Annotated in this window: 49 protein-coding genes (1 of these 49 running past the window's edge); 18 read left to right on the top strand and 31 right to left on the bottom strand. The window is 35.4% G+C overall.

The annotated features are described in order from the left end of the window. Together M0D21_RS11475 and rpsO are read right to left on the bottom strand one after the other, a co-directional pair. On the bottom strand, positions 1-132 hold the beginning of the coding sequence (locus M0D21_RS11475; protein WP_248329583.1) for a polyribonucleotide nucleotidyltransferase. Its footprint begins 2043 nt before the window's first position; 132 of the gene's 2175 nt are visible here — the first part of the coding sequence; it begins with the start codon at positions 130-132; its stop codon lies beyond the left edge, outside the window. A gap of 228 nt (positions 133-360) precedes the next feature. Continuing rightward, positions 361-630 (bottom strand): 30S ribosomal protein S15, encoded by a 270-nt coding sequence (rpsO, locus tag M0D21_RS11470; RefSeq protein WP_248329581.1) that lies wholly within the window; start codon positions 628-630, stop codon positions 361-363. 166 nt (positions 631-796) lie between these two features. Here rpsO and M0D21_RS11465 point away from each other — a divergent pair, with 166 nt between their 5' ends. Beyond that, a complete protein-coding gene (locus tag M0D21_RS11465; protein WP_248329579.1) occupies positions 797-1624 on the top strand; it encodes a hypothetical protein in 828 nt (275 codons plus the stop codon). 117 nt (positions 1625-1741) lie between these two features. On the opposite strand, the gene accD is transcribed toward M0D21_RS11465, so the two are convergent. The 3 genes from accD to tamL all read right to left on the bottom strand — a co-directional run bounded on the left by accD (position 1742) and on the right by tamL (position 6524). Continuing rightward, positions 1742-2602: an acetyl-CoA carboxylase, carboxyltransferase subunit beta gene (accD, locus tag M0D21_RS11460; RefSeq protein WP_248329577.1), complete on the bottom strand. Its 861-nt coding sequence runs from the start codon at positions 2600-2602 to the stop codon at positions 1742-1744. A gap of 62 nt (positions 2603-2664) precedes the next feature. Beyond that, positions 2665-3732: a class II fructose-bisphosphate aldolase gene (fbaA, locus tag M0D21_RS11455; protein ID WP_248329575.1), complete on the bottom strand. Its 1068-nt coding sequence runs from the start codon at positions 3730-3732 to the stop codon at positions 2665-2667. A gap of 212 nt (positions 3733-3944) precedes the next feature. Continuing rightward, on the bottom strand, positions 3945-6524 hold the full coding sequence (gene tamL / locus M0D21_RS11450) for a translocation and assembly module lipoprotein TamL (protein WP_449500935.1): 2580 nt from the start codon (positions 6522-6524) through the stop codon (positions 3945-3947). Positions 6525-6561: 37 nt separating this feature from the next. On the opposite strand from tamL, the gene M0D21_RS11445 reads away from it, so the two are divergent. Beyond that, a complete protein-coding gene (locus M0D21_RS11445) occupies positions 6562-7293 on the top strand; it encodes a TrmH family RNA methyltransferase (RefSeq protein WP_248329570.1) in 732 nt (243 codons plus the stop codon). An 8-nt stretch (positions 7294-7301) separates the two neighbouring features. Here the strand turns inward: M0D21_RS11445 and porT are convergent, their stop codons facing one another. Both porT and ubiE read right to left on the bottom strand, forming a co-directional pair. After that, on the bottom strand, positions 7302-8009 hold the full coding sequence (porT, locus tag M0D21_RS11440) for a type IX secretion/gliding motility protein PorT/SprT (protein ID WP_248329568.1): 708 nt from the start codon (positions 8007-8009) through the stop codon (positions 7302-7304). 89 nt (positions 8010-8098) lie between these two features. Continuing rightward, on the bottom strand, positions 8099-8827 hold the full coding sequence (gene ubiE / locus M0D21_RS11435) for a bifunctional demethylmenaquinone methyltransferase/2-methoxy-6-polyprenyl-1,4-benzoquinol methylase UbiE (protein WP_248329566.1): 729 nt from the start codon (positions 8825-8827) through the stop codon (positions 8099-8101). Between the two features lie 209 nt (positions 8828-9036). Between ubiE and trkA the strand changes: the two genes are divergently transcribed. Together trkA and M0D21_RS11425 are read left to right on the top strand one after the other, a co-directional pair. Next, positions 9037-10386 (top strand): Trk system potassium transporter TrkA, encoded by a 1350-nt coding sequence (gene trkA, locus M0D21_RS11430; RefSeq protein WP_248329564.1) that lies wholly within the window; start codon positions 9037-9039, stop codon positions 10384-10386. A 2-nt stretch (positions 10387-10388) separates the two neighbouring features. Next, on the top strand, positions 10389-11885 hold the full coding sequence (locus M0D21_RS11425; protein WP_248329562.1) for a TrkH family potassium uptake protein: 1497 nt from the start codon (positions 10389-10391) through the stop codon (positions 11883-11885). A gap of 11 nt (positions 11886-11896) precedes the next feature. On the opposite strand, the gene M0D21_RS11420 is transcribed toward M0D21_RS11425, so the two are convergent. The 3 genes from M0D21_RS11420 to M0D21_RS11410 form a co-directional block, all read right to left on the bottom strand. After that, a complete protein-coding gene (locus M0D21_RS11420; protein ID WP_248329559.1) occupies positions 11897-12166 on the bottom strand; it encodes a hypothetical protein in 270 nt (89 codons plus the stop codon). Between the two features lie 224 nt (positions 12167-12390). Then, entirely contained in the window at positions 12391-13578 is a 1188-nt protein-coding gene (locus tag M0D21_RS11415; protein WP_248330438.1) for a pyridoxal phosphate-dependent aminotransferase, read from the bottom strand. Between the two features lie 43 nt (positions 13579-13621). After that, positions 13622-14722, bottom strand: a complete 1101-nt coding sequence (locus M0D21_RS11410) for a fatty acid desaturase family protein (protein WP_248329557.1) — start codon at positions 14720-14722, stop codon at positions 13622-13624. Positions 14723-14890: 168 nt separating this feature from the next. Between M0D21_RS11410 and rsmG the strand changes: the two genes are divergently transcribed. After that, a complete protein-coding gene (gene rsmG / locus M0D21_RS11405; protein ID WP_248329555.1) occupies positions 14891-15520 on the top strand; it encodes a 16S rRNA (guanine(527)-N(7))-methyltransferase RsmG in 630 nt (209 codons plus the stop codon). 14 nt (positions 15521-15534) lie between these two features. On the opposite strand, the gene M0D21_RS11400 is transcribed toward rsmG, so the two are convergent. From M0D21_RS11400 to pruA, 4 genes are all read right to left on the bottom strand, one after another. Next, entirely contained in the window at positions 15535-16692 is a 1158-nt protein-coding gene (locus tag M0D21_RS11400; protein ID WP_248329553.1) for a serine hydrolase domain-containing protein, read from the bottom strand. Between the two features lie 68 nt (positions 16693-16760). Then, a complete protein-coding gene (locus M0D21_RS11395) occupies positions 16761-17561 on the bottom strand; it encodes a helix-turn-helix domain-containing protein (protein ID WP_248329551.1) in 801 nt (266 codons plus the stop codon). A gap of 95 nt (positions 17562-17656) precedes the next feature. Beyond that, a complete protein-coding gene (locus M0D21_RS11390; protein WP_248329549.1) occupies positions 17657-18112 on the bottom strand; it encodes a GNAT family N-acetyltransferase in 456 nt (151 codons plus the stop codon). Positions 18113-18180: 68 nt separating this feature from the next. Then, positions 18181-19809 (bottom strand): L-glutamate gamma-semialdehyde dehydrogenase, encoded by a 1629-nt coding sequence (gene pruA, locus M0D21_RS11385; protein ID WP_248329547.1) that lies wholly within the window; start codon positions 19807-19809, stop codon positions 18181-18183. A 173-nt stretch (positions 19810-19982) separates the two neighbouring features. Here pruA and M0D21_RS11380 point away from each other — a divergent pair, with 173 nt between their 5' ends. Together M0D21_RS11380 and M0D21_RS11375 are read left to right on the top strand one after the other, a co-directional pair. Beyond that, complete coding sequence (locus M0D21_RS11380; protein WP_248329545.1) at positions 19983-20699, top strand: NRDE family protein; 717 nt, start codon at positions 19983-19985, stop codon at positions 20697-20699. Further along, positions 20696-21688 (top strand): DUF6695 family protein, encoded by a 993-nt coding sequence (locus tag M0D21_RS11375; RefSeq protein ID WP_248329543.1) that lies wholly within the window; start codon positions 20696-20698, stop codon positions 21686-21688. The genes M0D21_RS11380 and M0D21_RS11375 overlap by 4 nt, the downstream gene beginning before the upstream one ends. Here the strand turns inward: M0D21_RS11375 and apaG are convergent. The 3 genes from apaG to M0D21_RS11360 form a co-directional block, all read right to left on the bottom strand. After that, entirely contained in the window at positions 21681-22067 is a 387-nt protein-coding gene (apaG, locus tag M0D21_RS11370) for a Co2+/Mg2+ efflux protein ApaG (RefSeq protein ID WP_248329541.1), read from the bottom strand. The genes M0D21_RS11375 and apaG overlap by 8 nt on opposite strands. A gap of 1 nt (position 22068) precedes the next feature. Continuing rightward, complete coding sequence (locus M0D21_RS11365) at positions 22069-23220, bottom strand: DUF3667 domain-containing protein (protein ID WP_248329539.1); 1152 nt, start codon at positions 23218-23220, stop codon at positions 22069-22071. 116 nt (positions 23221-23336) lie between these two features. After that, the gene (locus M0D21_RS11360; protein WP_248329537.1) at positions 23337-24605 is read right to left on the bottom strand and encodes a type IX secretion system plug protein; all 1269 of its coding nucleotides are present in this window, start codon (positions 24603-24605) and stop codon (positions 23337-23339) included. A gap of 177 nt (positions 24606-24782) precedes the next feature. Between M0D21_RS11360 and M0D21_RS11355 the strand changes: the two genes are divergently transcribed. The 10 genes from M0D21_RS11355 (at position 24783) to M0D21_RS11310 (ending at position 36844) form a co-directional block, all read left to right on the top strand. Continuing rightward, positions 24783-26138: a Na(+)-translocating NADH-quinone reductase subunit A gene (locus M0D21_RS11355; RefSeq protein ID WP_248329535.1), complete on the top strand. Its 1356-nt coding sequence runs from the start codon at positions 24783-24785 to the stop codon at positions 26136-26138. Between the two features lie 4 nt (positions 26139-26142). After that, on the top strand, positions 26143-27402 hold the full coding sequence (locus M0D21_RS11350; RefSeq protein ID WP_248329533.1) for an NADH:ubiquinone reductase (Na(+)-transporting) subunit B: 1260 nt from the start codon (positions 26143-26145) through the stop codon (positions 27400-27402). Between the two features lie 2 nt (positions 27403-27404). Further along, complete coding sequence (locus M0D21_RS11345; RefSeq protein ID WP_248329531.1) at positions 27405-28160, top strand: Na(+)-translocating NADH-quinone reductase subunit C; 756 nt, start codon at positions 27405-27407, stop codon at positions 28158-28160. A gap of 3 nt (positions 28161-28163) precedes the next feature. Continuing rightward, positions 28164-28856, top strand: coding sequence for an NADH:ubiquinone reductase (Na(+)-transporting) subunit D (locus M0D21_RS11340; protein WP_248329529.1), 693 nt, complete (start codon positions 28164-28166; stop codon positions 28854-28856). An 11-nt stretch (positions 28857-28867) separates the two neighbouring features. After that, positions 28868-29584 carry an NADH:ubiquinone reductase (Na(+)-transporting) subunit E gene (gene nqrE / locus M0D21_RS11335; RefSeq protein ID WP_248329527.1) on the top strand — a complete coding sequence of 239 codons (717 nt, stop codon included), beginning with the start codon at positions 28868-28870 and terminating at the stop codon, positions 29582-29584. 1 nt (position 29585) lies between these two features. Beyond that, positions 29586-30896, top strand: a complete 1311-nt coding sequence (gene nqrF, locus M0D21_RS11330; protein WP_248329525.1) for an NADH:ubiquinone reductase (Na(+)-transporting) subunit F — start codon at positions 29586-29588, stop codon at positions 30894-30896. Positions 30897-30987: 91 nt separating this feature from the next. Next, a complete protein-coding gene (locus M0D21_RS11325) occupies positions 30988-31866 on the top strand; it encodes a DUF4846 domain-containing protein (RefSeq protein ID WP_248329523.1) in 879 nt (292 codons plus the stop codon). A 104-nt stretch (positions 31867-31970) separates the two neighbouring features. Then, positions 31971-35432 (top strand): VIT domain-containing protein, encoded by a 3462-nt coding sequence (locus M0D21_RS11320; protein WP_248329521.1) that lies wholly within the window; start codon positions 31971-31973, stop codon positions 35430-35432. A 33-nt stretch (positions 35433-35465) separates the two neighbouring features. Beyond that, positions 35466-35843, top strand: a complete 378-nt coding sequence (locus M0D21_RS11315; protein ID WP_248329519.1) for a Na(+)-translocating NADH-quinone reductase subunit F — start codon at positions 35466-35468, stop codon at positions 35841-35843. A 5-nt stretch (positions 35844-35848) separates the two neighbouring features. After that, positions 35849-36844, top strand: a complete 996-nt coding sequence (locus M0D21_RS11310; RefSeq protein ID WP_248329517.1) for an FAD:protein FMN transferase — start codon at positions 35849-35851, stop codon at positions 36842-36844. Here M0D21_RS11310 and M0D21_RS11305 read toward each other — a convergent pair. The 5 genes from M0D21_RS11305 to gpmI form a co-directional block, all read right to left on the bottom strand. Further along, complete coding sequence (locus M0D21_RS11305; RefSeq protein ID WP_248329515.1) at positions 36841-40371, bottom strand: CHAT domain-containing protein; 3531 nt, start codon at positions 40369-40371, stop codon at positions 36841-36843. The two genes, M0D21_RS11310 and M0D21_RS11305, sit on opposite strands and share 4 nt — an antisense overlap. Before the next feature lie 118 nt (positions 40372-40489). Then, entirely contained in the window at positions 40490-41257 is a 768-nt protein-coding gene (locus M0D21_RS11300; RefSeq protein ID WP_248329513.1) for a class I SAM-dependent methyltransferase, read from the bottom strand. A gap of 29 nt (positions 41258-41286) precedes the next feature. After that, positions 41287-42105, bottom strand: a complete 819-nt coding sequence (map, locus tag M0D21_RS11295) for a type I methionyl aminopeptidase (protein ID WP_248329511.1) — start codon at positions 42103-42105, stop codon at positions 41287-41289. A 75-nt stretch (positions 42106-42180) separates the two neighbouring features. Further along, positions 42181-42753 carry a thioredoxin family protein gene (locus M0D21_RS11290; RefSeq protein ID WP_248329509.1) on the bottom strand — a complete coding sequence of 191 codons (573 nt, stop codon included), beginning with the start codon at positions 42751-42753 and terminating at the stop codon, positions 42181-42183. A gap of 95 nt (positions 42754-42848) precedes the next feature. Further along, positions 42849-44366, bottom strand: coding sequence for a 2,3-bisphosphoglycerate-independent phosphoglycerate mutase (gpmI, locus tag M0D21_RS11285; RefSeq protein ID WP_248329507.1), 1518 nt, complete (start codon positions 44364-44366; stop codon positions 42849-42851). A 430-nt stretch (positions 44367-44796) separates the two neighbouring features. Between gpmI and M0D21_RS11280 the strand changes: the two genes are divergently transcribed. After that, on the top strand, positions 44797-45180 hold the full coding sequence (locus M0D21_RS11280) for an ankyrin repeat domain-containing protein (protein ID WP_248329505.1): 384 nt from the start codon (positions 44797-44799) through the stop codon (positions 45178-45180). A 64-nt stretch (positions 45181-45244) separates the two neighbouring features. Here M0D21_RS11280 and M0D21_RS11275 read toward each other — a convergent pair whose 3' ends face one another. From M0D21_RS11275 to M0D21_RS11235, 9 genes are all read right to left on the bottom strand, one after another. Continuing rightward, complete coding sequence (locus M0D21_RS11275; RefSeq protein ID WP_248329503.1) at positions 45245-46015, bottom strand: M48 family metalloprotease; 771 nt, start codon at positions 46013-46015, stop codon at positions 45245-45247. Positions 46016-46171: 156 nt separating this feature from the next. After that, positions 46172-46639, bottom strand: coding sequence for a CAP domain-containing protein (locus M0D21_RS11270; protein WP_248329501.1), 468 nt, complete (start codon positions 46637-46639; stop codon positions 46172-46174). 54 nt (positions 46640-46693) lie between these two features. Further along, entirely contained in the window at positions 46694-47419 is a 726-nt protein-coding gene (locus tag M0D21_RS11265) for a M15 family metallopeptidase (RefSeq protein ID WP_248329499.1), read from the bottom strand. A gap of 24 nt (positions 47420-47443) precedes the next feature. Next, positions 47444-47992, bottom strand: coding sequence for a ClpP family protease (locus M0D21_RS11260; protein WP_248329497.1), 549 nt, complete (start codon positions 47990-47992; stop codon positions 47444-47446). A gap of 266 nt (positions 47993-48258) precedes the next feature. Continuing rightward, positions 48259-49407: a gliding motility-associated C-terminal domain-containing protein gene (locus M0D21_RS11255; RefSeq protein WP_248329495.1), complete on the bottom strand. Its 1149-nt coding sequence runs from the start codon at positions 49405-49407 to the stop codon at positions 48259-48261. 302 nt (positions 49408-49709) lie between these two features. Continuing rightward, on the bottom strand, positions 49710-54869 hold the full coding sequence (locus M0D21_RS11250; RefSeq protein ID WP_248329493.1) for a beta strand repeat-containing protein: 5160 nt from the start codon (positions 54867-54869) through the stop codon (positions 49710-49712). 13 nt (positions 54870-54882) lie between these two features. After that, positions 54883-55539: a hypothetical protein gene (locus M0D21_RS11245; RefSeq protein ID WP_248329491.1), complete on the bottom strand. Its 657-nt coding sequence runs from the start codon at positions 55537-55539 to the stop codon at positions 54883-54885. Between the two features lie 46 nt (positions 55540-55585). Then, positions 55586-55897, bottom strand: coding sequence for a hypothetical protein (locus M0D21_RS11240; RefSeq protein WP_248329489.1), 312 nt, complete (start codon positions 55895-55897; stop codon positions 55586-55588). Positions 55898-56341: 444 nt separating this feature from the next. Beyond that, a partial coding sequence (locus M0D21_RS11235; protein ID WP_248329487.1) for a hypothetical protein occupies positions 56342-57671 on the bottom strand: 1330 nt, incomplete at its 5' end.

The following is a 57671-nucleotide window of genomic DNA, read 5'->3' as shown; positions in this document are numbered from 1 at the left end:
ACACAAAAGCATTGCTTTACCCATTTGTACAACAACAGACCCGTGAGCTTGTTTTGCTAGTTTTCCGGTTTCGAGGGTGATTTGTCTTCCATCACCTAAATCGATAACCTCTTTATAAACTTGTGGAATCATAATTTAGTTTTGATTCATAACCTACTACTCTTTGTTACTAATTAACAAAGATGCTTTAGGCTTAATTAAACATTGGTTTCCGTCTTACTCGGACGGACAAGGTTGTGTTGTTGTAGTAATTGCGCGGCCAATGAAAAACTAAGGCATACAATCATACATTAGATGTATGAAAGTTTTTATTTTAAAAATATCAATAATTAAAAAAAGAGGCGCGCAGCCTCTCTTTTATTATTTTCTTAATCCTAATTCTTTTACAATTGCACGATATCTCATGATATCCTTTTTCTTAAGATAGTCAAGTAAATCTCTACGCTTACCTACCAACTTTACCAAAGAACGCTCAGTGTTAAAATCTTTACGATTGCTTTTTAAGTGTTCTGTTAAGTGTGTAATTCTGTAAGTGAATAGTGCAATTTGTCCTTCAGCAGAACCAGTATCGTTTTTTCCTTTACCGTGTTTTGCGAAGATTTCTTCTTTAGTCTCTTTTGTTAAATACATTCCAATATTATTTAAATGATTTTTATGTATCGATAACTCTCTGCTATCAGCGAGCAAATATAGTACTTTTTAAAGAACAAACACTTTTTATTAAAAAAAATAACCCGTCTATTAAACCATCTGTAAAAAATTGAGTCATAGAATGGTAACGTTAAAATTAAATATTATGAAAAACATCATCTTGAAATTTGGAATAACGGTATTTCTAGCAGCAATTTTTGTGGGTTGCGATAAGGATGAAGCCAGTGATGAAACTTTAATCGACGCAGTTGATCTTGAGGAAACAGAACTTACGGCAAAAGTTGATAATGCAACCGAGGTATTAAGTGATACTTTTTTACAGGTATATGAAACCGAAGAGAGCGATTTAAAAAGTCCTATTCATCCTTATTTGCCAGAATGTGTTACTATTACTATTGAGATTACAGATACATCTAAAGATGTATTGGTAGATTTTGGTGAAGAAGGTTGTGAGGTAAGAGGGCATCTGGTGAAAGGAAAACTTACGATGTCGTATGCTATAGATTTAGATGCGAAAACAAAAATTATTACATATAGTCTTGACGACTTTTTTATTGATGATATTCAATTTGAAGGAACTAAAACAGTAACCAGACAACGAATGAATGAAAACGGGAATCCTCAGTATATGATGGATTTGGATTTAAAGGTAACATTTGCAGATGGTACCGAAGCCTCAAGAAAGGGGGCTAAAACACGCGAGTGGGTTGAAGGTGTGCTTAACGGAAACTGGGGCGATAATGTTTTCTTAATTACCGGAGCCTGGGAGACTAATTTTGCGAATGGCAACACACATAGCACAACAATTACTACTGCCTTACGAAGAGAAGCGAGCTGTAGATTTTTGGTAAGTGGAGTAGTAGATTTGGTAAGAACAAATTATTCTGGAGTTTTAGATTATGGCGATGGTTCATGTGATAACCTTGCTTTATTTACAAACTCTGATGGAGAAGAAAGAGAAATTCGATTATAGAATTTTTTGATTAGTGAGTTGAAAAGTACTTCGTTTTATTACGAGGTACTTTTTTAAAAAAGGAAAAAGCCCGATACATATATGTGTCGGGCTTTTGAAATACTATCTAATCTTAATTTAGTTTGAAGAAAGTGGTCGGTTCATGATCAAATCTAAATATAAGTTGATTTTTTGTTTCAATTCTTGCCTTGGTGTTATAAAATCAAGGAAACCGTGTTCTAGTACAAATTCTGCAGTTTGAAAACCTTCGGGTAATTCTTTACCGGTGGTGTCTCTAACAACACGAGGTCCTGCAAATCCAATTAATGCGCCTGGTTCTGCAATATTAATATCTCCCAGCATTGCAAATGAAGCTGTTGTACCACCAGTTGTAGGGTCTGTACAAAGAGAGATGTAAGGAATGCCGGCGTCTGCCAATTGCGCAAGTTTTGATGAAGTTTTTGCCATTTGCATTAATGATAAGGCAGCCTCCATCATTCTGGCTCCACCAGATTTTGAGATAATCATGAATGGAATTTTATGCTCAAGAGCATGATTCGCAGCACGAGCTATTTTTTCTCCAACAACGCTTCCCATAGACCCTCCTATAAAAGAAAAGTCCATACAGGCAATTACCAGATCATTTCCATTTGATTTTCCTACCGCGGTTCTTACGGCGTCTTTAAGATTCGTTTTTTCCTGCGCTTCCTTAAGACGATCGGGATATTTCTTTTTGTCTTCAAATTTAAGAGGATCTTTTGAAGAAAGATTTTTATCAAGTTCTTTATACTTGTTGTTGTCAAATAAGATCTCAAAATATTCTTTGCTTCCTATCCTTACATGGTATCCGTCTTCTGGGCTTACATAGAAATTCTTTTCGAGCTGTTCAGCATCAACAATTTTTCCGGTAGGGGATTTGTACCAAAGCCCTTTAGGGACATCTTTTTTGTCCTCGGTTGCGGTTTGTATACCTTTTTGTGTTCTCTTAAACCAAGCCATAAATTATGTATATTAAAAAAGCTGAAACTCCTATGGGTGAGTTTCAGCTTGGTTTTCAGTCGTTATAATGTATTTACATTATTTAAATCTTCGAACGCCTTTTTAAGACGGGTCTTAAAGGTAATTTCACCTTCTCTTAACCATTTTCTAGGATCGTAATACTTTTTATTTGGTTCTTCTGATCCTTCTGGGTTTCCAATTTGAGTTTTAAGATATTCGATATTATTGGTCATGTAATCTCGAATACCTTCATTAAACGCAAATTGAAGATCTGTATCAATGTTCATTTTGATAACACCATATCCAATAGCTTCTCTTATTTCTTCAAGTGTAGAACCACTACCACCATGAAATACGAAATCGATGTGGTTATGACCAACTCCGTACTTTTCTGAAATAAACTCTTGAGAATTTTTCAGGATTTTTGGTGTAAGTTTTACATTACCTGGTTTGTAAACTCCATGCACATTTCCGAAGGCCGCAGCAACGGTAAATTTGTCACTTATTTTGCTTAACTCTTCATATGCATACGCTACTTCTTCAGGTTGAGTATATAATTTAGAATCATCTACATCAGAGTTATCTACACCATCTTCTTCTCCTCCTGTAATACCTAATTCTATTTCTAAAGTCATTCCCATTTTACTCATACGAGCCAAATATTCCTTACAGATATCAATGTTTTCTTCTAGAGGCTCCTCAGATAAATCTATCATATGAGAGCTATAAAGTGGCTTGCCAGTTTCTTTATAAAACTGTTCACCTGCGTCTAATAATCCGTCGATCCATGGGAGTAATTTTTTTGCACAGTGGTCAGTATGCAAAATTACAGGAACTCCGTAAGCTTCGGCAAGTAAGTGAACGTGTTTTGCTCCAGCTACCGCACCTGCGATTGCAGCTTTTTGGTTTTCGTTTGAAAGGCCTTTTCCGGCATTAAATTGAGCTCCTCCATTAGAGAATTGAATGATAACCGGTGCGTTAATTTCGGCTGCTGTTTCCAGAACACCGTTAATTGAGCTTGAACCGATAACGTTTACTGCAGGTAACGCGAAAGATTTTTCTTTGGCATACTTAAATATTGCTTGCACTTCGTCCCCTGTAGCAACTCCTGGTTTGATGTTGTGACTCATCTGTAATTTTTTAAAGTTTTTAGTTGTCAGATGAAATTCGCCATAAGTATTCCTCTTTAACCCTAAGATAATGAGTGTTATAACTTATTTCACCATTTAATTTTGGTTTATAAGCTTACAAAAATAGTAAAATTAAACGTAAACCTATACGAATACGCAATCTTAACAATAATAGATTTGGGTATTAAAACAGAGAAGTAAATTGTGTGTGATTAAAAAGGATAATTGATTCCAAAATTATATACAGCTTCAGAGAAATTATAACCTTTAAACCATCTTTGATCTCTATCACTTGCGGGGTTAAACGTCTTGAAGCCAATGTCGAATCTTATAACGAAAAAATCGAAATCGTATCGAAATCCAAATCCGGTTCCAACAGCAATTTCTTGAATGTCATCAATTTTGGAAAATACAGCTTCTTCATCCTCAACATTATCCAAAGCATTCCAGATATTACCGGCATCAATAAACAAGGCGCCATTTAAAGATCCAAGAATATTGTATCGGTATTCAATATTGGATGCAATTTTCAGGTTGGCTTCATTAAACTCATTTCTTCCGCCTGTACTCCCTGGTCCCAGATCATAAACCAGCCATGCTCTGTTGTCGTTGGGGCCTCCTCCAAAGAAACTTCGTGCAAACGGAATACTATTTGCATTTCCGTAAGGAAGGGCAAATCCCCCAAAAGCTCTAAACGCAATGATGTTTTTTCTTCCTAAATCCCAGTGTTTTGTATAATCTAATTCTAATTTGGCATATTGAGAGAATTCTACACCAAAAATTTCGTAACGATCATTCGAATTCTTTTTTAACCCTGCAATATTAGATATCGTACTTAAGATATTGCCTGCCAACTCAAATTTTACTCTAAATCTAGAAAAGTCTTCGTCATACAAGTTTTCTCTATTGTTTTTGGTGTAGGTATAACTCGATCCAAAAATTAGGTTGTCTTCGGTAAGCCTGATCTTTCGTTCATTAATGTTTCTAATTTCTTGTAATTGATTTTGATCCAGATCCTCATCGGGGGTTGTTCCTAAAGATTGGTCAATAAAATTATCGGCACCTTGGGGAATACTTAGAACAGCGTTATTGATATCAGGTGTTCCCGTGTCTGGCTGTACAAAGAAGGGAGAGTCGGCATCAAGTACCTGTCTGGCAATGTCATTTAACTCGCTAAAGGATGTGCTATAAATATTAAAATAATTATTGGTGTTTAAATTCCGTACATATTGCACATTAACAAGATCGAGCTGATTAGTGAGTAATTGATTGGGTTTCCAACGATAATTAAATATTCCTGTGGCATTTTGCTTATCTAAACCAATGTTTTGCTGCACATTGATCCCAAAAATAAGATTGGTTGTTGGGGTCATACGCTTTGGTATAATTTTATTGGTTTTGATAGGGAAAACAATTTTTGGGAAAGATAATTTTACATCGGCTCCAATTTCTGAAATATTAAAAAATCGTTCTCCTCCATCAACTGCATCACTCGAAGAACCAATACTTCCTCTTGCAGATATTTCCAGTATTTCTGCCCCTCTGAAAACATTTCTAATAAGAAGCGATCCTCCAAAACCAATACCAAATGCTTGTATACTGGAAGTGGAAACATCAAACTCTACATTAGAACTATATTTTTTTCGCGGAGTTAATAAAATATTGGTGATAAGACTCTCTCCCGTGGGATCGTTAGGGTCTATCTCATATTTAATGTTTGGGTATTTAAAAGTCCTTAGGTTGTTTATTTGAGTATATGTCGAAGTTCGATCTTGATCTCTGAAAACTTCACCTGGGTTAATTAAAATAGAGTTTGCAATCGCTTTGCGGGTATATTTGATTTCATCAAAGCCATATATGTTATATCCTCTATAAAAAGTACTGTCTTTAGGCTGTTTATTCCTGTTTTCGTAAGAATAATCGGTATAAACATTTACCTGGCTTATTTTGTGAACTTTGTAAGGGATTCTTGCTGTTGAATCACCAAAGGTGATAGGTCTGTTCTTTATAATTAAATTCAGGTTTACTTTGTGATCTGTGTTTACCGTATCGGCATCGAATTTTATAAATTCTTTTTCAAAGTGAAATAATCCAGAGTTTCTGAATAAAGAGGTGAGCCTTTCTCTTTCATTCTCAATATCTGAAGTTTTATACTGTTTTCCGCTAACTATGGTAGATTTCTCACGACTGATTTGGTATATAGAATCTGCAACCTCAGAATCAATTTTTGATTTTAAAGTATCTATAAAATAAGGTCGATTTGGTTTGATATAGTAATTTACAAATGCTCGTTTATCTTCTTTTTTGTTTATTTCATAATCGGTCTCAACATTAAACCAACCATTATTCCAATAATATGCCTGAAGCCTTTTTGCAGATCGTTTCGTCTTAGTTTCATTAACTATAGTTGGAGGTTCCCCCGTGTTTTTTATCCATTCATTCATTCCAGATAGGCCGACCCCGAGTCTATCTACCTGTTTTTTGGAAAGAAAATTTATCATTCTTTTTTCTCTCTTCGGTTTTCTATGTAACCAATCTTTATAGAGAGAATCCTTATTGACACTTGCTAGGTTATATATGTGCAGTTGCGCTGGGATTCCTAAAATCTTAGTATTTGCCTTTTGCAAAAGTTGATTCTCCAGTTTAGGATTCTTAATTTTGACGCTATCAACAAAAACCTGGTTTTTTTCCAATAAATATTCGCCGTCTTGAACTCTTTTAACCGCGTCACACGAAAGTAAAAAGATTGAGGATAGGGTAATAAATAATATTTTTGTCAGAAAGTGTTTCAATCCCGGTTCATTATTGATTCAAAAATACACTATTTGTATGGTTAGCAAAAACCAAAAGAAATTAATAAAGAGTTTACATCAAAAAAAATACCGAAAACAGCATCATTTATTTGTTGCTGAGGGTAAAAAGGTGATAAATGAGTTGTTGGATGCAGAATTTAGGCTGCATTCTCTCTACACCGTAGATGATAGTTTTTTTAAAATCGACCCTAAACTTCAGTATGTATTAAAGGAAGACGAATTAAAACAGATTAGTTTTCTATCGACACCACAAACGGCTTTGGCAGTTTTTTATATACCCGAAGAACAAGAGATCGACCCAAAGGGGATAACCTTGGTGTTAGATGATGTTAGAGATCCTGGGAATCTAGGGACAATTATTAGGCTATGTGATTGGTTTGGAATTCGTGAATTGGTATGTTCGTTGCAAACGGTAGATTGCTATAACCCAAAAGTGATTCAAGCTACAATGGGCTCTATTTCTAGAGTAAATGTTAGATATACCTCGGTTCTAGACTTCTTGAAATCAAAAAAATCTGATTTAATGACCTTCGGGACATTTATGGATGGAGATAACCTATATAAAACAGATTTGCCAAAAGATGGAATCGTAGTTATGGGTAACGAAGCTAATGGTATTTCACCGCAAGTTGAGGCGTTTGTAGATAAAAAAATAACAATCCCTCAGTTTGGTGATGGTCAAAAAACAGAAAGTTTAAATGTTGCCACTGCAACAGCTATTGTACTTAGCGAATTTAAACGATCTTGATACTGTTTTTACTGAAAAGTAAAATTGATAAATATTCCTCGAGTAGACATTTTATCTATAGTTGATGTCCAAGGACTATTTGGATCATTGTCTTTAACCAGCTCATCAGACATTGCAAAAACTCCTCGTATCGAAGGTGTGAATTTGAAATAATACAGGTACAAATCAACACCAAATCCTATTTCGTAATAATTGGTGTTGGTTTTCATTCTAAATTCACCTGAGCTGTTATCATCAGGATTGTCTTCATTACTAGATAAGTTAATAGATGTAGATACACCGCCAACTATAAATGGTTTAAAGTTATTTAGTCTTTTTGTAGATATTTTTAGTAATAAGGGAACGTGTACGTATGTAGATTTAACTTCTCTAAATGATTCGAATTGAGAGGTGAAAATAGGGTTAGAAAAATTAAGATTTCTACTTGTAAAGGTAACCATAGGTTCTAATCTTAAATCAAGGTAGTCATTGATTCTCATGTTTCCCAATAATCCTACGCTAAATCCTACTGTTTTGTCTACTACGATATCAGCATCTTCAAAATCTGAGGTGTAATCGAAATTAAAGTCGTAGCTATTAAATCCTAGAATATATCCCCAGCTAAATCTTGGTTTGTCAAAATTTTGAAGGTTTTGTACTTTTTCTTTCGAGAATAGCTGTGCACTCATGTCAAAAGTGCAAAGTAAAAGAACAGTTACTATAATAAGTTTTTTCATCTACAATAAAATTTACTAATCGTTGGGTTATTTTGTTAACCTTTTAATTAGTATGATTTGTTTTTATACCTGTTTTATAGGTTATCTTATTATTTGGTTGCTTTATAAATAGTGGCAACACCAAAAGTTTGGGGTTTATCTTCAACATCTATAAACCCAATTTTCTTCAAAATATTGTTGAATGCTTCCCCATATGGAAAAGCTGCAGCACTTTCACTCAAGTAAGAGTATGCAGATCGATCCTTAGAGAAAATTTTACCAATCAAAGGTAAAATTTTCGTCGCATAAAATTTGTAGCCTTGTTTATAAGGCGTTTTGGTTGGAATTGAAGTTTCTAATACTACAAAAATACCACCAGGTTTGAGTACTCTATATATTTCAGAAAGTCCTTTTTCTAGGTTTTCAAAATTTCTCACTCCAAATGCCACAGTAACCGCATCGAAATAGTTTTCTTCGTATGGAAGATTTTCACTATCTCCGGTAACCATATCTATAATCGTATCTAATTGTTTGGCATTGATCTTCTTTTTACCTACCTCTAACATACCTGTAGAGATATCGAGCCCAATAATTTCAGAAGCTCCTGTTTTTGATAGATTTATTGCCAAATCTCCAGTACCGGTAGCAACATCCAAGATTTTCTGAGGTTTGATGTTTCCGACAAGATTCACAACTTTCTTGCGCCATTTTATATCAATACCTAATGAAATAACACGGTTAAGACCATCATAATTCCCCGAAATAGTATCAAACATTTCGGTAACCTGTTCTTTCTTGCTTCTATTTTTGTCCTTGTATGGTGTTATTTTTTCTGACATTCAAAAAAATTTAGGCAAATATACATTTTTGATATTGATAGTGGGAATAGATTCGTGTTAAGTTGGTTATAATCAAATTTTATCAGTTAGTCAATTTACATTATCTTTGTACGCTTTTATATGCTAAGAGGTTATTTTTGGAGTAAAATAAGTGATGTAATTTCTTAGTTCGATTTTATTTTTAAAATGGAAAACAATAAACAAAACCGATGAAAATCATTATTGCCGGAGCAGGTGAAGTGGGATTTCATTTGGCTAAATTACTTTCATTCGAATCTCAAGACATAACACTGATCGATACAGATAAAGAATGCCTTAACTACGCAGATACACATCTAGATATTAGAGTTATTAAAGGAGATGCTACTTCAATTACTATTTTGAAAGAAGCAAGGGTAGATAACGTAGATATGGTAATAAGTGTAACTTCTAGTGAAACTACTAATATTACCGTTTGTGTACTTGCAAAACAACTTGGGGCTAAACGAACCATTGCAAGAATATCGAATACAGAGTTTATTGAAAATAAAGAAGAAGTTGGTTTTACCAAATTTGGAATAGATGAACTGATTTCTCCAGAAGCTCTTGCTGCAAGTGAAATAGAGTTGCTTCTTAATCAATCTGCTTTTCACGATAGTTACGAGTTTGAAGATGGAGCTCTTACCATGGTAGGTACTACACTTTCTAAGGAGGCTCTATTTGTGGGTAAAACTGTGAGAGAGGCAGCCGAAATTTTCCCAGAACTTCACTTTATGCCTATTGCAATACAAAGATCAGGGACTCAATATACCTTGATACCGAGAGGAGATACTTCTTTTAAAGAAGGAGATCAAGTGTATTTTGTTACTTCTCAGGGTGGAGTTGAAGAATTATATAAGCTTACTGGTAAGGTAAAAGAAGATATTAAAAATGTGATGATTCTAGGAGGAAGCAAGATAGGATACAAAACCTCTTGTGACCTTTGTGATCACAAATTTAGAGTAAAACTTATTGAGAAAGATAAAGATAAATCTTTCGATCTTGCTGATGATCTTCCTAGTGCTATGATAATTAACGGAGATGGAAGAAATGTAGAGCTTTTACAGGAAGAAGGTATAGGAGAAATGGATGCTTTTATTGCTGTAACCGGAAATTCGGAAACCAATATTATGTCTTGTTTGGTTGCAAAATCTAAAGGCGTTAGAAAAACTATTGCCCTAGTTGAAAATATGGATTATTTTCAATTATCTCATTCTATAGGTATTGATACCTTAATTAATAAAAAACTTTTAGCTGCAAATAACATATTCAGGTTTATAAGAAAAGGTGAAGTGGTCGCTATGACCAAACTCAATAATATGAATGCTGAATTGTTGGAGTTTATTGTTAAGCCTACCTCTGAGGTAAGTGACAACCTAATTAAAGATTTAGACTTTCCTAGATCTGCTATTATTGCCGGAGTAATAAGAAACGGAAAAGGTATGATTCCTTTAGGGAATTTTTATATCGAAGCTGGTGATAGAGTAGTGGTTTGTTGTCTTCCTAAGTCGATCAAGAAAATAGAAAAGCTCTTTTTGTAGACATGTCTAAATTGAATTATAAAATCATATTACACATTATGGGGCTATTATTGCTTTGTAATGGTTGTTTTATGTTGTTAGCAACAATAATGAGTTTTGCATATAAAGATGGGGTTACTCTTGAAATAATGATGGCTTCTGTTGCAACCATGTTTGTTGGTATAGTGATGATGTTTTTGACAAGAGAACATCAAAAAGAAATCAACAAAAGAGAAGGGTATATCGTTGTTACTTTTGGATGGATTTTTATGTCCTTAAGTGGTACGTTACCCTACTTGTTTTCTGGGGCAATTCCTTCCTTTACTAATGCTTTTTTCGAAACGATGTCTGGGTATACCACGACAGGCGCGACTATTTTGAACGAAATAGAAATAATACCCAAAGGAGTTTTATTTTGGCGTAGCCTTACCCATTGGATTGGAGGTATGGGTATTATTGTTTTGGCGATAGCAATTTTACCTTTGTTGGGTATAGGGGGTATGCAATTGTTTGCTGCAGAGGCTCCCGGTCCTAATGCTGATAAACTACACCCAAGAATTACCGATACAGCCAAGAGATTATGGTTGATATATGTCGGGTATACCGCGGCAGAGACTATATTGCTGCAACTGGCAGGAATGAACTTTTTTGATGCTATAAATCATGCCTTGAGTACTTTGTCTACGGGTGGTTTTTCTACTAAAAATGCTAGTGTTGCGTATTGGAATGATCAACCTATAATTCAATATATTATTATCCTGTTTATGTTTCTGGCGGGGATGAATTTTGTATTGAGTTATTTTGGATTTAAAGGAAAAGTCCAAAAAATTATCAAAGACGAAGAGTTTAAGTTATATGCCTTTTTTGTAGGTGCTTTTACCATTATCGCTACGGTAGTAATCTATTTAAAGGCAGATGTATCTATCTCTTCTGTCGATCATCCTATGGTTTGGGGAGAGGCAGAAAGTGCATTTCGCCATGCTTTGTTTCAAGTATTGGCGGTGGTAACAACCACAGGATTTGTGACTGCAGATTTCACAATGTGGACTCCGTTTCTAACCGTATTTTTCTTTGGTATTATGTTTTTAGGAGGATCTGCAGGTTCTACTTCTGGAGGAATGAAAGTAGTACGTCACCTCATAACCATAAGAAATGGAATATTAGAATTTAAAAGAACACTGCACCCAAGAGCTGTGCTTCCCGTACGATATAATACAAAAGCAGTTTCTAAAGAGATTGTATTTAACATACTGGCTTTCTTTATACTTTATATGCTGGCATTTATTATTGGCTCAGTTGTGTTGGGAGCCTTAGGATTAGATTTTGAAACTGCGATAGGGGGTGCTGCTTCCTCTCTCGGAAATGTTGGTCCTGCTTTTGGGAAACTTAGCCCGGTGAATAACTTCGATGTATTGCCTGCATTTGGGAAATGGTGGTGTTGCTTCCTCATGCTAATAGGAAGATTAGAATTATTTACCGTACTTATTCTTCTTACTCCTTTTTTCTGGAGAAATAGATAAAATGTAACTGTTTATGGTAAAGAATAGCGCAAAGTTATTGTCCATAACTCCGCTACCTTCTTAATAGTATCTTTTACTTTTCCTGTAATGCTGTTTAGGTGTTCCGGTTCAATTAGAAAAATATCAAGTATAGATTCGTAATAACTTATATAATCTTGGTTGAATTCCGTTTCTGGTTTCATATTAAGAATTTCATCATCTGTTTTGGAAACATTAAAATTCTCTTTAAAAATCTGAAGCACATTTTTTTGAACAATACGTTCTTTTTCGATGGGGGACATACGGTTTTAATTTAAGTTGGTTTTAAGATAATTTGTGTATTCTGGGAAAAATTATAACTCCAAATCGTCTAATTTAGTATTTGGGAGATGTTTTTATTTTGATAAGATAATGTTAACCTTTGTAAGTGTCTGGAAATATGATGTCTAAAACCAAAATTTTTGTATAAAAAAATCGACTATACTAGATTTTTAGCATAGCCGATTCTAAATACTTGTGTATGTTTTTAGCTTAACGCTTCTTTAATTCTGCGTATAGCTTCAATAATTTGCTCTGTGCTTGCAGCATATGAAATTCTGATACAGTTTCCATTACCAAATGCAATTCCTGTAACCGTAGCAACATTAGCTTCTTCCAGTAAGTACATAGAGAAATCTGTAGCATCATTTATAGTTGATCCTTTAAGGGTTTTTCCAAAGTAGTATGAAATATCTGGGAAAACATAAAAGGCCCCTTCAGGCTCATTACATTCAAATCCTGGGATATCAGATAGTAACTTCAAAATTAACGTTCTACGTTCCTTGAATTCATCTACCATATACTTAATCTTACTTACAGGCGCTTCCAAAGCTGTAATAACAGCACGTTGTGCGATACAATTGGCTCCACTGGTAACTTGACCTTGAATTTTGTTGCATGCTCTTGCTATTGCTGTAGGAGCACCTATGTAACCAATTCTCCAGCCTGTCATAGCAAAAGCTTTGGCAACACCATTTACGGTTACCGTGCGCTCATACATATCTTCAAACTGGGCCATAGAAGCATGCTCTTCTTTGTAATTGATATGCTCATATATTTCATCACTTACAACAACTATATGAGGATGTTTTTGTAATACATCGGCCAGCGATCTCAATTCTTCCTTGCTGTAGATAGATCCACTTGGGTTACACGGAGAGCTATACCATATCATTTTGGTTTTAGGTGTTATGGCATCTTCCAATTGAGAAGCGGTCATTTTAAAATCAGTTTCTATCGAGGTTTTTACCTCTACAGGAACACCTCCTGCTAGTTTTATAATGTCACTATAACTTACCCAATATGGGCAAGGTAAAATAACTTCATCTCCCGGGTTGATGCAAACTTGTGCAATGTTATAAAGTGCCTGCTTTGCCCCTGTAGAAACTACAATTTGAGAACGATCATAATTGAGATTATTATCTCTTTTGAACTTAGTAATAATGGCGTCTTTAAGCTCAACATATCCATCTACAGGTGTGTATGAATTATAGTTGTCATTAACGGCCTGTATTGCAGCCTCCTTTATAAAATCTGGAGTATTAAAATCTGGTTCACCTAAGCTAAGACCAATAATGTCTTTTCCTTCAGCTCTTAATTCTCGTGCTTTTGCTGCCATTGCAAGGGTGGCAGAAGCTTTTAATGCATTAATTCTGTCTGATAATTGTGTACTCATTTCCGATACTTGTGTACTCATTTCTAATTGGTAATAATAAAAGTTATGATTGAATTGCAGGCTTCATACCCATTTCTTTAAGGTGTTTGAAATGTGCTACAATAGCCTTGCGTGTGGTTTTATATTCATTATAAGGTAAATTAAACTCTTGCGCCGTTTGCTTTACGATTTTTGAAATTTTGGTATAGTGAATATGGCTGATGTGAGGAAATATATGATGCTCAACTTGGTGGTTAAGCCCCCCAGTAAACCAGTTTACTAATTTGTTTTTGGTAGAGAAATTTACCGTGGTGAATAACTGATGTATTGCCCAGGTGTTTTTCATAGTTCCAGTATTATCAGGAACTGGCATTTCTGCACCTTCAACCATGTGAGCCAATTGAAAAATAACACTTAGTATCAAACCTGCTACATAGTGCATTACAAAAAAACCTATTAAGATTTTCCACCAGGCGATAGACATAATTAACATAGGAATTACTATCCAAATAAGTAAGTAGATTGCTTTAGTGATTACGACATTACTCCATTGTTTAAATGGACTTGGTAATTTTCCATAAGAAAGCTTACGAGACAAATAATCTTTGGTCTGTTTGAAATCTGTAGTAAGAGCCCAGTTAAATGTTAATAAACCATATAAGAATATAGAATAATAATGCTGAAACCTATGAAAACGTCTCCATTGTGCATGCTTAGTAAAACGTATTATTCTTCCAGCATCCATATCTTCATCGTGACCGTGAATATTGGTATAAGTATGGTGTAATACATTGTGTTGAACTTGCCAGTTATATACATTTCCGGCAAGAATGTAAATGCTGTTTCCCATTAATTTATTGATCCATTTTTTTGAAGAGTAAGATCCATGATTGCCATCATGCATAACATTCATACCAACTCCTGCCATTCCAACTCCCATTACAACAGTAAGTAGGAGCATCCACCACTGAGAAATATTAAGAGTAAGGATCAAGAAATATGGAGTTAAAAAAATAGAAAACATGATAATTGTTTTAAGATGCAGTTTCCAGTTTCCTGTTCTTTTAATGTTATTCTCTTTAAAATACTGATTCACACGCTTGTTTAGCGTTTTAAAAAACTTAGCAGAATCAGCCCTGCTGAAGCGAATATTAGGTGTAGTCATAACTGTTGAGGTTTATGACCAAACGTATTTGGTCATACTAATATTGGGTAAATTTAGGTATTTAAATTTTTTTAACTTCCTAAAAAGAAATAAAATATATGAGTTTAACATGTATTTTTGCGCTTTAATTATATTGGTTTATTATTACAAGAACAAAAAAGCAAAAGAGTGACTATTATAGATAAATATTTTACAGATTTAACTGAAGAACAGCAAAGCAAATTTTCAAAATTACAGGATCTATATGCAGAGTGGAACGCCAAAATTAACGTTATCTCTCGAAAAGACATAGATGCTCTGTATGAACGTCATGTTCTACATTCGTTAGGTATTGCAAAAATTTTAGAATTTATGCCGGGAACTCATGTGTTAGATGTAGGTACAGGAGGGGGCTTTCCTGGAGTGCCCTTGGCAATTTTATTTCCTGAAACTCAATTTTACTTGGTTGATGTAATCGCTAAAAAAATTAGAGTAGTCAATGAAGTAGTTAAAGCCCTGGGGCTTGAAAATGTAAAAGCTGAACAACGTAGAGCAGGGACTTTTGATGATCGTTTCGATTTTATTGTTAGTCGTGCTGTTACCAATATGCCTGATTTTGTAAAATGGGTGCGTAAAAATGTGGCTAAACAGAGTAGGCATGAACTCAAAAATGGAATTTTATATTTAAAAGGAGGAGATCTTACTGAGGAATTGGAGCAGTTTCCAAAAGCGATAGAGCATAATCTTTCAGACTTCTTCGAAGAAGAGTTTTTTGAAACCAAAAAAGTAGTGTACCTCCCTTTAAAATATAAAATTTAGATCAAGGAATAGTGTTACTGCAATTCCCTAAGTTGTTTGATCAATCCCACGGTTTCTGATAAAGTATGGTTTGAGAATTGGTTGGTATAATTGATCGCTATAGTACAATTGTATTCTGGGATATGTATAGCTATGGTATTCCAGAAACCTTCGTGAAAAAAAGCTTCGACATCATATTTCTTGCTCACCATTTGTTGAATGCCCATACGGTAATCATCGGCATTTTTGTCATTTATAGTAGTTTTGTTTGGTGCCAGCATGATTTGTAACGTCTCTTTGTTTTTAAATACTTTATGATTGAATAAAGCATGAAAAAAAACAGTCAAGTCCTTGGTAGTAGAAGAGAGTCCGCCTCCTCCATATAAATCTACAGAGCTATCCCATAAAGTAGTATCTAGGTTTTCCATATAGCGATGAACGGGTTGTAATAAACCATCGGGTTTAGGTTCCAAGCCTTCTAACCATGTAGATGACAGTTTCAAAGAACTAAAATTTAATAAAGTTCTTAGTCCTTCTGCTAATCCTGTTTCGGTAAGTTTTTCTATAGTTTCGCCTAATATGATATACCCAGTATCACTGTATTTATACTGTTCTCCTGGATTACCAATTGGTTTACCGTGATCCATAGCGAATTGTAATTGCTCTGTTCTGGTCCACTTCTTATTAGGGTTTTTTCTTGCTGTTTTGATATAATCATTTCCTCCCATCGCGTAGTCAAATAAGCCACTGGTATGCTGTAGACAATGCTTAATGGTAATGTGGTCTGGTTGGTATCCACCTTGTTTTAGTATATTTTGGTGTTCTGCAGAAATGTATTTTGATATAGGATCATCCAGTTTTAGTTTTCCATCTTCATATAGTCTCAAGATTGCTGCAGACACAAATGTTTTGGTTACGCTAGCTATTCTGAAGGGTTGGTTTTCAGAAAGTTTGTCCGTTTTTTCTGTGCTGTCAAATCCTTCAGCACCAGACCATTTAATGTTAATGTCTGGAGCGATTACACTCATAGAAATTCCTGAAATTTTATATTTTGAGTTTGAAATATCAGATTTCAAAATATCATTAAACTTTACAGAAAGCTCTTCTGTAGCAGAAGGAGCGGCATTTTGTGCTTTTATATGGTTGTTTACTAATAGAATAACAACCAAAAAACAATAGTGTTTATATTTCATCGATTCTTAATTTTGATTGCAAAAATGTGATTTACAGAAGAGATTTGATTGTAAAAATTCGTCATTTCTTAATTTGGCCTTAAGTTTAGTAGTCCGGGAGTATGTAAAAGTTGCAGTGGAGTGAACGAGGTAAACCTTTTTATATCTTTAATAAAATGGGATTGGTCGAAATAACCATATTTATCGATGTAGTATGACCAGTCGGTATTTTTCGTATTATAAATTTCTTGTATAACCAATTTACAGCGTTGTAAAGTCTGGTATTTTTTAGGGGTTAGGCCTGTGTCTCTTTTAAAGTGTCTTTCTAAAGTAGAGTAGGAGTAATTGGTTTTGTTGAGGATTTCTTGAATGTCTAATGTGTGTGTAATTTCTTTGGAAATATCGAGAATAAAACCCTCTCTTTCTTTTTTGTAATATTTCATAAACCATTGATCTAATTCGTCAACAATTTTCGAAGCGTCTAAGTTGGTAAGGTGTTTTGTGAGTTTTAGAATTGAATGATCAAATACCTCATCTGTAGGGCCAACAGAATTACTGATGATTGTTTGAGCATTATGTTTTGTGAAGGGCAAAAGAGAAGATAAGGCTCTGGACTTAAATTTGATCAGTATAAACGATTTTAATTGCATAAGATCGACTGTAAGGGCTTCATGAATAAAAGCAAATACTCTACTTCTATTATCGGTGTAATGCTTATTTTGATAGCAAAATGAATAGTGGCCTTTTAAAACGATTAACATATCAGGAGTAATGCTAGGATACGCATATATTTTATTCTGATAAGTACTCAAATCCAGAACATTTTCTTTAACCAACCAGTAATGATCGATATGCTTTTTTAATATGTCATCCTGCGGAATTAATTTCATAAAATGTGAATGCCTATCTGTTTTTGGACTCCTTATGATTCTATGAAATTATATTTTTTATTCAAAATAAGCAAAAACAGGTTTCTAAGCTATTTTTAATATTTCATTCTCATTTCGATGAGATGTTTTTCAAACCCTGCTTTTTCATAAGCTCTTATGGCTCTGGGGTTTTGTTCGTATACAGTGAGCCTTATTTCATCTATGTTTTTGGAGCCAAACCAATCGCATATGTATTTTATAATAGCTTGGCTTGCTCCTTTGCCTCGGTGCTCTTCTTTTACAAACATAAACCCGATATATCCTAATTGTTTTTGTCTGAAGAAATTTTTGCGATTTCTTATTTGGCCATAACCACTACCAATAATTTCTCCTTTGATTTCTGCTACGACTACTTCGGTGTCTTCGGCTTTTATATAATCTTCAATGCTGTAGTAACTTATTTTTTCTTTTTGTTTTAAAGTGATATCCATGGGGCGTTCGGCCTCGATTATTTTTTGCTCGAAATCTAGTAAAATTGCTAAATCTTCTAGTTGTGCTGTTCTTATTTTCATGATGATGCAGTGGTTGAAAGGTAAAAAAAGCGCCAAATGGCGCTTTTTAAAATTTGAAATAAAATATATTATTCTCCCAAAAATGGGTATCTGTAATCTGAAGGAGATACAAAAGTTTCTTTTATGGTTCTTGGTGAAACCCAACGTAATAAGTTAAGGTAAGACCCAGCTTTGTCATTGGTTCCTGATGCTCTGGCACCACCAAAAGGTTGTTGCCCTACAACAGCACCAGTTGGTTTATCGTTAATGTAGAAGTTTCCGGCACAGTTTTCTAGTGCTTTTGTAGCTTCTGCAGCGGCATAACGATCGGTAGAAAATATAGCACCGGTCAAAGCATACTCGCTAGTGCCATCTACCAATGAAAGCATATCGTTCCAGTCCTTATCCTCATAAACGTAGATCGTAATTACAGGGCCAAATAACTCGGTGCACATAGTGGTGTACTTAGGATCTTTGGTTACGATTACTGTTGGATCAACAAAGTAACCTTTAGATTTATCATAATTACCACCAGCGATAATCTCTGCATCTGTATCATTTTTTGCCTGATCTATAAATTTTGCAAGTTTATCAAAAGATCCTTCATGTATAACCGCAGTAATAAAATTACTCATATCTTCTGGAGATCCCATTTTGAAGGATTTGATATCTTCTTTTACATATTTTTCAACATCGGCCCATAAGCTTTTTGGGATATAAGCACGAGATGCCGCACTACATTTTTGTCCCTGAAATTCGAAAGCTCCTCTTGAGATACCTGTGGCAACTTGCTTGGCATTTGCGCTTGGGTGTGCAACGATAAAGTCTTTACCACCTGTTTCCCCTACTATTCTAGGGTATGTTTTGTAGTTATGAATATTAGTTCCAATTTTTGCCCATATATCTTTAAAAACATGGGTGCTACCTGTAAAATGAATACCCGCAAAATCTGGACTTGCCAGAATAGTATCTGTAATCATAACAGGGTCACCGTATACTACATTAATTACGCCATCAGGCACTCCCGCTTCTTTAAAAATATCTACAATAACTTTTGCAGAATATATCTGGCTATCACTCGGCTTCCAAACGACAGTATTCCCCATCAAAGCTGCACTAGCAGGTAAATTCCCAGATATTGCAGTGAAGTTAAATGGAGTAATTGCATATACAAACCCTTCAAGAGGTCTGTATTCAAGTCTGTTCCATGCCGCAGAAGAAGAATCAGGTTGATCTTCATAAATCTGAGTCATAAATTCTACATTAAAACGTAAGAAGTCTATGAATTCACAAGCTGCATCAATTTCTGCCTGAAAGATGTTTTTAGACTGAGCTAGCATTGTGGCTGCATTTATTTTTGCACGATAAGGTCCAGCGATTAATTCTGCTGCTCTTAAGAAAACGGCTGCACGTTGTTCCCAAGCAAGATTAGCCCATTTTTTCCTAGCCTCCAAAGCTGTATCTATGGCTTGTTGCACATGTTTTTTTTCAGCCTTGTGATAAGATCCCAATGTATGTTGATGATCATGTGGAGGAGACATCGTACCTGTATCACCAGTGCGTATTTCTTCTCCATTTATATAAAGAGGAATATCTATTGTCTCATTATACATTTTTTTGTAGGTAGCCAAAACTTCTTCCCTTTCCGGAGTTCCCGGAGCATAAGACTTAACGGGTTCGTTGATAGCTGTAGGAACTTGAAAAAAACCTTTTCCCATGATGTAATGTGTTATTTAAAGTTATAAAGATGTGTTATCTTAAATGAGTTAGTCAATTTTGGATAGCAAAGATAGAAAATTAAAAGAGCTATCGTTTAATTTAACCTTTTATAAACATTGTGGAGTGTGTATTTTTTTTGTAAGTTGTGGGATATTTAGCCGACCCAAAATTTATGTGTACAGTAACATTAATTCCAACTCAGGACAATAATTTTATACTTACCTCTAATCGAGACGAGGTTGTAAATCGAAAAACATTATTCCCAGAATTCTACCAAATAAATGGCACTAGAATGTTATTTCCTAAAGACGCTGTAGCTGGTGGAACATGGATTGGGACGAGTGATAAGCAAACCATGATCTGTTTATTAAATGGTGGATTTGAAATTCATGAACGATTGGTTTCTTATAGACAAAGTAGAGGTGTGGTTGTAAAGGATTTGTTGGAGGCTGATAATTTAGAACTAGCTATAGAGGAGTATAATCTTAAAGGAATAGAACCATTTACAATTGTGGCCGCAAACTGGAAGTCTGATTTGATACTGCTTGAATTAGTATGGGATGGTCAGCAAAAACATATTAGAGAATTAGAAAAAGAAACCCATATTTGGTCGTCTTCAACATTATATACCAATGAGATGAAGCTGACTAGGAAAAAGTGGTTTGAAAGTTTTGAAAATGAAAATACCATAACCAAAGATTCGCTTTTAGGTTTTCATAAAAATGCCGGTGTAGGCGATAAAAATATCGATTTGCAAATTGATCGAGGTTTTTTGAAAACTATTAGTATTACTCAAATTGTCAAGAATGATGAGGAACTATCTATGCGTTATGAAAACCTTCAGAATGGAGAAGTGAGTACGGTTATTTTTGAAGCAATTACTGCGTGAAGTATACAGGTAAAATAATTTCTCTTGCCTTTCCTGATACTTTTGTTCGATATTCTGATGAATCTTTATTGCAATTATTGCCATTGTTTGGTTTAGGTAAAAACAGATTCATTAAGGCGGGGCATGCTGCTTTTGTGCTTATTGAAAACAAAACAGGAAAAGCAGAATACTATGACTTTGGTAGGTACATTACACCTCAGGGTTATGGTAGAGTTCGTAGCGCTATTACTGATGTAGAGTTAGAAATTCCCTTTAAAGCCGAATTGGACTCTAAAAATTCCCTTCAAAATATTGAAGAATTTCTTATTTGGTTAGAAGCCCATCCTCATAAAACACATGGCGATGGTCGTTTGGTGGCTTCTGTGTGTGATTATATCCATTACCAAAAAGCTAAAGATTTTGTGATTTCCGTTCAGGAAAAAGGAAGTGTTCCTTACAAAGCGTTTGGTAAAGAGGGGAGTAATTGCTCACGAATAGTAACAGATACTATACTTGCAGGAACAGATCTTGGTAGTATAAGGAAGCCGTTGTTGCGAAATAAGTTATTCACGCCTAGTACAGTAGGTAATGTAGAAAAATCGTCTTTGAATAACCCTGTTTATGAAGTTAGAAATGGGAAAGTGAGTATTTATAAGGGGTCCGCTTTTAAAGAGAATATGACCAACTATTTTGATAAGAATGTTCCCAAAAACGATGAAGCTCATAATTCAGGTTTGAAAAAAGATTTAAATGAGGCTCAATTGCTTACAGGTATAGGGAGTAGTGCTTATTTCGAACTAAAAGTTTTAAATGAAGATAATAAGTTTGAAGTTGTTCGGTATACAGAATATGGAGAAGAGGATTTTAGAGGTGTGTTTGAGGTAACTAGTGGTATTTTTGATGCGCAAAAATCGTATCAGTTTGTGTATGATTCAAACTGTTTGTATTGTCATCTAGAGCAAGAGAACTCAAAAATAAGATTGGATTTGGTACAAAGAATTTTTAGTTAAGTGCAAAAGGTGCACTAAGTTTGAAACCTGGAATCATTACTTTAAATTTTCTGGTAGAGGTAAAATTAACCATGTTATAATGCCCCTTCATAGCACCAAATGGGGAACTAAGCAAACAGCCGCTATTATAGGTATGAGATTCTCCAGGTTTAAGTACTGGTTTTTTGCCAATAACACCTTCTCCTTCAACGATTTCGGTGCTGTTTAGTGCGTCTTTAATTTCCCAGAAACGTGAGGTAAGTTGCACAGAGTCTTTGCTTTGATTTTCTATGGTGATTTGGTAGCCAAAGGCAAAATGTATCTTATAGTTCTTATAGAACGTACCTTCAAAGGTGGTATCCACCGAAATTTTTATGCCTCTTGTTATCTGTTGAACCATCCTAAAAAATGAAAATTGATCCTACCAAAGTGATTGCGGAGCCTATACTTGCTAATATAAAAAATAAAACGTTCACTAACAGAAATTTAACAATAGTTTTGAATCTTCCTTGATTATAAAACTTTCGCATGGCTTTATAGAGGTAAAATAAGAATACAAGAAGAGTAATACCAATAATTGAACTGTGAATGATTTGCCCAATTAAAATCGAGATACCAATCAAGATAAAAAACATGGTTTGCGTATGAAATATAAATACCAAATGCTCCATGTATGTAAATGTTCTTCTTATATAAATAAACCACATGGCTAAAGCGAAGAATGGTAAAAAGAAAAATATAATAAAGGGTAGTTGATTAAAGATAAATTTCCATAAATCAATACCGTAATTATCACTTATGTTATTGGTTTTTTTAACTCTCTTGTACAAGTATTTATTAAGCCTTGTTTCCTCATGTTTTAAATCAGCAAGTGCCTTGAAAGTGGAAGTTTCTTTTGTTTTGTCATAATAATCATCATACATCTTCCAGAGTTTGAAGGGTCTGCTGAAAAAACCCATACTGTCTATTTGTGATTGTGTGTAATAGGATACTTCTTTTTGTTTTTTCTTTAATAACGAAGAGAGTTGAATGCTATCGGTACTTAAGATGGCATTTTTTATGGTTTCTTTTTCAGATTCTGGGATACCTTGCGTTTCCGATATCTGTGTAGATATTTTTTCTTTAATAGAGTCATCTACGTTAATGCTCTTTTCTATTTCGCTAAGGGCTTCTTTCCCCATTTTAGCATCTTTTCCAATGTCTGATGAAAATTTGTCAAAATCAATAAATAGTCCATTAATGATAAAAAAGATAATGGAAACACTAAGGTAAAATCGAAAAGGATTGGCATATTTAACTCTTTTTCCATGAATATATTCCTTAGATATTTTTCCTGGGCTGAATAAAAGGGCAATTATAGTATGTCTTAGTCTGGAATCGTAAGAAAAGATACTAGCAAAAAACTCATTAAAAAAGTCTTTAAACGATAGTTTTTTTGTGGTATTTGCCTGGCCACAGTTATGGCAGTATCGATCTATTATGTCTAATGGAACCCCACAATTTAGGCACTCATTTCCGCGGTATTTTTTTAGAAATCTCCCCTTATCTTTCATCAAGAATACAATTACAGGTGTCTAAAATAAGAGTTTTGCATTAATTGGGTGTGATTTTTTAAAATATAATAGTTGAAGAAGATTTTTAGGTTAAAGCAAAAGAATACTTAATACATTTAGTTGGTAATATTTACCGAGTTTCCGGTCCCTTTTCCTATTGCGCGATCGTAACGAGCGCCGGGTGCTCTGTAATAAGGGATTACGGTATATTCATTTTCGGTTTCATCAAAATTACCACTTATAAACCCAGGGTCAATACTCCCGTCTGGTAATACCAATACATATTTGTAATTGTAAAAGCCTTGTTTAAAAAGCCGTGTTGTGTTATAGAAACCAGTCTCCTGGTCATATTCAAGACGAGTAGTGTCGTCGATTTCAAAATTGTTGAAGTTTCCATAAATATGTAGCTCTCCTCCTTGTAAAGGAGCATAACACTCTAATGAAAAGTGCATTTGTACATAATCGGCCTCAACATTACTATTATCAGCATTCAAATTTCTAACTACAAAATTTCCGTTAATATCTGGGTTATAAGTGTATGCTCGGTTCGCCCTTACTAGATCACGATATAGATAGTTGTGGTATATGTCTTTTAAATCGATACTTGCGATATTGGCTGTAGAAGCTCTAACCTCCTTATTGTCAAAAGCTAAATATTCGTTACCTCCCCAAAAACTGGATTCTTGATCATATTTGTAAACCAACTTATCTGCAATGGTAAACTGCGGTACTAGATTTGTAATGGCTTGTTTTAAATTATTATTTTGTATCACGGCGGTCTTTACAGTTCGCTTGGGATCACGTAAAATTTCATTTGGAGAGTTTATTTCAAATTGAACAGATTGTTTGGTGTTTATAAATTGTAGATCTCGGGATCTTTTGGTGTATACCTTTACTCTGGTGATTGGTTCATAGACTATAAATTTTCTCGAAAAAACAACCTCGTCATCATCGTCATAAATTTCCAAAAGATAATTACCGCTTACTTTAATTCCTCTTGTGTCTTCATTTGGGATAGAAAGGGTGTAATGGCTATACATTTGTAAAGTGTTGAATGAATTTTCGTAATTGACAATTCGAATTTCATCGAAACCATCTAAAAATTCATTTTTATAAAGTACAGAAGGAGTCCAGTCAAAATTGTAATGAGAAATCCTGTAATAATAATCAGCTTCGTCTCCATTGATGTCATCAAAAGTGAGTTGAAGAGGTTCTCCTAACTCTATAATAGGTAAGCCTGCAAATTCTTGATTTCCTATAAATAGAATGGTTCTTATGTGATTGGCTGTTGTAATTTCAGTAATACTCGATTGTGCAAAAGATATAAAAGGAAAGAATATGCCAGCCAGAATAAAAAAAGCGATTTGTTGAATGTTTTTTGACATTATAAGTAGATTATGGATGTAAATATAAACAAAATGTATGCCTAACGATTAAAGTATGTTTTCTTTGTTATTTAGAATTATTATAAATAAAATCTTATAACATAACCAGCTTTCACTTACGTGTTTTAATTAGTAAATTTGCACGATTTTTTTAGTTAATTAACATAGACTACAAATATGTCAAAAGACATTCGTATCAAAAAGGGCTTAGACATTAAGCTTGTTGGCGAAGCAGAAAAGAAAACTGCAACTGCTACCAGAAGTAATGTTTACGCAATTAAGCCTGACGATTTTCACGGTATTGTCCCTAAAGTGATTGCAAAGCAGGGTACAGAAGTAAAAGCCGGCGAACCACTTTTTCACTCTAAATCAAATGAAAAAATACTTTTTCCTTCTCCAGTAAGTGGAGAGGTTGTTGAAATCGTGCGTGGTGCCAAACGAAAAATTCTAGCTTTTAAAATTCTTGGCGATAAAGAACAACAGTATGTTGATCACGGAGCTAAGGACGTAAATGCTATGAGTGGAGATGAGGTGAAATCTCATTTATTGGCTTCAGGATGTTGGCCTTTCATTAAGCAACGACCATATGATGTAATCGCAAATCCCGACGTAGCTCCAAAAGCTATTTTTGTTTCGGCATATGCAACTGCACCACTAGCTGCAGATTATGATTATGTTTTAGAAGGTAAAGAAAAAGAACTTCAAACTGCAGTTACTGCTTTAGGTAAACTTACCGATGGAGAAGTACATGTCTCTGTAGGAAAGAATAGTAATTCACCTTTTACAGGATTAAATAATTGCACTATGCATAACGTATCGGGACCACACCCGGTAGGAAATGTTAGTGTGCAAATAGCTAAAGTTGATCCAATTAATAAAGGAGAAGTTGTTTGGACGGTTAGCCCGCAAGATCTTGTAATTATAGGAGAGTTGTTGTTAACAGGGAAATTTAATGCTGAAAGAACTATCGCATTAGCAGGTTCTTCGGTTAAAAATCCTCAATATTACAAAACTGTTATAGGAGCAGAAGTATCTTCTGTAGTATATGATTCTGGAGTACATGATGAAGGTAATATCAGAGTTATTAGTGGAGATGTTTTAACAGGAGAGAATGTAAAACCAGATGGTTATTTAGGGTATTATCACAATAGTATCACTGTAATTCCTGAAGGTGATGATTATGAGTTCTTTGGTTGGAATAAACCAATTTTTAATAAAATTTCACCTTCTAGAGCACTCACTTTTTCTTGGTTGTTCCCAAACAAAAAATATACGCTTAATACCAATACCAACGGAGAGCATAGAGCTTTTGTGGTAACCGGTACTTATGAAAATGTTTTTCCTCTAGATATTTATCCATTACAGTTATTAAAAGCATGTATGGTTAATGATCTAGATGCCATGGAGCAATTGGGTATGTATGAAGTTGCTCCGGAAGATTTTGCTCTTACCGAATTTATTTGTGTGTCTAAACAACCGCACCAACAAATTATAAGAGAAGGTTTGGACCTAATGTTAAAAGAAATAGGATAGTGCTATGGGATTAAAAGATAAATTACATAAACTAAAACTTAAATATAAAGGAAAGAAAATGGCTCCTGCATTTAATGCAATCCATACCTTTTTATATTTACCAAATGAAACGACGCATTCAGGGTCGCACGTTCGTGCCGCCGATGATTTAAAGCGTACCATGAATACCGTTATAATGTCTTTGATACCTTGTTTGGTATTTGGGATGTTTAATGCTGGTTACCAACATCATTTAGCTCTTGGAGAAATCGAAGCAGTTTCTGGAGGGTTTTTTAGCTCAGAATTCTGGACTTTAGACAACTTGGTGGTTGGTCTATGGGAAATTCTTCCGTTAGTAATAGTTTCTTATGGAGTAGGTCTTGCAGTAGAATTTGTTTTTGCGGTTATAAAAGGACACGAAGTAGAAGAGGGTTACTTAGTAACAGGAATGTTAGTCCCTTTAATCGTACCGGTAGACACCCCACTTTGGATGCTTGCAGTAGCAGTTGTTTTTGGTGTGGTTATAGGAAAAGAAGTGTTTGGAGGAACAGGAATGAATATTCTTAATCCAGCACTTACGATTAGAGCGTTTTTATTCTTTGCATATCCTACCTGGATGTCTGGGGATAAAGTTTGGGTACATGGTGCTGTAGAAAGAGCTAACGAAATTGCAGGAGGAGCACAGCTTGATGCTATTTCTGGAGAAACAATCTTAGGAGGTCTGGCGCAAGGAAAAGAAATTCTAGCGCAAGCGGCATCGCATGGGAAAGAAGTTACTTATTCTATTGCAGATGCGTTTTATGGTTTTATTCCGGGATCTGTAGGTGAAACTTCAGCTATTCTAATATTATTAGGAGGATTGTTTTTGATCTTCTCTAAAATAGGAAGCTGGAGAATTATGTTAAGTGCAGTATTAGGTGCATTGGCAATGGGATTAATCTTTAATGGAATTACAAATGCCGGTTGGATTGCAGAATCAAGTAAATTCTACGCATTGATGAATTTAGAATTTTGGCAACATTTAATTGTTGGAGGTATTGCTTTCGGAATTGTATTTATGGCTACCGATCCTGTTACTGCTTCGCAGACCAATAAAGGAAAATGGATTTATGGTTTCTTAATAGGATTTATTTCGATCCTAATTAGAGTATTTAACCCAGCGTATCCAGAAGGAGTATTCTTAGCTATATTGTTAATGAATGTATTTGCTCCGACCATAGATCATTATGTGGTTCAGGGTAATGTGAAGAAAAGAATGAAACGTTTAAAACTTAAAACTGCTTAATCATGGCGATTAATACAGATAAAAATTCATATACAATCATATTTGCCATTGCTATGGTAATGGTAGTAGGAACTTTACTGGCAGGTGTATCTTCGGTACTAAAACCAAACATTACCGCCAATAAAATAACCGAAAAGCAACAAAACATTTTGTTTGCTATGGGAGTTGCAGATAGTGAAGATCCAAACGAGTTTGTTCCAGAAGAACAAGCAGAAGAGTTGTTTAAAAAATATGTTGGAGATGAGCAATATATCATAGTTGGTAGCAAAGCTCAAAAAACAGAAGATGCCTTCGATATCGAAGTGAAAAAGGAGAACGATAAAGTAAAACAAGATTCAAACTACGAGCGTAAAATGCCTTTATTTATTGGTAAAAAAGACGGTGAGGAGTTTTATATCGTTCCTATGAGAGGAAACGGACTTTGGGATGCTATCTGGGGTTACGTTTCTTTAGATAAAGAATTTAAAACTGTTAAAGGTGCATTTTTTGATCATAAAGGAGAAACTCCTGGTCTTGGAGCAAATATCAAAGAAGCTTATTTTAGAGATGACTTTATAGGTGAGAGCATACTTGACCCTAGCGGTAACTATAAAGGTATCACAGTTAAAAAAGGAAATGGAGATCCTAAAAATCAAGATAAAACCGATAATGAAGTTGATGCTCTTGCTGGCGCAACAATTACTGGAGACGGTGTAACTGCAATGGTGAAGAAAGGGATCAAAATGTACAAGCCTTATTTCGAATCTTTAAAAAAATAACAAATGGCTGAAGTAACAGAAGAAAAAGTAAAAGTAAAAGAGCCTAAAGAGCCTTTGTTTTCGAAGAAAAACAAAAAATTACTTACAGACCCTTTGGCTGACAATAACCCGATAACCATTCAGGTACTAGGAATTTGTTCTGCATTGGCGATTACAGCACAATTGAAGCCTTCAATTGTAATGGCAATCTCAGTAATTTTTGTATTAGGAGTGGGTAATGTAGTGATCTCTTTAATGAGAAATATCATTCCATCAAAAATCAGAATTATTGTACAATTGGTTGTTGTTGCAGCTCTTGTAATTATAGTAGATCAAGTATTGAAAGCTTATGCGTATACCTTGAGTAAAGAACTTTCTGTATTTATCGGTTTAATTATTACCAACTGTATCATTATGGGACGTTTCGAAGCGTTTGCTTTAGGTAATGGTCCTTGGAAATCTTTTTTAGATGGTATTGGTAATGCTGCGGGATATGGAGTGTTGTTGATTATTGTAGCTTTCTTTAGAGAGCTATTAGGATCAGGAACATTGTTTGGAGTAAAAGTGCTGGGAGACCCAATAGAAAAGACTGGGTTATATGCTATAGGATATGAAAATAATGGTTTTATGGTATTAGCACCAATGGCACTTATTACAGTGGGAATCATTATTTGGATTCAACGTAGCAGAAACAAAGCATTAATTGAGGATCATTAAAAGAAAGAAACATGGGACTATTAGAATTATTTTTAAAATCAATCTTTATAGATAATATGGTATTCGCATTCTTTCTCGGAATGTGTTCTTACCTTGCTGTATCTAAAAAAGTATCTACAGCTGTAGGTTTAGGAGCGGCAGTAATTTTCGTTTTAGCAATTACGGTACCTCTAAACTTCTTATTAGATAAGTATATTCTTAAAGAAGGCGCATTAGTATGGTTAGGGCCAGAATATGCAGATTACGATTTAAGTTTCTTAACCTTTATTTTATTTATTGCAACCATTGCAACAATGGTACAATTGGTAGAAATAGTGGTAGAGAAATTTTCTCCTTCTCTTTATAACTCATTAGGTATTTTCTTACCACTTATTGCGGTAAACTGTGCAATCTTAGGAGGATCATTGTTTATGCAGCAAAAAGAGTTTGCAAACATTACAGAAGCTGGAGTTTATGGAATTGGATCTGGAATAGGATGGTTCTTGGCAATTCTTGCGATTGCAGCTATTAGAGAAAAGATCAGATATTCCAACGTACCTGCACCTCTTAGAGGTTTAGGAATAACATTTATCCTTACAGGGTTAATGGCAATTGGTTTTATGAGCTTTGGTGGAATGTTAACTGGAGGAGACGAAGAAGAGAAAAAAGAGCCTGCTACAGTTGAGGTAGAAAAAGAAAGGACTTCCAAAGAAGTAGCAGAAAATACTAACGTAACAATACTTAAATAATATGATATTTTTAGCATCTACCGCTGGAACAATTGCTATAACCATTGTTTCGTTTTTAGTTCTTATCCTAGTATTGGTAGGGATTTTAATATTTGCAAAAGATAAGTTATTACCATCTGGACCTGTTAAGATTACCATCAATGGTGAAAAAGAGGTTGAAGTAGCTTCAGGAGGTACTTTATTATCTACACTTGGTAATGAGAAGATATTTTTACCTTCAGCTTGTGGAGGTGGTGGAACCTGTATTCAGTGTGAATGTCACGTACTTTCGGGAGGAGGAGAAGCATTACCAACAGAAACTCCACACTTTTCAAGAAAAGAGCTACAACATGGAGCTCGTTTAGCGTGTCAGGTAAAAGTTAAGCAGGATATGAATATCCAAATTCCTGAAGAGGTATTTGGTATCAAGAAATGGGAAGCAGAAGTAGTACGTAACTATAATGTAGCTTCGTTTATCAAAGAATTTGTGGTACGTATCCCTGAGGATATGAATTATAAAGCAGGAGGATATATTCAGATTGAAATCCCTCCTTGCGAAATAAAATATTCAGATATCGATATCACTGCACACCCTGAAGAGCATGAAACTCCAGATAAATTCCAGGTTGAGTGGGATAAGTTTGGTCTTTGGCCATTGGTAATGAAGAATGGGGAAACTGTTGAAAGAGCATATTCCATGGCTTCTTACCCTGCAGAAGGAAGAGATATTATGCTAAACGTTCGTATTGCTACTCCGCCATGGGATAGAGCGAAGAATGGTTGGATGGATGTAAACCCTGGTGTTGCTTCTTCTTATATTTTTGCTAAAAAACCAGGAGATAAGGTGACTATTTCTGGACCTTACGGAGAATTCTTTATCAATGAGTCTGATGCAGAAATGTTATATGTAGGTGGAGGAGCAGGTATGGCGCCAATGCGTTCGCATTTATATCACCTATTCAAAACTTTAGAGACTGGACGTACCGTTACATATTGGTACGGTGGGCGTTCTAAACGTGAGTTGTTCTACCTAGATCATTTCTATGATTTAGAGAAGAAATTTCCAAATTTCAAATTCTACTTAGCACTTTCTGAACCTTTAGAAGAAGATAACTGGAAAGTTAAGAAAGATATTAATGATGCTGAAGGTGATGGATTTGTAGGTTTTGTTCACAATTGTGTGATAGATAACTACTTAAATCATCATGAGGCACCAGAAGATATAGAATTATATTTCTGTGGACCACCATTAATGAACAAAGCGGTTCAGAAAATGGGAGAAGATTTTGGTATCCCAGATGAGAATATCAGATTTGATGACTTTGGAGGATAATTTGTTCAACAAAGTATGAACTATATTAAAACCGATGCAAGAAATTGTATCGGTTTTATTATTTTTAAAGGGGAAAAAAGTAAGTTGATTTATGAGGAAATATATTATATCTCTGGTTGTAGTAGTAGTTCTGTTTGTGATATTAAGGAGTACGGTAAAAGGTAAAATGGCAGTACATCATGTAAAAGGTGTAATTACAAACATAGTAACAGAACCTAGCTATATCAATACAAAAGGAGATTCTATTTCTACCAGAGTGTTGGTCCCCGAAGGATATAAAAGAGTAGTATATCCAAACCAATCTTTTCAGGAATATCTCAGACATTATAAGTTGAAGCCATACGGTACTAAAATCATTAACTATGACGATTCAGAGTATTTTGCTCAAAACTGGCATGATGCTATTTTGGAGGTGCCGGTTCCTAAAAACGGACTTCAACAATGTGCAGATGCTTTAATGAGGATACGGTCGGAATATTTATGGAATAACAATAGAAAAAACGAAATAGGGTTTAACTTTACTTCAGGACACTACTGTTCCTGGAAGAAATATGCAGAAGGCTATCGCCCAAATATTAAAGGTAATAAGGTTACCTTTCATAAAACAGCATCTGCTAATCATACAAAATCGAATTTTTATAAATATCTGAATCTTATTTATATGTATGCAGGTACATTATCTATGTATCATGAACTTCAAAAAGTACCGGTTTCAGAAATTAAAATAGGGGATATGTTGGTGAAACCAGGTTCGCCTGGTCACATCGAGATTATTGTAGATGAAATTGTAAATGAGGAAGGAGATAAAATGTATCTTTTGGCTCAAGGAAATACGCCAGCACAAAGTGTTTGTATGCTCAAGAATTTTGAAGAGCCTTCAATTTCTCCATGGTACCAATTTCAAGAAGGTGAGCCAGTTTATACACCTAGTTATTATTTTGATGAGGCGCTATTTGTAAGATTTAAATAATCAGAATTTGATATTTTCCCTAATTGTAAAGTAGTGTTCACTCATTATGGGTTTGGGAACAGTGGTTTTTTGAGGAGTTTTACTTAAAACAAAAAACACTGACCATGAAAAAAACGTTACTACTACTGGCATTGATGTCGTTAACTAAGATCATCGCTCAAGATGTTCCGGTAATTCAACTCAACGACTCCACACAATTAAAGCTTTCTATTTTAAAAGTTGATGTAAAAGTCATTGGTAACTTTGCTACGACTACTTATGATATGAAGTTTTTCAATGGCACCGATAGAACTCTTGAAGGTGAATTACAATTTCCCTTAGGAGAAGGGCAAGCGGTTTCAGGTTTCGAAATGGAAGTTAATGGAGAAATGAGAGAAGCAGTAATTGTCGAGAAAGAACTGGCAAGAGTGGCATATGAAAGTACTATAAGACAAAATATTGATCCTGGTCTTCTTGAAAAAGTGCAAGGGAACAATTATAAAGCAAGAATTTACCCTATTCTGCCCAATGGATATAAACAGGTTAGAATTACATATGAACAGGAACTATTTGCGTTAGATGATCATTATGTATATGAACTTCCTATGGGTTTTAAGGATAAACTTGAAAAATTTTCTATACAGTTTGATGTTTACGGAAATACTGCTCCGCAGGAGGATACAGGTAAGTTAGTTTTCAAACAGCAGGATAATAAGTACAGTGCTACGTTTGATAAGGAGAATTACATACCAAAAAAAAGTATTGTAATAAGGATTCCTAATCTCAAAGACGAACAAAAGATAATAACCTACAATGATTTTTTCTATGTAAATAGGAGATTAGCTCCTAACACCAGGATAAAGAAAAAACCTAAAAAGATTACTTTATTATGGGATTCGTCTTTTTCAAGATTGCATAAAAAAACCACTAAAGAAATAGAAGTATTGGATTTATATTTCGAATATCTTCAGGATGTAACCGTGGAGCTGGTTTCTTTTAACAATGATATTTCAATTGAGAAAAGTTATACTATTTCTTCTGGTAATTGGGACCAATTAAAAGAAGAAATAACTAACATCCAGTATGATGGAGGCACTTCGCTACAATGTTTAAGTTCTGTGAAATTTAAATCAGATGAGATTCTTCTTTTTACAGATGGGCTATCTAATTTAGGGAGTTACTCAAGTTCTTTAAAAACACCTATATATGTCCTTAACACTTCGGTTTCTGCAGATCATGAACTTATGAATTTATTGGCTACTTCATCTGGAGGGAGTTATATTAACCTAGGAAGATATTCTGGAGCTGCTGCTTTAAAAATTTTAAAACACGAAACATTTCAGTTTTTAGGAGTAGAAAAAAATAGTAATGTTTTTGAGGTATACCCAAATAGCAATACCAATGTAACTTCAGATTTTTCAATTGCTGGAAGGTTTTCAGAAAATACTACTATCAAATTACTTTTTGGGTATCAAAACAAAGTTTCCGAAGAAATAGAAGTGCAAATCAATACTACTTCCAACGAGAAAATAGTGAAAAAGATATGGGCGAAGAAAAAGCTGAAAGCTTTGTTGGTAAATAAAAAAGAAAATAAATCTGCGATCGTTTCTTTGGCAAAACAACATGGTTTAATAACAGAATATACGTCGATGATAATTTTGGATAGAATTGAAGATTATGTTCGATATAGAATAGAGCCTCCAAAGGAGTTAAAAGCATTGTATAAAGAGAGGGTAACCAATCTGGAGGAGGAAGAATTGGAAAAACAAGAAGATCTAGCCGATAGAAGAGAAGATTTATTTGAGGATTATGAAGATTTAATGCAGTGGTACACCACAAAATTTCCCAAAAGGAAAAGTAAACCTATTAAGAAACCTGATGTGGGATCAACTGCTCCAGCCCCTCGTCAAGTTGCAGAGCAAAACCCAAATCCAGTTCCTACAGTTGCGGGACAGACAGGTACTACTCCTACTGCAACAAATGGTATAGAAATAAATCAGGTATATTTAGATACTACAAAAAGATCTGTCTCTGGGGTAGTGACCGATGATGGGGGATTACCACTACCTGGAGTCAATATTAGAGTAGACGGAACCGAAATTGTAGCACAAACTGACTTTGATGGGAATTTTATTATAAATGCTGAAGTAGAACAAGAGTTAGTATTTTCATATTTAGGTTTTGCCGTAACACGAGTTTCTGCTAATACATCGGGATTAAATGTCAAAATGCCCGAAGATGCTGCGATGTTAGAGGAGGTTGTGGTAACTGCTCAAGGAATTAGTGTGCAGAAAAGAGCCTTAAGTGCGTATGTTACTACAATTCAAAAAGAAGAAATTTCAGAATCATTACAAGGAGCTGTTTCTGGAGTTAATATAACTGCACAAAATGGTTCAGTAGGTTCATCTACTTCGGTAACTATTCGAGGAGTTACTTCTCTATCCAATAGTGCACAACCGTTGTATGTTGTTGATGGAGTTGTAGTAGAAGGTAACCCGACAGAAGATTTGTCTCCAGATGAAATCGAATCGATGCAAGTTCTAAATGAAACTAACGGTACTGCTATATATGGTGCTAGAGGAGTAGATGGGGTAATTCTTATTACTACAAAAGCAGGGAAGGAAGCAAATGGTGAATCTATTGCCACTTTTAATAAAGAAATATCTGATAAAATAGCATTGAAACCTTGGCAACCCAATGAGGCTTATATTGCAGTTCTAGAAAAAGAAAAAACGACTGCAGCAGCTTACAATAAGTATATTGAAATTAGAGATGATTATGCGAATATCCCATTTTTTTATATTGAAGTTGCAGATTTTTTTGAAAAAAGAAAATCACCTGAGAGAGCGATTCAAATACTTTCAAACCTTATAGAGGTAGAGCTTGATAATTACGAATTAATGAAGGCTTTGGCTTATAAATTGGAATATTTTGGTAAGTATGAACTTGCTGTTATAGTGTATCAGAAAGTTTTAGAGTTACGACCCGAAGAACCACAATCCTATAGAGACCTGGCATTGGCCTATGAATATATTGGCGAGTTTCAGAAAAGTTTCGATTTACTGTATCAAATATATAATGGGGAGCTCTTAGAAAAAGACCTAGAAGAGCGTTTTTACGGAATAGAACATTTAGCCTTTATTGAATTGAATAGATTGGTTTTTAAATACGGAAAACAACTTAAATTGAGCAAAAAGAAAAGAGCATTGTTTTCTGAAACTCCGGTTGATATAAGAATTGTTGTAGATTGGAACCATAATGATACCGATCTGGATCTTTGGGTGATTGACCCCAATGAGGAAAAAGGGTATTATAAAAACTCTGAAACCGATCTAGGAGGAAGATTATCTGAAGATATGGTAGATGGTTATGGTCCCGAAGAATTTATGCTTAAAAAAGCGATTAAAGGTGATTATAAGGTTATGATAGATTATTTTGCAGATGCTGTTCAAAAAATATCTGGTCCAACCATATTAAAGGTCACGCTTTTTACAAATTATGGTAGAAAAAATGAATCTAAGAAAATAAGTATTGTGAGATTAGATAAGGAAGAAGATGAGTTAGAAGTTGGTCGTTTGAGATTTTAAAAAAATAGTGCAGAATATTATCTTTGCATCGCTATGACGAGAATATTGACGAAACAAGAACTTCATAACCTTGCGATGAATATCGTGGGGGAGGAGCTAGAGAAAAAAGGCTTCGAATTTATTGCAATAAATAGCACTTTGGGGAGACATCCCCAATTTGTGTGTATTGATAAATCTAATCAGCGCTACTTTGTAGTGGTCAAAGCGATTTCTTATCCAGATAACCCACATAATTATGATATGATTTGGATGGAGTCATTCAAAAAGCATGCGAGAGAGCAAGAGGCGAAAATCTTTTATGCTGGAGTTGGGTTACAAAATGCAGAAAACCCAAATAAACCGGTTTTTCTAAACGAAGATTATGTTCTGGAGTATGCTGGTTTACAAAGTATTGAAACCCATCTTAATTGATTTTTATGATTCGTAAAATAGTTATGCTTGCTGGAGTATGTTTTTTTCTTTCATGTAAAAAAAATACCCAGTTATATCAGAATTTTGTTAATGGAGAGGCCTTTGGAACTACATTTTCTGTGCAATGTATCGATGTAAAAAAAATAGACTACTCAAAATCTTATGACAGCTTAATTACCGTTATAAATACCTCTATGTCTACGTATATCAAAGATTCTGATATCTCTAAAATAAATAGAGGAGATACCACGGTTGTTGTAGATAAGCATTTTGAAAATGTATTTTTAGCTTCAAAAAGATTATATGATGCTACTTCGGGAGCTTTTGACCCTACAATTGGGGTGTTGGTAAATGCATGGGATTTTGGTCCAGAAGGCAAAGTTATAGCATTAGATAGTTTAAAAATAGATAGCCTTTTACATACAGTGGGCATTAATAAGGTGTTGCTAAAAGATGGGAAAATTATCAAAAATCACTCTAAAACTTTTATAGATTTTAATGCGCTGGCTAAGGGATATGCGGTTGATGTATTTGCAGATTTTCTAGAAAGTAAAGGTCATAGCAACTACCTTGTTGAGATTGGAGGAGAAATACGAGCTAAGGGAGTAAATAGTATAAAACAAAAACCTTGGAAAATTGGTGTAGAAGATCCAAATTTTGATAATACACAATCCTATAGTAAAATAATAGACCTGCAAGATCAAGCTATGGCCACCTCAGGTAGTTATCGTAAATTTAAAATAGACGATAACGGGAATCGTTATGCTCATATTATTGATACAAAAACTGGATACCCTCATAAATCAAATGTATTGAGCGTTTCTGTGCTTGCTGAAACTTGTATGGAGGCTGATGCCTATGCTACAGCTTTTATGTCTATGGGATTGAAGGAGTCAAAGAATTTTTTGGCAACTCACACCAATTTAAAAGTGTTTTTTATTTATGAGGATGATCAAAAAACTCTTAAAACGTTAAGTGTAAATGGTTTTCCTGAGAATTAGACCTGCGTAGCTTTTTTTCGGATGAATAGTCCAATACCTATAGTTAAAACTAAAGAGAGGCCTAACAACCACCAAAATAGATTAGAACTTTCTTCAAAGTCTAAAGGAGTAGTATCTCCAACCAAATAAAATCCTCCCCAATAGAAAGGATGGGTTTGGTTAGATTCAAAGGTGTTAAGGCATTGTAGTTTTGCCTGTTGTAAAGCCTTATCTTTGCGCATTCCATTTTTTAAATTTGAATAGAAATACTTCATAAGATCAGGAGTAGTTTGATCCGGAACTTTCCAACTACTTAGTAATAAACTTTTAGTTCCAGAATATTGAAAAGCATTGCCTAAACTCATAATTCCCTCTCCAGTCGCTATTTTTCCAGCTCCAGTATTACAGGCACTTAATACGGTAAGTTCTGCAGGAATGTTTAGAGCAAATAATTCATGACTGTATAAAAAATTATCTTCGATACTGTCATTACTCTTTGTAAATAAAAGTCTTGAGTTTTCAGGTCTTTTATGATCTATTTCTCCATGCATGGCCATATGAAGAATGTTATATTGACCAGCATTTTTTTTAAAATTAGATTCTATAGCTTGATTACCGAAATAGTATTTTCCGTTAATGATTTCTGAAATGGCTTTAATCTCTTGTCGAGTTCCAGGCAAGTCCTCTTTAGCATCTCTTAATGTTGCTAAGCTCATTTCTTGGGTGTCGAACATTTTGGTAGAGTCTGAGTACGAAAAAGCTAAACATTTTTTTGTTTTTTGATTTGGCGTTAATGTTTTCTCGGAAAATAACAAAGTTGAAGAATTAGCATAACTAATCGCATATTCTTTTAGTAAATACGGAAAGTTTTTGGGATTATTGGAAGGAGTTTCTTCTGTAAGTAATAATTCGAAATTAAGATGCCATAAGGGGCCATCAGGAATAATAATAAGGTGATCCCCTCGTATATTGTCTTGTATAGGGGCTATGAGTTTGGAATATAGATCGAATGCAACTTTTTTGTAGGTATTGGTGTTTTTTGAATTAATAGCATATTTTAAATCCCTAATGTTATCTTCAAGGTTCTGGGTGTTTATTTTAGTAATGCTAAAATCATTATTTGTAATTACATAAGCATAGGTAATACTATCTGAATTAAAAAACTCTAAAACAGTGGTGTTTTGGCCAAGCTTTTCTTGAATTTCTGCTATTGATACAGTTTGGTGCTTATATTTTAACTGGTAATATTTTGGATACCTTTTTTCCATAGATTCAATTAAGGAATCTTTTCTCCTGGAAGTTTCGAATAGCTTGTTTTCTGCAATAGTAATTTTTAAAGTATCAGGGTTTTCAAGAGTTCGTTCATTAACAATTTCAGAAGTGTAGAAAGCATGATCTGTTTTTAATTGATGTTCCAAATCCAAAATAGTTCTAGGTATACCCGAAAAGTTTTTAGCTTTAGAATCACCTAATAACCCTAACAAGGTGTTGGCTCTGCTTTTTTCGATGTAGTAAAAGGACTCATTAAAAAATGAAGATTTTTGATTGTGTTTTGCCAGTAAAAGACAATTCTCTATGGCATCAGTATATATTTGTTTTGTTTTTTCTGCAAAGTCTATCTTATCTGCATGTGTTCGCAGTGCGTTTCTAATTTTATGAATTAAAGTGTCTGCTTCTTTAAATATTGTAACACATTCAATTAAATCATTTGTATCACGATGTGTTTCAAATTTGCGTTGTAATGTTTTGGTTTTACCATGTAAAGAATATAATAAAATATGATTATCTAAGTATTTGGGGAGTTGACCAAGGTTGATTTTGGATTCGGTTTTAGAATAACGATTTGCCTTGATTGCCTTATCATAAAAAAGCAAAGCTTTGTCATATTCTTTAGTTTCTTTATGTAAATCAGCAATTTGATTGTAAGACTTTGCAGTTCTTGGATGATGTTTTCCGTCTGTTTTTAATCTTATCTTAAGACTTTCCCTAAGCTGCACTAAGGCCAAATCATATTTCTTCTGCAAAACAAAAGTAGACGCAATGTCATTTTGAGTATCGCAAATAAAATAATTTAAATTCCCATAAGCTTTTTTTTGAATTTCCAGAGCTTTGTGATAATATATTAATGCTTTTTCATAATTCTTTTTTTCTTTAAATACATCAGCCATATGTTGAAAAGAAAATGATGTTTCTTCGTGGTATCTTCCTTTTCTTTTTATTCTGATTTCTACCGCTTTTTGATAATAAGCAAGAGCCTTGTCATAGTCTTTAATAGCTTTATGGATATTGGCTATATTATTATATACTCTTGCTACAGCCCCATGTTCTTCTCCTAAAATTGGAATATAAATCTTATTAGCTTTTTTAAGATAAGACAGAGCTTTATTATGTTCACCATTGTATCTGTAAAGATTACCTAGATTGTTATAACATGATCCGATAAATGAATGATTTTTTGGATATACTTCTAAATCCACAGCTAAAGTTTCAAGTTGATATTTTAAACTCTTTTTGTACAAACCCTTTTTTGCATAATAGAGGCTGATTTCTACCAAAACACTTGAGGTTTTAGAGTGCATCTTACCAAGCTTGTTTTTTAGTATATCTAGGGATTTTTCAAGAAGAGGAAGAGTTTTGTTATGTTCTCCTTTAAGTCTTAAATTTACCGCCATACTGTAAAGACAAAGAGCAACGTATGGATGATCAATATTAAAGCTTTTTTCAATGATTTTTAAAGATTTTTCATGATTATGTTGAGCCTTTTCATATTGACTAAGCAAAGTTAAAATATTTCCAATGTGGTTATAGCAAAAGGCAACTTCAGGGCTATTTTCTCCATAAACTTTTTGTCTGATTTTGAGTGCCATTTGGTAATGGTATATTGCCTTTTTTCGATTCCCTAGATGGTAATGTGTCGTGCCTATATCAATGTAACTATCGGCGATTTTTTTGTGATTTTTTCCAAACTTTTTAACTCTTATCTTTAAAGCTTTGTCATATTGCACTAAGCCCTTATCGTATTGTGCCCATCGGTGATAAATAATTCCGATGTTATGCTGGCTATCTGCGGTATGATAGCTATCTTCTCCATAGACTTTTATTTGAATCTCTAGGGCTTTATTGAAATAATCTAAAGCCTTTTGAAATTGATCTTGTTCTTTTAAGATGTACCCCACATGGTTATAAGAAATTGCAGTTATGGGGTGATTTTTTCCAAAGAGCTGCATACGTATGTGCATAGCATTTTGAGCATTTTCAAAAGCATCATTAAGATCAAAATTTCCAAGGTGAACCTTAGAAATTTTATCAAAAATATCGGCAGTTCTTTTTTTGTTTCCTGTCTTTTGATATGTTTTTAAAGCCTTGTTAAAGTGGGTTATAGCACTGTCTAGATTCCATTTGTTTAGTAGTTTATCGCCTTCAATTAAATGTCTGTAAGCAACTAGGGTGTCCTGTTTGTTTTGACCGTAAGAGCTAAAATGAATACATAGAATGAAAAAGGGTAGTGCAAAAAATTTGATTAGAAATGTTGGGGTTGTGCATTTCATAGGTTTATCTGTCAAATTTACAACGTTAAGGAAGTGGTTACATGTTCACTCTACTAAGTAACAAATATCGCAAAAAGCTACTTTTAGACCTAAATCTTTCTCTTAAAGTAAGCAATGCTTAGGGTTTATAACAAATTGGTAAAATTTCTCCCTTTGCAAGACAGTACTTTTTTACTTCAGTTTCTAGTAAAATCGCGGTATAATCTATTTCTTCTACCCGAAAACCAATAGATCTCAGCTTTTCAAAATAATCTCTGCCATAAACCCGAACATGATCATATTGACCGAAAATTTTTGCTCTTTCCTTAGGGTCTATAATAGAGTCATCTTCAAAAGTTATATCCCGATTTAGATCTTGCGGTATCTGTAAAACGGCCATTCCACCCGGCTTTAAAACCCGAAAAAGTTCTTGCATGGCCTTAGTGTCATCAGGAATATGCTCAAGCACATGATTACAAAAAATGACATCATACATATCATTCTCAAAAGGTAAATCACAGATATCAGCTTTTACATCGGCAAGTGGTGAATTAAGATCTGTAGTGGTATAATTGATGTGGTTTAATTTTCTAAAACGTTTATAAAAAGCTTGTTCTGGTGCAAAATGCAACACTTTTGAGCTCTGTGTAAAAAAATCGGTCTCATTTTTAAGATATAACCACAGTAATCTATGTCGTTCTAATGATAGGGTAGAAGGGGAGAGAACGTTATCTCGTTGTGTTCCATATCCATAAGGCAAAAATCTGGAAAAACTTTTACCGTCGATGGGGTCTGTAAATGTATTTCCTCTAAGAATTAAAGAAATTAGTGGTCTCACCAAGTAACTTAATCTTATAAGTAGAGGTCTGGGAATAGTATTTAATATAAATTTGAAAAGCCTTTTCATAGAGACGTTTATCGTGGGCTTACAAAAGATTAAATTGCCAGTAATTCTTGTCTAAAGGCATCTTCTTCATCAGATTCTATACCTAATGCTTGGTAGATATATTTAAAAGTAGAAAGAATCTCTGGTTTTCCATCTACAATAGCTACATCATGTTCAAAGTGTGCGCTGGGCTTACCATCCGCAGTAAGAATGGTCCATCCATCACGAAGTTGTTTAATACGGTGAGTTCCCATATTAATCATAGGTTCTATAGCGACCACCATTCCTTCAACAAACTTCTTTCCTCTTCCTCGACGTCCGTAATTTGGCATTTCAGGATCCTCGTGCATTTTTCTTCCAAGTCCGTGACCTACCAATTCTCTTACTACACCATAACCAGCGTCTTCAGTATATCTTTGAATAGCGTATCCAACATCTCCAACTCTGTTCCCAACTTTTAATTCTGCAATTCCTTTATAAAGTGATTCTTTGGTAATACGTAATAATTTTTCAACCTCCTCAGACACTTCTCCTACCGGGAAAGTGTAGGCATGATCTCCATAGAAATCATTTTTAATTGCACCACAGTCAATAGATATAATATCACCTTCTTCCAAAGGTGTGTCATTAGGTATACCATGAACCACTTGCGCATTTGGACTCATGCATAAGGTATTCGGAAAATCGTATAATCCTAAGAAACCGGGAATAGCTCCATGATCTCTTATAAATTCCTCCGCAAGTTTATCCAATTGAAGGGTAGTAACACCAGGTTTTACTTCAGGAGCTAGCATTCCCAAGGTTTTGGATACGATTAATGCACTTTCGCGCATTAACTCTATTTCTTCACGTGTTTTTGTAATTATCATAAATCAGTACAGAATTCCGAATTAAAGAAGGCAAATTTACGAAGAATATTACGAATCAATCGAATGTGGACTCATTTAATCCTCATAAGAGTGTTTATAGGGTTCTCCCGATACAATAGCTAAGATATCTTTTTCAAGACTTTCTTGTGCAAATTCAACATACCTCCCAATTTCTTTTCCTTCTTTATAAAAAATAAACGTAGGGACTCTTATAATATTTAGACCTTTTTCGAAACCTTCCGGGGTTTCTTTTGATCGTGATACTGTAATGAGTTCGAAATTATTGTAATCAAATTTTGCTTGATCAAGAATTTTATAAAAATTAGGCGTTTCTCGTTTACTATCACTGCACCACGTTCCCATAAATGCTTTAATGGAAATATCTTGAAGCTTAGGAGCTATTTTTTCAACAGTTGATGCATCAGCCGTATACTCCTCATAATTTGTGTTGAACCATGACCCAAAAGGGGCTTGCTCCAAATCTTTTCTTTGGTGTTTTCCAACAAGAATATCAGGGTTAGATTGTGTAGCTAAAGTTTCCTCATTGTCATTGACAGAAGATGAATTAACCCCAGTATTAACAGCTACTGTAGCGCTTATACAGGCATTTAATATTAGAAGCGTAAATAATAAAAGTATTTTTTTCATATAACAGCGAATAGTGTGCTAATATAATGTAAAGACTTCTTCTGCCCCAAGAATTTTTAAGGTAGTTTACTATTACTATTATGAGATTGTATATTTTACTTAAGTAATGAGTTTTGTGTCATGGCCTGTGGTTTTTCTACACCAATTAATTCAAGTATCGTAGGTGCAATATCCCCTAAAACCCCATCTTTTATATCGATTTGATCATTATCGATTAGAATAAAAGGAACCGGATTGGTAGTATGAGCTGTATGTGGAGTACCATCTGGATTGATCATCGTTTCACAGTTTCCATGGTCTGCAATTAGTAATGTAGCATACCCATGTTCAAGTCCGGTTGATACTACATCTTTTACGCATTTGTCTACGGCTTCACAAGCTTTTATTGCTGCTTCCATAACACCAGTGTGTCCCACCATATCTCCATTGGCAAAATTTAAACACACGAAATCAGTTTCTTCTTTTTCTAATTCAGGTACCAGAGCATCTCTAAGTTCGTAAGCGCTCATTTCGGGTTTAAGATCATAAGTGGCTACTTTTGGTGAATCTCTTAAAATCCTTGACTCTCCCTCAAATGGAGCCTCTTGTCCGCCAGAGAAAAAGAAGGTAACGTGAGGATATTTTTCTGTTTCGGCAATACGAATCTGCTTTTTGCCTGCTTCAGACAATATTTGTCCTAAAGTCTGCGTAATATTTTCCTTATCATAAATGACTTTTATGCCTTCAAAAGTATCATCATAATTTGTCATGGTAACATAATATAGAGGAAGTTTATGAGTGTTAAATTCATGCATGTCTTTTTGTGACAACATTTCGGTCAATTCACGTCCTCGATCAGTCCTAAAATTGAAAAAGATTATAACATCGTCATCTTTTATAGTTGCAACTGACTTGCCGTTCTCTTGCATCAAGATTGGTTTGATGAATTCATCGGTTATATCATTTTCATAGCTCTTTTGAATACTTTCTATGGCATTTTCACTTATTTCTCCAATTCCGTTTACAATGAGGTCATATGCCAGTTTTACTCGTTCCCAACGTTTATCTCTATCCATTGCATAATATCTTCCAACTATTGAGGCTAATTTCCCAGTAGTATTTGACATATGCTCTTGAATGTTCTTAATATGTTTAATTCCAGATTTAGGATCTACATCACGTCCATCTGTAAAGGCATGTAAAAAAACGTTGGTTAGATCATAATCGTTAGCAGCATTTAGTAACCCTTTAATATGGTTAATGTGCGAATGCACCCCTCCATCACTCACTAACCCCAGTAAGTGAACATTTTTATTGTTGTCTTTGGCATAACGAAAAGCGTCTGTCAATACTTGTTCATTCTTAAGAGTATTGTTCTCAACAGCCATATTAATTTTAGCCAAATCTTGATATACAATTCTTCCTGCACCCAAATTCATGTGTCCCACTTCGCTATTTCCCATTTGACCATCGGGTAGCCCAACATGAAGTCCATCTGTTCGCAGTGAAGCAGTAGGGAATTTGGTATATAAACTATCAATAAAAGGAGTTTCAGCATTATCAATTGCAGAAACTTTTGGATCGGGAGAGGTTCCCCACCCATCTAATATCATTAGGATTACTTTTTTATTCATGTGGTTAGCATTTAATTTTTTTGTTGGCCCTTTGTGCGGTTTTTATGATAAAAAATGACAAGCGGTAAATGTACAACTTCAAAAATAAGTACACAAAATTGCTTAGTTAATGGTAGGTCATTTATGCCTTTATTAAAGGTTATTACAGAATGAGTTTTTGGGAAACTATTAACGTATTTGTATAGAAAAGGTTATTTATGAGTTATCCTTAAAATAAGACCTTTTTTTCTAAGAATTTTACAATTTTCTTTGTGTCGTCAAAAAATCAAACTAATAGTTGATGAAAATTGATTAAATGGCTAAGAATAGTTCTAATATTTTGTTGTGTAAAGGTTAATATTATGTTATTTCCAATTTTTGATGTAACAAAATGTTGAGATCTAAGGTCTTATTAAGTGTAAACCAATATTTAATTTTAAATTCATTCATCATGAAAAAAACATTTTTATTTGCTTTAACGGCATTATTTATTTCTTCTGCAAGTTTTGCCGGAGAAACAACTACGGTAGCTAATAGTAACGAAACTTTTGAACTTGCAAATGTTAGAACAAATCCATTTTGTATGGCAGTTGTAAAAGGAGATTTAGATGCGGTTAAAAAAATGATCGAGCTGGGAAGCGATGTTAACGAAAAGTCTAATGGAATGACTCCATTAATGTATGCAGCGCGATATAATCGTGTAGATATTATTAAGTTATTAGTAAAGGAAGGAGCTAGAGTAAAAGCTAGAAATAGTAAGGGCTTTACAGCGATAAAATTTGCAAAGATGTCAAACGCTCAAGAAGCTATTCAATTGCTTAAAGAATTATCATAAATATTTGATTGGTCAATCATAAAAGTAAAAAGCCGGTTTGTATTCATCACACAAACCGGTTTTTTTAATTCTGACCTTGATATTCTCGTATTGCTTCTTTTATTTTTTCAATCCTGTTTTCCGGGTCAGGATGTGTACTTTGAAATTCCGGAGTTCTACTTGGACCGGCGGCAGCTTTTAGAATTTTCATAACTCCTATCATTTCTTCAGGGTTATATCCTGAATTTATCATAAATAATACGCCTAGCTTATCACTTTCTAGTTCATCATCACGACCATTACCAAGTAATATATTTTGCCCAATACCGTTTACCAATCCACCCATATCTGCACCAACAGATGCTCCTGTAGATATGGTTTTCCAAAACTCGTGTTCTGCAATTCTCTCTGCAGAATGACGACCTAAAACATGGCCTATTTCATGGCCTAAAACTCCTGCGACCTGATCTTCATTTTGTAGTTGCGATAATAGAGCATAAGTGATAAAAATTTGACCACCTGGTAGTGCAAATGCATTAATAGTATTTTGATCTGCCAATAAATGGAACTCATATTTATAAGGTGTCTCTTTGGCCATACTAGAGTTCACAAGTTTTTGCCCTACCATATCTATGTAGCTTTGTAACTTTTGATCAGGATATAAACCACCGTGCTGTTCGGCCATTGCAGGTGCATTTTGCAAACCTATTGCGATTTCCTGATCGCTGGTCATGTTAATATTCTGCACTCTATCTGTATATGGATTTAGCGTTTTGTTGTTGCATTTTTTGAAGAATGCAAATGCGACAATTGCTAATCCTATAAGGATACGAATTTTTAAACCTCCTCGTCTCATGCTGGAAATATTTTATTCAACATTTAAAGTTAATGAATATAAAAGTTGCTTACTAATAAAATGTTAAAAAACACTTCTTAGTAAGCAACTACTAGAGGTTTGTGATCTAATTAAAGAACGTGATTAGTACTAACCAGCATGTTGAGTTTGCATAGTTTAGCGATAAAAAATTTGTGTATAGTAATATCTTCCCTGGTCATCTTTGAGAGCTGCAATACCGGTATGAGTAAAGTTACCTTCAATATTTCTTCGGTGACCTTCACTGTTCAACCATCCTTGTACAACGCTTGCAGCATCAGGATAAAAACTTGCTACATTTTCTGCAGTTCCTGTGGCATTTTCTTTTTCATTTAGAACACCACTTCTCGATGAAAAATTATCATGGCTAATGTCACCTTGAGAAATCATATACCTAGTATGATCAACAGCGAGTTCTTCAGCTGTGGTATTCATCTCAAGAGCAGAAAGACCTTGACTTTGTCTGTGTTCATTAACAAGTTTCAATATTTCTTCGGTGATCGAAATCTCATTAGGAGAAGTAACTGTATCATCTTCGTCAGAACAAGAAACGACAGCAGTAATTGCAATAAATGCGCATAAATAGTACTTAAAAAAAGTTTTCATAGTTATGGGGCTTTTGAATAAATAACTAAAATAGTAGAATTTTAGTATAATTGGTTATAATAATTGAGGATTTATGTCAGAAATATTTTCTTTCACATAAGAGTTAATAAAGTTTTCAGAGAAAAAATTACTTCCCATTAGGTTAGCCTTTTTCAATTCGGCAGCAATATCTAGTTTAAGATATTCTTTTAGCATTGGGATTGATATGGGAGCATAGGAGTAATGCCAGGGTTCATATTTAAATCCTTTTCTATTTGTTTTATTGGTATATACCAGATAAAATCCAAAAGAATTAGCATGTTTGTCCATCCATTCTTTAAAAGGGCAGAAAGGACCATTGGCTTCAAAATTTTTTGCGAGTAATAGACCTTTGGGTTGGGGAGCATTACCATCGACAATATCAAGGTCGGTACCCCAATGATGTCTCGAAGTGCCAGGGATGGTTGAGTATTCGATAATCTTCAAAATGGCTTCCTGAGGCGATAAGCCATTTGCAGTAAATTTTTTGTATTTACGTTCCCAGATTCTATTTTGATGGGCATAATTCCGGTAACTTGAGACTACTTTAATCTTGAAACCACTAGCAAGAGCAGAAGCTTTCATTTTTAAAAAGGCCTCGTGTGCTTCTTTTTGAAGTAGATACCCATTACCAAACAGAGAAGGGTCACTTTTTCCCATTAAATCATCCTTAGAAAATTTACTTTGAAGAAGTGAAAAAGAGGTTAAAGATAACCCTAAAGCTGTAATGATATTTAATGTTATGAAATCTCTTCGATACATAGAATAAATATATCCTTTGCTCTTTTATTCTAAGATACCATCTACGATTCCGTAGTCTAAAGATTCTTGAGCGTCCATCCAATAATCACGATTAAAGTCTTTTAATACTTTTTCCATATCCTGTCCACAATTATCTGCCAATATCTGAGCACTTAATTCTTTAGTTTTAAGAATTTCTGCAGCTTGAATTTCTATATTAGAAGCTTGACCTCGGGCACCTCCACTAGGTTGGTGAATCATTACCTTTGCATGAGGTTGTATAAACCTTCTGCCTTTTTCTCCAACACTAAGAAGAATAGAACCCATAGAAGCAGCAAGCCCAGTACAAATGGTAGAAACAGGACTTTTTAAACTTTTAATAGTGTCATACATCGCAAAGCCAGAAGTAACATAACCTCCCGGACTGTTAATGTAAAGCTTGATTTCCTGATCTCCAATCATATCCAGATACATTAACCTGTCTATTACATGTTTTGCAGATTTGTCATCTACCTGTCCCCAAAGGAATACACTTCGTTCTTCTAAGAATTTTTTATCTATTAAATCTTGTGTTTTTCCTGATTTTTCTTTCATGGTAATTTTATTTTCAGTTCTAAGGAAGATAAATGTATAATTATTTTTGGAAAACGACTCTATGAATCTAGCATTTTACAAAATTTTAAAAGGGTTTTGGACAGATTTATAAAACCCTTGTGTTATTTGATAATGAGCAATCTCTCATTGAGGTAAGAGATGAGACTGATACTCAGTAAAAAAGGTATCTGAAATTCATCAGATACCTTTTGGGGTAATTTTGATCATGTGTTTACTCTTACTAATTTGTAAAAATGATCTAATTTTTATCGATTTATGTATAAATATCCTGCTCTATCTTTTTGCCCTTCTACTTTCAGAACATAATAGTATGTACCTACAGGTAATTCTTCTCCTTTAGCAATAGTGGCTCTACCTTCAGATAGACCTCCCCAGGAGTTGTCATAACCTTTCTTGTTATATACTTCTACTCCCCATCTGTTAAAAATAGATAATTCATTTTCTGGAAATTGAGCGATACCCTGTATAATAAATGTATCATTTTGACCGTCTCCATTTGGTGATACAGCAGTAAATATTTCTAAATCACCGTCTAGTATTGTTGAAGAAGTTCCAAAGGTGATAATCACGTAATTATCGGGAATCATAAGTTCTGAAGTAATCTCACCATTATTTAAATCACCTGACACCACTGTGTTTCCAAGATTAACCCATTGCCCTAAAGTACGGTCCCAACCAACTACTCGAAGGTCATCTAAGTTGTTTACTAAAGTGGGTATATTACTGTTATCATCCCAAGTAAGGGTAACTCTTGTTTCAACGTCTCCGTTTAGATCCCAAAACTCAAAAGTACTTACACCAAACAGCAAGCTTTCAAAATTATCTGTATCATAACTTCCGGTGAAGAAGTTTGGAGTATTTGGATCTTCGAAATAATAAGCTCCACTAGCAGTATTAACGGCAGCTTGATTTTCAATTCTCATAGGGCGTAGTCTAAAATCATCCCCTACAGGAAAAGTGAAATCCAATAACCCTGTCATAGAAGCATAGCCATCTACAAATCTATCATCATTAGCTCCTAAGTACGGTGCATCATCGGTGTAATCTAAAGAAACGGTTTTCTCATCTCTTGGAGTTTGTACTCTTCCGTTAACGAACTCCTGAAAATTGGTTACGCCCATAGAAACTTCTAAAAAAAGATCGTTGGCTACATCAATTTCCACATCATGAAAAACAGGTTTATTATTTCCTGAAACTGTTAAACTACTATCATCACTGTAAAAACCAGTAAATCCTACGTTTTGGTCAAAATTACCATCGTTGACCACATTTATATGAAAACCGATTCGACCCTGATTATGGATTTGAATTTCTCCAAAATTATGAAAGGCTTGTTGCGATGAAAGGGTAATAGGGGCTAGAAAACAAATTGCAATGACGATTATTTTATTCATGGGGCTTAAAAATGTAATTACGGTTTATCCGTAATAATTATATGGCTAAAATAGGGTTTAAATTGTTGAAATGCTAATTTTAAGCGATAAAATGCATGAATTTTTCGATGAAATGCACTTTTTGCCGTTCGTCGATAGTTAAAACATGCTTTTATAGATGAAAATGATCTCTAAAATTAGTCGATAGATAAGGAATAAAATTACTAGGGGTGGAAAAAATTGATTTCATGATTTTGACGATTTGTATGTAGAATATGTAGTTAAGAGTTTTGTTTACTTTAATTATAACTATTTTACATGTTTTAATTTTGCCTAACTCTATAAGTTATTGTTCTATTGGTAATTACTCGAGCCGAACCAACTACAGCAGAACCTCCAAATTCTGATGTAGAATTAGATATTGTAGCAGTTGCAGATATCATGCTTCCCGGGGTAATGGGGGATGCTAATGTGATTAAAAAGTCAAACCTGTTAGTATTATCAGTATTTCCATCTGCATCTGTATATGCAGATGTTGTAGCATCGCTATCTGTTCCAGAACCTTCAGTAGCCGAAGTGACAAATACTTGACCTTCACCATAATCTACAGACAATCCAAGTTGGTTGTCTCCAGTTGCCGCTGTTCCTTGATCAATATCGGTTAAGAAAAATTCTACAGTAGCTCCAGAACCAACCCAACCTCTAATTCGTAGTGTGGTTCCGCTTATCGAAGCAGATTCTATTATTGGAAAATTAATACTAGTGTTAGGACCATTATCTGCATCACCAGTATCATTAAGGGTAACTCCATCATTATTGATATCTATACCTAATGCAGGTGCTGCCGTACCATTTGCAAAAATCGAATTTTGTGAAATACGATTTCCAGAAGTGTTTCCTCCGCTTAATACTATTCCCGCTCCAGCATTACTGTTTACGATATTGTTGGATACCGAAGAGTTGTTCTGAGAAAGTTCAATACCACTTAACTGAGCACAACCGTTGTTTGTACCTGAAGTAGTGATTGTATTTTCGGTAATAGTAATGCCTCCTGCATCATCGTTAATTCCGGTGGATTCAGCATTTTCAATAAAGTTATTCTGAATTAAAATACCGCTTCCATTTTGTATAGTAATATTGTATTCACATGCTCTATATCCATTTCCAGTAAAATGGTTATTTTGAATTGTGGTAGATGTTCCACCGTTTACGATAACGCCGAAATCGGTGTTTGAAGCAATGTAATTACCATCTATTACTACTTCGCCACCTGTTACTTGTACACCATCATCGACATAAGATCCTACTCCTACAGTACCAATAGCTCCTAGCGCATTAACACCTAATAAATTTGATGATATAAGATTATTTGTTCCAGAATTTTGGCGCACTGCTCTCCGGTTTCCTCCATATACCGCTATATTACGAATGATAGTATTTGAAGCTGCCATCTGCAATACGTCTCCAAAGTCACTTCGTACCTGAATTTCAGGTAAATTATAGCTGGGTAGGGTAGTAGCTGATACTCCAACGGTATTTCCTCCTGCACCTATTGTACCGGTATTGGTATCACCAGAATAAGCGGTTTGAGTCCTACCATCAATGCTGGTATTGTCTGAAGTTATTTCCGTAAGTTGATTACTATTTGTATTAATATCAAAAAAGCCATTGGCTACATCGTAATTCGGATCTACAGTTCTCCCAAGTGGGTCAGTATTCGTAGGAATCATAAATATAGAAGTGTCTACACCGGCAGCTGGATTAAAAATACCATTGGTTTCAATATTTAAACCAGTTTCATCCAGACTATTAGAATTCACTATAAATTGCTCTAAAGATCCTTGACCATCTGCGTTGGTATTTACTATAGTATTGAAATTAAATCCAAAATCAAGATCTACAACTCCTTCTCCATTTATGGTAACACTAGAAACAGACTGAGCACCGGTTAGTGTATTTGATCCTGCATCAGTGGCAGTTGGATCTGCACCACCTACTTCATTGGGTTGATCGGTAAAAGTACCTCCAGAGGCATAATCTCTTCTAAAGGTTTGTATTGGTAAGCAAGTTGTACAACCTGATCCTCCTCCTCGTGTTGATCTTACCGTATTGTTTACTACTCGAACACGATATGTCCCATCAGGTATACCTCCAAAAGTGTATTCTCCAGAGCTGTTTGAGGTTGTTGCTTCTTCAAAAGTGAAGACACCAGGACTGGTTTCTCTATATAACTCAACTCGTGCATTTTCAATTGCCACACCAGAAGAAGTGACTAAATTTCTTCCAGCACCTCCAGGATAATTAACATCTTCAAATACATTTCCTGTAATAAGGTTACTAGGAACCTTTAATAAAACTGTGTTTAGAATAATAAAATCATTACCTGTTGTTACCTGCGTAGCAGCAGAAGTTTCTCCTGGTCCAATTAAGGCAGAAACATCATAGGTATCTAAATCTATCGCAAATTCAGTACTTGTATTCACATTTGGTATAACAGTATCATCAAATATGGTTGAGTTAAATACATTTTGATTTCCTCCGGTATTGTCTCCATCACCATTTAATGTGGTATTATTGGCACCAACAGTCAATGATATTTCTTCATTCCCGGTAATATCGCCATCTCCTTCCCATGATAAAACAGAGGTTTTGGACCCAGTGGCCCCAATAGCGTAAAAACCATCAAGTGTATAATTGGTAGTAGTATTTGATGAGGCATCAAAACCATTATACATATTGATTCCCACTGCGGGGAAAGCAGGATTGGTGAAAAATATCATTAATGACCAACCTCCAATAATAATAGTATTATCACAAAGTGTACGATTGTCAACAGAAAGTCCGCTAAAATCATAAACATTGGTAGAAGGGTCTGGAATACCTTGTATAATTGAAGTAACATCTCCCACCATACCATAGGTAGAACCTCCATTGGCAGAATTAATTACACTTGCGGTTACATTTTGTCCTTCAAAAACAACTACATCATCAGCACTTGGACTGGTATGGCCCCAGATAAGGTATGCTTGTTCTATAGTCGATCCTGGAGGTATAGTAGTTGTTAGCGTATTCGATGATGAAGGAGCTATTCCACAAGGATCAACAGAATCTGAAGCTAATCTAAGAGAACCTCCTGTAAGCGCATAATCAAAATATCCATTAAATTCATCAAACAAAGTAAGAGGTACATCATCATCTACTGGAGTGTCTCCAACATCATCTGTAATTGTACCGATACCTTCTATAAGTCCTACGGTTGAATTGGATACATTGTTCAATGTTAGATAAAATATCTCGTCGTTTTCAGCAAAAGTGTTATTAATTATAGGGACAGTAACTGTTCTTTGTTCATTGTTTGTTCCTGCAAAACTTAAAGTTCCTGAGGTAGTAGTATAATCCGAATCGGCAAAGGCTGTACCATCATCAGTAATATAATCTACCGTAAAACCTCCAGGTACATTTCCATTTAAAGTTACCGTAAAGGTAGCAGTACCAGCATCTTCACTCACGGTTACATTACCTACATTTAAGAATACCGAGGCACAAGAAATACGAGCGACCCAACCATCGTCAACTACACTACCGTCTGAAGTAAATACGAAAGTTAGACAACCGCTTGGATCTGTAGAAACTATTTGTCTCGGAACGTTTTCATTGTCAAAAACTCCAATTTGAGTTGTCGTGGTGGTACCTTCAAATATGGCTAACCCATCCCAAAAGTCTTCAACGTTAAATTCTTCAAAATCTAAAACAATTACGCTTCCAGGTGTATCTGGACATAGAGTATAGGTTATCGCTTCATTATTACTGTAGTTTCCACTAAAACTTCCTGTGTCCACAAAAAATCCACTACAAGTATTATCGGTAACTCCATCGGTTATAATAAAAGGAATTTCGTCGTCAATGATTGTTCCTTCTGCCTGCGAGTCTGTTATTGTAACTTGAGGACTACTAACTCCGGTAAGATTTACGAAAAAGCTTTCATTACCTTCGGTATCTCCATCATTAATAATAGTTACTGAAATAGTTTGTGTTTCTCCGCTGGTTCCGGAAAAAGAAATAGCAGGAGGGGAGGATGTTGCTGTATAATCACCCGGTGCAATTGCGGTATTATTTGCGGTACTGAAATTTACTGTGAAACCTCCTGGAACATTGGCTCCAGTATGTGTTATAACAAAATTTGCAGTACCAGAGGCTTCGCCTATATTGGTTAGGTCTGCAATACTAATACCAGCATCATTATCCTGTATAGTTACTTCTCCCTGATTGTCACTTATAGTTACCAATGCATTACTAACAGCTCCGAGGTTTACAAAAAAGTTATGATTTCCTTCTACATCAGAATCATCGATAATGGGAATTGTTATTTGTTGCGTTTCTGGTAAGCTTCCTGTTCCCGAAAATGAGATGGTTGGAGTAGGGGCTCCTGTTGCGGTATAATCTGCCGGAGCCGTTGCAGAACCATTAGCAGTAGAATACTCCACCGTAAATCCTCCGGCAACATTAGCACCAGATAAAACTACATCTAGGGTAGCAGTACCGTCTCCTTCGTTAACTGTAACATTGCCAATGGCAATAGATGCGGTATCATCATCATTGATAGTTCCTTCTCCCTGAGAATCAGTTATGGTAACTGTTCCATCGCTAGGATTTGCAATGTTAACAAAAAATGTTTCTGTATTTTCCGTAAAATTATCATTTACAATTGGTATCGAAATAGTTTGTGTTTCTCCAGTCGTTCCGGAAAATGTTATGGTTGGAGTAGGAGCGCCCGTGGCGGTATAATCTCCGGGTGCGGTGGCTGTATTATTAGCAGTAGAATATTCTACAGTGAAACTCCCTGCAGTACTTGCTCCCGAATGAGTAACGGTAAAATCTATGGTTCCAGCATTTTCATTAACATTTGCATTACCAATAGTTATTTCAGCATTCGAAAGGGTCGCAGTGAAGAGTACATCGTCAATGGCAATATTGTCTGCACCTTGCCAATTACCACTACCAGAAATAAATCGAATTGAAGAGTTAGCAGAAATTTGATCTGCAGTTAATGTATGATTTAGAGTAACACCAAATCCAGTTCCTGTAGTAAGAACTGTTTCATATGCACCAGCAGTATCATTCCATAATTGAATGTCAATATCTTCGGTAGATCCATTTCCATTAATAAAAAAATAATCCAAAGATAAATCGACAGCCGAATACGCCGATAGGTCAATATCTCGACGTATTGTCCTACCATCCATATTTACAAATTCAAGATCATTAAAGCCACTAACAAATATTCTACCTCCTCCAGCGGTACCATCATCTCCAGTCTCTATCCAGCTAGTGGTCCATGTTTGATTACCAGAACTATTTGCATAGTTGGCTCCACCATTAAAATTATCTTCATAGGTGTCTTGTGCTTGAAGAGCATGTATAGGTAATATTGCTATACCTAACAAAAGTATAAGTTGATATGTTATTTTTGGTATCAATCTCATATGTTAGTATTAATTACCTAACTACAAATACCACATTGATAAGGGTATTGTCATCAGTTGGGATGCTTAAAATATCATATTGTAACACTCCTGCATCACTTAAACTGTCTATATTGAAAACAATTGGGTCTGCAAAAGTTACGTAATAATATAGTTCGTTGGCCTCATAAATTGGTATGGTATTAGGAGCACTTGGACTACTTATAATTGGTGTCGCATATTGAGCTCTATACAGAGCATACAAGTCTATGGTTTGATTATTAACTATTGCCGAGGCATCAATTTCTATAGAAGGGGGGAAGAATACTCTTCCTGCTTTAGAAGTGATTGGAGCTATAGCTTGTACTACTTCTTGTAAGTTTGTTTCGTTTGTTGGAGTAGTAACCGCATCTTCATCTACGTCGAGTGGTATAGCAAGTAGTACTTCGGCATCAGTTTGATCATCGGTTGCTCTTTGCCATCCATTAGTTGGGCCGGTATAACGATATATTTCTTCATCATCTAGATTATATACTACCGATCCTATTTGTGGATTCAGGATAGCATTAATCTCAGCTAAGTTGGTAGCTGTGGGCAACCCCATCAAAGCATTAGCATCATTCGGACCAATTTGGGCAAAGGCTTGATTCATTAATGCTAGAAATAATATTAATAGGGGTAACTTTTTCATTTTTGATATCTGTTAATCCTGTCTATTTATTTTGTCATGATATTTATTAGAAATCTAGTACTGTAAACATGAATTCTAAATCAATATCGTCTTTTTGATTGGTTCCGTTATCACTATCTCCAATGTTTACTCTAAATCCAGTTGTGGTTTGGCTATAGTATGTGATTCCTGGGTCATCATAATTTTGTCCAGTATTTCCTGGGCAATCACCGCCACAATCTAGAATAGATAATTGAATAATATAGTTGGCATCTGGCATTGCGCTGGTGAATGTAATTTGATAGTCACCCTCGTCAATTCGAGATACGGTCGCATTTAAAATCTTAATAGCTGCTCCAGCCCCTGAAACTTTACCCATTGCTTTCACAGGACTAGCAAAGAATGCACCCCCATCACTACCTACAGTAATTTCATTACCCGTGACGGTACTTACAACGTTTGCAGTTTGAGTATCGGCAGTAGGAGTATTCTCGTTAGTATAAGTAATTACCCCAGTAGTAGTATCTTGAGATAAATTAGTTACAATATTGGTAGCAGGATCGCCTGTTGCTCCTCTTGCTCCATCAGCACCAGTAGCACCTCTAGCACCATCTGTTCCGTTAGTTCCTGCTGCTCCGGTAGCACCTCTAGCACCATCTATTCCGTTAGTACCTGCTGCACCAGGTGCACCTCTAGCGCCATCTGCACCAGTTGCACCTCGAGCACCATCTGTTCCGTTAGTTCCTGCTGCTCCGGTAGCACCTCTAGCACCATCTATACCGTTAGTACCTGCTGCACCAGTTGCACCTCTGGCACCATCTGTTCAGTTAGTCCCTCCTGCACCAGTAGCACCTCTAGCACCATCTGTTCCGTTAGTACCCGCTGCACCAGTTGCACCTCTAGCACCATCTATTCCGTTAGTCCCTGCTGCTCCGGTAGCACCTCTAGCACCATCTATTCCGTTAGTACCTGCTGCACCAGTTGCACCTCTGGCACCATCTGTTCCGTTAGTCCCTCCTGCACCAGTTGCACCTCTAGCACCATCTGTTCCGTTAGTACCCGCTGCACCAGTTGCACCTCTAGCACCATCTGTTCCATTAGTTCCTGCTGCTCCGGTAGCACCTCTAGCGCCATCAGCACCAGTTGCACCTCTAGCACCATCTGGTCCGTTAGTACCCGCTGCACCAGTTGCACCTCTAGCACCATCTGTTCCATTAGTTCCTGCTGCTCCGGTAGCACCTCTAGCGCCATCAGCTCCAGTTGCACCTCTAGCACCATCTGTTCCGTTAGTACCCGCTGCACCAGTAGCACCTCTAGCACCATCTATTCCGTTAGTCCCTGCTGCACCAGTTGCACCTCTGGCACCATCTGTTCCTTTAGTTCCGGCTGCTCCGGTAGCACCTCTAGCGCCATCAGCACCAGTAGCACCTCTAGCACCGTCTATTCCATTAGTTCCAGCTGCTCCGGTAGCACCTCTAGCGCCATCAGCACCAGTAGCACCTCTAGCACCATCTGTTCCAGTTGCACCTCTAGCACCAGCTGTTCCGTTAGTACCCGCTGCACCAGTTGCACCTCTCGCACCATCTGTTCCATTAGTTCCTGCTGCTCCGGTAGCACCTCTAGCGCCATCTATTCCGTTAGTGCCTGCTGCTCCGGTAGCACCTCTAGCGCCATCAGCACCAGTAGCACCTCTAGCACCGTCTATTCCATTAGTTCCAGCTGCTCCGGTTGCACCTCTGGCACCATCTGTTCCGTTAGTACCTGCTGCACCAGTTGCACCTCTGGCACCATCTGTTCCATTAGTTCCTGCTGCTCCGGTAGCACCTCTAGCGCCATCTAGTCCGTTAGTGCCTGCTGCTCCGGTAGCACCTCTAGCGCCATCAGCACCAGTAGCACCTCTAGCACCGTCTGTTCCGTTAGTTCCTGCTGCTCCGGTAGCACCTCTGGCACCGTCTGTTCCGTTAGTTCCAGCTGCTCCGGTTGCACCTCTAGCACCGTCTATTCCGTTAGTACCTGCTGCACCAGTTGCACCTCTAGCGCCATCAGCACCAGTTGCACCTCTAGCACCGTCTGTTCCGTTAGTACCCGCTGCACCGGTTGCACCTCTGGCACCATCTGTTCCGTTAGTTCCTGCTGCTCCGGTAGCACCTCTA

It is taken from the genome of Aquimarina acroporae (assembly GCF_023195925.1).
Classification (GTDB): domain Bacteria; phylum Bacteroidota; class Bacteroidia; order Flavobacteriales; family Flavobacteriaceae; genus Aquimarina; species Aquimarina acroporae.
The sequence above is the reverse complement of the archived record's forward strand: the minus strand, read 5'-3'. Positions and strand labels throughout refer to the sequence as shown.

What these genes read in the sequence shown, in the direction of transcription:
- M0D21_RS11315 (WP_248329519.1), top strand. Translation starts at nt 35,466, where the DNA reads ATGACGAGAATATTGACGAAACAAGAACTTCATAACCTTGCGATGAAT.
- M0D21_RS11310 (WP_248329517.1), top strand. Translation starts at nt 35,849, where the DNA reads ATGATTCGTAAAATAGTTATGCTTGCTGGAGTATGTTTTTTTCTTTCA.
- M0D21_RS11260 (WP_248329497.1), bottom strand. Translation starts at nt 47,992, where the DNA reads ATGAAAGAAAAATCAGGAAAAACACAAGATTTAATAGATAAAAAATTC.
- M0D21_RS11390 (WP_248329549.1), bottom strand. Translation starts at nt 18,112, where the DNA reads ATGAAAATAAGAACAGCACAACTAGAAGATTTAGCAATTTTACTAGAT.
- nqrE (WP_248329527.1), top strand. Translation starts at nt 28,868, where the DNA reads ATGGGACTATTAGAATTATTTTTAAAATCAATCTTTATAGATAATATG.
- rpsO (WP_248329581.1), bottom strand. Translation starts at nt 630, where the DNA reads ATGTATTTAACAAAAGAGACTAAAGAAGAAATCTTCGCAAAACACGGT.
- gpmI (WP_248329507.1), bottom strand. Translation starts at nt 44,366, where the DNA reads ATGAATAAAAAAGTAATCCTAATGATATTAGATGGGTGGGGAACCTCT.
- M0D21_RS11400 (WP_248329553.1), bottom strand. Translation starts at nt 16,692, where the DNA reads ATGAAATATAAACACTATTGTTTTTTGGTTGTTATTCTATTAGTAAAC.
- M0D21_RS11425 (WP_248329562.1), top strand. Translation starts at nt 10,389, where the DNA reads ATGTCTAAATTGAATTATAAAATCATATTACACATTATGGGGCTATTA.
- M0D21_RS11265 (WP_248329499.1), bottom strand. Translation starts at nt 47,419, where the DNA reads ATGTATCGAAGAGATTTCATAACATTAAATATCATTACAGCTTTAGGG.
- M0D21_RS11465 (WP_248329579.1), top strand. Translation starts at nt 797, where the DNA reads ATGAAAAACATCATCTTGAAATTTGGAATAACGGTATTTCTAGCAGCA.
- porT (WP_248329568.1), bottom strand. Translation starts at nt 8,009, where the DNA reads ATGAAAAAACTTATTATAGTAACTGTTCTTTTACTTTGCACTTTTGAC.
- M0D21_RS11300 (WP_248329513.1), bottom strand. Translation starts at nt 41,257, where the DNA reads ATGAAAAGGCTTTTCAAATTTATATTAAATACTATTCCCAGACCTCTA.
- M0D21_RS11305 (WP_248329515.1), bottom strand. Translation starts at nt 40,371, where the DNA reads ATGAAATGCACAACCCCAACATTTCTAATCAAATTTTTTGCACTACCC.
- nqrF (WP_248329525.1), top strand. Translation starts at nt 29,586, where the DNA reads ATGATATTTTTAGCATCTACCGCTGGAACAATTGCTATAACCATTGTT.
- M0D21_RS11275 (WP_248329503.1), bottom strand. Translation starts at nt 46,015, where the DNA reads ATGAGACGAGGAGGTTTAAAAATTCGTATCCTTATAGGATTAGCAATT.
- M0D21_RS11365 (WP_248329539.1), bottom strand. Translation starts at nt 23,220, where the DNA reads ATGAAAGATAAGGGGAGATTTCTAAAAAAATACCGCGGAAATGAGTGC.
- M0D21_RS11270 (WP_248329501.1), bottom strand. Translation starts at nt 46,639, where the DNA reads ATGAAAACTTTTTTTAAGTACTATTTATGCGCATTTATTGCAATTACT.
- M0D21_RS11240 (WP_248329489.1), bottom strand. Translation starts at nt 55,897, where the DNA reads ATGGGTAAAGTTTCAGGGGCTGGAGCAGCTATTAAGATTTTAAATGCG.
- M0D21_RS11420 (WP_248329559.1), bottom strand. Translation starts at nt 12,166, where the DNA reads ATGTCCCCCATCGAAAAAGAACGTATTGTTCAAAAAAATGTGCTTCAG.
- ubiE (WP_248329566.1), bottom strand. Translation starts at nt 8,827, where the DNA reads ATGTCAGAAAAAATAACACCATACAAGGACAAAAATAGAAGCAAGAAA.
- M0D21_RS11350 (WP_248329533.1), top strand. Translation starts at nt 26,143, where the DNA reads ATGGGATTAAAAGATAAATTACATAAACTAAAACTTAAATATAAAGGA.
- M0D21_RS11320 (WP_248329521.1), top strand. Translation starts at nt 31,971, where the DNA reads ATGAAAAAAACGTTACTACTACTGGCATTGATGTCGTTAACTAAGATC.
- map (WP_248329511.1), bottom strand. Translation starts at nt 42,105, where the DNA reads ATGATAATTACAAAAACACGTGAAGAAATAGAGTTAATGCGCGAAAGT.
- M0D21_RS11250 (WP_248329493.1), bottom strand. Translation starts at nt 54,869, where the DNA reads ATGAGATTGATACCAAAAATAACATATCAACTTATACTTTTGTTAGGT.
- M0D21_RS11395 (WP_248329551.1), bottom strand. Translation starts at nt 17,561, where the DNA reads ATGAAATTAATTCCGCAGGATGACATATTAAAAAAGCATATCGATCAT.
- M0D21_RS11325 (WP_248329523.1), top strand. Translation starts at nt 30,988, where the DNA reads ATGAGGAAATATATTATATCTCTGGTTGTAGTAGTAGTTCTGTTTGTG.
- M0D21_RS11355 (WP_248329535.1), top strand. Translation starts at nt 24,783, where the DNA reads ATGTCAAAAGACATTCGTATCAAAAAGGGCTTAGACATTAAGCTTGTT.
- M0D21_RS11245 (WP_248329491.1), bottom strand. Translation starts at nt 55,539, where the DNA reads ATGAAAAAGTTACCCCTATTAATATTATTTCTAGCATTAATGAATCAA.
- M0D21_RS11445 (WP_248329570.1), top strand. Translation starts at nt 6,562, where the DNA reads ATGGTTAGCAAAAACCAAAAGAAATTAATAAAGAGTTTACATCAAAAA.
- fbaA (WP_248329575.1), bottom strand. Translation starts at nt 3,732, where the DNA reads ATGAGTCACAACATCAAACCAGGAGTTGCTACAGGGGACGAAGTGCAA.
- M0D21_RS11360 (WP_248329537.1), bottom strand. Translation starts at nt 24,605, where the DNA reads ATGTCAAAAAACATTCAACAAATCGCTTTTTTTATTCTGGCTGGCATA.
- M0D21_RS11380 (WP_248329545.1), top strand. Translation starts at nt 19,983, where the DNA reads ATGTGTACAGTAACATTAATTCCAACTCAGGACAATAATTTTATACTT.
- apaG (WP_248329541.1), bottom strand. Translation starts at nt 22,067, where the DNA reads ATGGTTCAACAGATAACAAGAGGCATAAAAATTTCGGTGGATACCACC.
- trkA (WP_248329564.1), top strand. Translation starts at nt 9,037, where the DNA reads ATGAAAATCATTATTGCCGGAGCAGGTGAAGTGGGATTTCATTTGGCT.
- accD (WP_248329577.1), bottom strand. Translation starts at nt 2,602, where the DNA reads ATGGCTTGGTTTAAGAGAACACAAAAAGGTATACAAACCGCAACCGAG.
- M0D21_RS11280 (WP_248329505.1), top strand. Translation starts at nt 44,797, where the DNA reads ATGAAAAAAACATTTTTATTTGCTTTAACGGCATTATTTATTTCTTCT.
- M0D21_RS11340 (WP_248329529.1), top strand. Translation starts at nt 28,164, where the DNA reads ATGGCTGAAGTAACAGAAGAAAAAGTAAAAGTAAAAGAGCCTAAAGAG.
- M0D21_RS11255 (WP_248329495.1), bottom strand. Translation starts at nt 49,407, where the DNA reads ATGAATAAAATAATCGTCATTGCAATTTGTTTTCTAGCCCCTATTACC.
- M0D21_RS11410 (WP_248329557.1), bottom strand. Translation starts at nt 14,722, where the DNA reads ATGACTACACCTAATATTCGCTTCAGCAGGGCTGATTCTGCTAAGTTT.
- M0D21_RS11290 (WP_248329509.1), bottom strand. Translation starts at nt 42,753, where the DNA reads ATGAAAAAAATACTTTTATTATTTACGCTTCTAATATTAAATGCCTGT.
- M0D21_RS11345 (WP_248329531.1), top strand. Translation starts at nt 27,405, where the DNA reads ATGGCGATTAATACAGATAAAAATTCATATACAATCATATTTGCCATT.
- M0D21_RS11415 (WP_248330438.1), bottom strand. Translation starts at nt 13,578, where the DNA reads ATGAGTACACAATTATCAGACAGAATTAATGCATTAAAAGCTTCTGCC.
- pruA (WP_248329547.1), bottom strand. Translation starts at nt 19,809, where the DNA reads ATGGGAAAAGGTTTTTTTCAAGTTCCTACAGCTATCAACGAACCCGTT.